This is a genomic window from Paenibacillus shunpengii, from assembly GCF_042684905.1.
Classification (GTDB): Bacteria; Bacillota; Bacilli; order Paenibacillales; family Paenibacillaceae; genus Paenibacillus; species Paenibacillus shunpengii.
Genome location: NZ_JBHUMJ010000004.1, coordinates 57,672 through 115,342, shown reverse-complemented (window position 1 = coordinate 115,342; position 57,671 = coordinate 57,672). Strand labels below are relative to the sequence as shown.

Here is a 57,671-nt window from a genome sequence, read left to right as displayed (position 1 = left end):
CACTGATTGTAATTCCTGCAAGAAGTTCGTCCCAAGTCTCCAAAGCATTCATGTCGGGAGGAACATTCAGGGAACAGACCCGATCCAAATTCCAACCGGCATCAGCCATGCCACACTGTCCCTCGACCGGATTCAAGATTAATATACGATACTCACTTAAGGTCAGCTGGGACAATATTGCACGTAAATGAAAAGTCTCCTCATAACTCGCGGACCAGCGAATAAACAAAGTGGAGGAGCTGCCCGCCAGTTTATCATAGAAACGCTGAATTCGCCTTTGCAGCTTCTCTTTATATTCCGGATAGAGCACCGACCAATGTTGACCAGGAACAAGGGGGAAATCATGAACTGAAATGATATTATACAAAGTATCCTTGATCATATAGGACTCCACAAGCCCTCCCCGATCATGAAATACCGGATTTCCGTCCTCCAGCATAATATGGGTATCTTCCAGCACTTGCATATTGTTCAACTCCATAAAGCCTTGAAAACGATGCTGCAGCAGTCTGTTCACATCGGACAGCTTCGAGGATATCATCCAGTCGAGCGGCAAGGATGTTCTCCTTAGATTGTACCGTCTCAACTGAATCGCAGGCGCACAGGAAATACCAAAACTTACGATAAGATCATAATTCTTTTTCAGATCCTGTACGTTCAACTTCTGCTCACCCTTTTTTCTTGTGAAAGTCACTCTCCTCTTTCTATATTATATAAACAGCAGACAAAATGCTTGGACTTTGCACGCCCTTCGCATATCGTACTAACTCCTCTATCTCAATCCGCCTTTTACAAACGAATCAATAATCTGTCTTTGCAGCACCAGATATATGATAAGCACCGGCAGACTCGCAATCGTCGTTGCCGCCATCAGCGGCCCCCACAGGTTTGCATCAGAAGACATGAACATCTGCAGCCCCTTCTGCATCGTTGAGTTCTCCATTTTGTTTGTCACCAGCAGCGGCCAGAAATAATCATTCCATGCGGTAATAAACAGCAGGATGCTGATCGAAGCAATAGAGGCTTTTAAATTCGGGAATATCGTTCTCCATAGCACGGACCAATCCGATGCTCCGTCGAGACGAGCAGCTTCTATGAGCGTTTTGGGAAATGCTTTGAAGGCATTGTAGAGCTGCATCACCGCAAAAGCCGAAGCGACATTCGGTACAATCAGTCCCATCAATGTATCTCTCCAGCCCATCTCACTGATGACCACATAGTTTGGAATCATAATGACTTGAAACGGAACAAGCCAGGTCAGTGCAATCAATCCGTAAATGAGATTGCTCCCACGAAAACTCCATCGGGTAAACGCATAAGCAGCAAGAATGCTGGTAAACACCTGAGCCACCGTTTGCGCGATCGCGACCAGCAGGGAATTACTGATCATCCGCATCATTGGAATCGAACTCCAAGCCTGTACATAATTGTCCAGTGTCCAATGGGTCGGCCATAGCGCGGCTGAGAATACCTCTCCTTCGGGCTTGAGTGATGTATTGATCATCCAGTACAAAGGAAATACGGATAAGAAACAGAGCGCAATGAGAAGCGTATGCTTCAAAAAAGCGGTAAAGGTCCATTTTTTCAGACTCATGATTTCCCTCCTAGTCGTCAAAGAACGTCAGCTTCTTGCTCAGCTTCATGAATCCGAGCGCAATCAGCCCGAAACCGATGAAGAGCACGACAGCGGCTGCAGAGCTCCAGCCTACCGCAAATGTCTGGAAGCCGTATTGCCACAGTAAATAATAGATATTCGTCGTAGAATCCAGCGGTCCGCCTTGGGTGAGCACATTGACATAAGAGAAGCTCCACTCGGAGGCAAACAAGATGCTGAGCATGCCCATGAACAGAATGGAGGGTGATAGAAGCGGCAGCGTAATATGACGAATCATCTGCCAGCGGCTGGCACGATCTATTCTGGCAGCTTCATAATATTCCTTGTTAATGCCGGTTAAGGCAGCAGAGAAGATAAGCGTGCTGAACCCGATAAGCTTCCAGCCAGTAATAAAAATGATAGAATAGATAGCCCACCGCTCATCGGTAAAGAAATGAATAGGTTCTTCGAGTCCAAAATATTGCAGCGTGCGGTTCAGGATGCCATTGGTTGGATGCATAATCCAGCGCCAAATGGAGGAGACGGCAACAGGAGCCATGATCATCGGCAGAAAGATGAGAGCTCGGTATACGTTACGCGAGCGCTTGCTGATATTTTCGGTAAAAATTGCGATGAACAAAGGTACAATCAAAGAAAACGGTACAACACCAATGGTATAGATGAGCGTGTTGGTCAGCGCCGCTCCCATTTCCGGCAGTGTAAACAGATTTTTAAAATTGTCCCAGCCCACATACACCTTTGGTGAGGTAGGGAGCAGATTCCACTGATAGAAGCTGAGCTGGAAGGTCTCGATGAGCGGCCTATATATCCAAAAGCCCAGGGACAGCAGGACCGGCAGCAGATACAGATAAGGCTTAATTCCTCTTAAGCGGACGGCGAGCTTCTTGCGCTGCTTGTCCCGTGGTTGGGGCACTGTGTGTATACCCGGCAGTTCGGATGAAGTCGTCGTATCATAGTTCACAATACTGGTTCTCCTTTCGAGTGACCCTGATTTTATTGAAGACAGAAGGAGCGAACTCCTTCTGTCTTCTACATCAGAATTTATGGCATAAGCGATTGTGCCCGCGTCTGCGCTTCTTTCATTATGGTGGTGACGTCATCACTGGATTGAATAGATTTCTGCACAGCCTCCAGCAGGATCGTCTCGATCTGATACCAATTCGCTCCTGGATAAGACACCCATGGTGCAAGGCGGTCCAGCTGCTCCAAATTAGGCTTGATCAGCGGATTCTCTTCCACCCAGCCTTTTAAGTACTCCTCATCCTCAACAATGGACGGACGAAGAGGCAGATAGCCGATCTCGGAAGTAATAATGGTATAGCCGCGCTCACTAGTCACAAACTTGAGGAATTTCCAGGCAGCCTGCTGCTTCGCTTCATCGTCAGACAAAATAAATAATGCACTTCCCGAATTGACTGGTGTCGTCGGTTTGTTATCAAAGGAAGGCATAGCTGCCGCCTTGAGCTCCCAGCCTCCAGCTTCCGCCGCCGAGAGAAATGCACTCTGCAGCGCACTCGTGAACAGTAACATACCGACCTGTCCCTGGCTGAACGCCTCCATGACCTCACCGTCGTTCAGCTTGCTGCCGGCGCCGCTCGTAGTTATGTCCTGCCACATTTCAACGGCGCCAATCGCTTCCGGACTATTAAAGTGCAGGGTGGTACGGTCATCGGAGAGCACTTTTCCACCGTTGCTTCCAATCAAGGCCTGCACGATCCAGTCGTTGCCGATCGATCCGCCGATATGGACACCGGATGCGTCTGTAGCTTCGGCAATTTTGGCTGCATATTCCTTCACTTCCGCCCATGTAGCCGGCGGCTGCTCCGGATCAAGCCCTGCCTCTTCAAACAATTTGGCATTATAGAATAAAACAGGAGTACTAAATGTAAAAGGAAGACCGTAGGTCTTGCCGTCCAGCTGTCCGAGCTTCAGACCATTGGGCGAGAATCCTTCGAATGTCTCCGCAAGCTCGTCCGCTGGAACAATGTCCTCAAGCGGCTTTACTCCGAAATTATTTGCAAAATAATCAAGACCGTCAAAAGTAAGCTGGGCTATGTCCGGGGAAGAACCGGCTGCAATATCGGCCTGGACCTTGGCATTAATGTCTGGCGAAGGTACAGGAATGCCTTCTACATCAATATCCGGATTGGCTGCTTCAAATTCGTCGATCAGCTTCTGGGTTCCATCCTTTTGTGATGCGGTTGCCAAGTTGTAGCTGTAAAATGTAATCTTCGTTTTTTCCCCTGCACCCTGTGCGCTGTCCGCTCCAGTTGCAGCTCCCGCCAAATCTCCGCTCGAAGCTGAATTTCCGCACGCAGCCGTTGCCAGAATCGTTAACGACAACAGTCCCGCTGTCCACATTTTTTTCTGCAGCATGGAACTTTCTCCACTCCCTCTAAGGTTTATAGATGAACTCGTGATTAATCCTGATGATGCAGCTGAGGCGGGTACGCCATGACATCGCTAACACCATCCAAATGGATGACTCTATATGAAACGCGGTCCTCGTTCACTGTAACCCACAGTATAAGATTGTCGTCAGCCCGTCCGATTCCATGGGCACCTGCTCCGGTGCGTCCCAGCTGAATATACGTGCGGTTCGCATCAGCGGTATACTCCAGTGTGTGAAAATGTCCGGCAAACACCGTGTGTTCCCGGTCTTGCAGTATCGCTTCAAGACGTGCAAATTCTGCGCTGTCTGCTTTCCAGCCTGGCTTATGCATGCTGACGAAGGTATGCTTCACGTCCTTGTTGTCCTCTAGTACCTTTTCGAAAAAGGCGAGCTGCTCAGCACTAATGCCAATGCCTACCTTACCCATGCTCTGCAGCTGCTCAGGCGTAAGTCCTTTTGTGATCTCCTCGTAAAATTCCTTCATATATTCCATCGTATGCTCAGGATCCGCATGCACTTTTTCCGTTGAACGCTTGATAAGCTCAATCATTTCGTCCGGCATTTCTTCAAACGGATCTTCAGTATTCAAGGTAAGAAACAGCTGGTCCCCTGCACGGAAAGCATAGTATTCATGCCCCTTGCGTTCACGCCATACATCAACCATAGCCTGTGTGCCGAAATCATGATTTCCGATCGTTTGGAAGAAGGGTAAGCCGGTTGCCTCAATCTGGGCATCTATGTATTCCCATTCCTCGCGCGCCTTGTCGGCATCCTTCCAGTAGCCCTCGACCAGGTCACCCACAAACAAGACAAACTCCGGATTTAGATCTTTGAGAAGCTCAAGTCCTTGCTCGAATACACCCGGGGTCATCATCCCGCAGCGGTCGCCCATCACTGCAAAAGAATACTGGGCTGGCAGAGCTTCCGGCAGCTGTCCAAACCAAGGGCGCTTGCTTGTCTCTATTCGGCTCTCATCCACAAACACTTCATTACGCTTGCTGTTCACTTGAGTAATCATTGTTGATTCTCTCCTCTCATATTTCGACTCAACATAAGTATGCAGGTTGTATGTAAGTTGTGTGTTAACGTAATGCACCACTATTGTTAAAAAATAGCGATAAAAAAAACGAGCCTGCTATGGGCTCGCTGTGGACAACTATATAATTCCATTCATTATTAACGTTTCGTACGTGGCTGTATAGATCCCCATAATTTCGGATCTTGCTGCATCTAAGTCTCCTTTTACAAGGGCTTCATAAGCCTTTTGATTCGATTCCAAAGATTTGTAGGGCTGATGATGAGGAAACTGCTTGCGATATGAAATCATTCGGTATAAAAATTTCCCTTTGGTTTGTTCCAGAACACCCAGCATATGCTGATTGCGGATCGTATAGATCATCGTTTCCACAAAATCCAGGTAGCTCACATAATAGCCCGGGATATCGCCCGAATCCTTAGCCTGCTGCTGCCGTTCTAAATGCCTTTGCAGCTCCTGAAGATCGAATTTCAAATTACGTCTTTCCACCGCATTGATGACATACAGCTGCAGAGAGATCAGGACTTCGAGTATTTCCGTATATTCGCGGAAGCTGATTTCCTTAACCAACACGCCGCGTCCGCGGAATGATTCGACAAATCCTTCTGTGACCAATAATGAAATCGCAGCTCTAATAGGCGTTCGGCTCATGCTCAGCTGTTCCGCAAGGTCGTTCTCGGAGAGCAGGGTTCCTGGCATGTACTCTGCAAATATGATTCGGCGGCGTAATTCCTGATATGCTCTTGTTTCTAGTGTAGGGGAAGACATTTCCTCACAATTCCTTTGCTTTTTTTATTTTATGTTAGCAAAATAGACCATTTTTGAAAAGAGCAGACGGTTTGCCTAATATTAAATTACAGCTTTTTGATTATATTCAGACGGATTACTTCACACGTGACACGATCTCGGGCTCAATCTTCCCCAAGCTTACTCCGTATTTCCATCACTCCATCTCTTACCCGGATCTGAACCTCTCCCATCGTATCCGTGCGGTAAATTTCCGAGCCGTATTGATCCAGTCTGTCTGTGACCGTAGGATGTGGATGCCCATACGTATTGTTGACTCCGGCAGAAATGACAGATAGCTGCGGCTGCCAATAGGCAAGCCATTCCTCAGTTGTGGAGGTCTTGCTCCCATGATGTGCTACTTTCAGCACGTCCACCGGACTCACAAGCTGCGGCGGCGGCGGTTGCTGCTTCGTTTGTGCCTTTGCCTCCATATCACCTTCTGACGAAGCAATAGAATGTTCTCCGGCTTCCCTGTTGTGAGCCGTATCCTCATGACTGCCAGGTTCACTCTGTCTTCGCAGCCGATCCAATATGTCCAGCTCTGCCGCTGCATCAATATCTCCCGTAAATAGGAAGGAGCGCTCCTCCATATCGAGCTTGAATACAACCGAATCATGATTCTGTTCCTCTGATACAGGCAAAGGCTTCTTGTGATCTGTCTCAGAATGTATCTCCTCAGGGGGAGCTTCTGGAGCCATAAAGGTAAGCCTCGTATCCTTGTCCGGCTCGTATACCATTCCATCATATGCTACATATAGACGAACTCCTTGATCTAGTGCTGTCTGCAGCAGCTCATGAAAGGCGTCTTTATCTGTCATCCGTCCATTGAACATAAATGTCGAAACGGGAATATCCTCTAGCACAGCCTGCAGTCCCCCTGCATGATCATGGTCGCCATGGCTTAGGATCACCGCATCGAGCTGCTGAATCCCTCTTTTTTTCAGCAGCGGTACAAGCAGTGACTCCCCCACCTCATAGGGATCTCGGCGCTGCTTCCAGTCCTCCTGCTCTCCAAACTGGATTGTTCCTCCACCATCCACCAATATATGCTTGCCCGCCGGCGTTGAGATGAGAATACTGTCTCCCTGCCCAACGTCAAGAACAGCTACAATCCCCTCGGAGGCTCGGTAAGGTCCTTGGTAAGAAATGAACAGCCCAGCACTCAATATTACACACAGACCTGCCAACAGCACCTTGTGAAAAAAATGAAAGGGAGCACGAGCATAATACCCTGCCCCTTGTGGTCCAAACACGCTCTCCAGCTCGGGCCAAGCGGATGAAATTTGCAGCGCATCAATCGCTCCTTGAAGCCGGGTTTCGCCGCGAAGGAAGAATGCACCTGGTTTTCTTGGCATGATGCCAACAGCCTGCTGCCCTCTTGAATGAATCATGTGATCTGCCGTTAGCGGAATTGTATCCTCATCACGTGGCGTTAACGGCTGTCTGCTGGTTCTCCATTTTTTAAGTAATAAGAAAATAATATATAGTACCAAGTAATAAGCTGCTACCGCCATAAAATGAGGGGTCGCCCATATGAGAACAAATCGCTCAAAGGTGTTCAGCCATGCGACAAAATCGAAGGTCAGACTATTCAGCCATTCCGTAATCCATACAATCGGCTTCGTCGCGGGCTCCCACAAGTAGACGAGAGCCAGAGCAAGAGTGCCTAACGGCAGTACAAGGAAGCTGATAAACCCTACGAGCAGAAAATTAGCTCCAAACGATAATAACGAAAACTGATTAAAATAATAGACTGTCATTGGAAAAGACAGCAGCTGTGCAGCGATGGTTACAACCGCCGTGCCGGACAAGATCTTCGGCCACTTGGCAAAATGCGGAGTAAGCAGTGGAACGAAGATCATGAGACCGGCTGTTACCAGAAACGACAGCTGAAAGCTCACATTCACCAGCATGTAAGGCTCCACCAGCAGCATAATAAGAGCGGTCAGACAGAGAATGTTCAGACCATCCTTCATGAGACCTCTTCTTGCCATATACAATCCAATCATCGACATGATTCCGGCCCGGACGACAGAAGGTGAAGAACCGGATATAAGCACATAGACAGGCACTAAAAATAAGGTGATCGTCAGTGCTGTCTCCTTACTAAGTCTGCATTTGGACAGTACAAACAGCAGTGCAGAGACGTAAATGGCGACATGCATTCCTGAGATGGCGAGAATGTGTGTAAGTCCAAGCTGCGAGAATTCACCGTAGGTATCCGGGTCTATTTCATCCCCAATCCCGATAACAAGCCCTTTCATATAACCGGCATGCGGCTCCTCGAACATCGCCTCCATTCTGCCTCCGAGTTCTTCTCGCGCTGCATCGCTCCATCGTAATATGACATGTCGATCATAGAGGGTATCCAGCAGGTCATGCTCTATACTGTCTATTCCTTTGGCTTTCACAAGCCAGTGAATTTGATGAGTATGCAGATACGTTCTGTAATCAAAGCTGCCATAATTACGGGCCTCTCCTGGAGCTTCCAGCGTGCCGGTCATTGTGAGTGTATCTCCTCGCTGCCATGCGTCTGCGATGGTTTGCTCCTGCTCTTCAAGCAGCCTGATCTGCACCTGAATTTTCTCATTTAGCATAGGAGCAGCTTCTGTGGGCACATCATTTTCTTGGCTAACTGATCCTTTATTCGTTCCTCCATATGCTCCTTCCCCATCCGTTATTACTTCTGCTTCCTCATCTGTGCCCGTCTCGGCAGAGCTTTGCAAATTCGGATCTAGAGCTCCAATCTCTCTTGCCTTATGCGCAAGCAGCACAAACTGCACTCTGTCTCCATCTACCTCGACTTTGGATGCAATTGTACCTCGAAGCTCAACCGTCATTCCAGGTACCTCACCCTCAGGCTGTTCCATGTAGGCGGGAAGCTCAGTTACGTTCTTCAGATCATTCCATTCATAATAAGTACAGGACAGCACGATGCTCGTCATTAAAACTGTAAGCAGCATTCCTCTAATTTCTGTGAAGTAGAACAATATACCGAGAAACAGGATAACACCAAGTACAATGGCATATAGTCTTAGCCCATCATATAGATGAGCTGCACTGCTTCCTACAATCCAGCAAGCACAAAATAAGGCCAGCGGTCTCCCCTTCAATGGACCCTCCTTCCTGCAGCACAAAAAAAGAACCCCGAATACAAGCCACATTCCCCTGGCTGCCTTCGAGGTTCTTCCTCTTCATTATAATTGTTAAGGCTCACTTTCGAGCCATTAATCCGATACGGTCATCAGTGTTTCTCTTGGTGGCACATACCCGCTGAGCGAACGGAATGTAATCCCTTTATGCTCCATCATCTGGCGGACCTTGCTCGTATCCTTTGGATAAGGTCTATGAAATACAATTTCTGTAATCCCGCTGTTGGCCAGCATATTTGCACAAGTCCAGCAGGGCTCATCCGTTACATATACAGAGGAGCCCTCCCGATCGGCTCGGTCAGTGAACAAGAGCAGATTCTGCTCGGCATGAATAGTGCGGACACAGCGCTGCTTCTTCACCATGACCTCCTTGCCATCCTGCATCGTAAGTTCAAACTCCTCAGAGATCATACACCCTGCCTCTGAACAATCCGGTACACCCATGGGTGCTCCATTATAAGCTGTACCTAACAGCTTCTTTCCCTGTACGAGTACGGCTCCTACATGTCGGCGGGGGCATCTTGAACGGGTGGATACCATATAAGCGATATCCATGAAGTAAGTATCCCAGTCTTTTCTTATGTCTGCACACATCGTTCCTCACTACTCCTTAGACATTGATTACGCTGTTACTGAATCAATTTCATAAACCATAAAAAAGGTGAATTTGAAACTATATAGACAAGTAAAACCATTTTGATCTATATATACTCTTGATTAAAGCAGCCAAAGGTATTATGAAATTGATTCTACTAATTAATATATAGGTAGGGAGACATTTTCTCCAGCATCTTCATGCCAATCCCCTTCACATTCGTTAAATCACTCGGTTTCTGAAAAGGTCCATGCTCAGCACGATAATCGATGATCGCCTGTGCTTTTTTCTCACCTATACCAGGAAGCTCCATCAGCTCTGCCAGCGCAGCTGTGTTAACAGCTACCTTGCCTTCAGCAGCAGAACTTGCCCCTGCTGACGCTATAGTGTCAGCGGCCGGCTCTGTATTTTGCACCGCTTGTGAAGAGCTTAGATCCTCCCCTGCAACACGGTCAGCCTCCGTCTTCTCTGGTAAGGGATCCACTGCCTTATCACTGACTGCCTCTTCCACCTCGCTTGAAGTTACGTGTGCCTTGGCAGAAGGATTACTTTCACTTACAGACTGCCCATCTACAGTTTGCTCACCAATACCCAATGAAGCTTCTGTCTCCGTACTCTCATCAGCCTTCGTCTCCTTGACCTCAGCTGACTCAGCTCCAGCCTCAGCAGCTTCGTCCCCTTCTTTTACAGATAGAGCAACTCTGTCACTGATTTCGGTCCATTCCTCCGTTCCGGAATCTCCAGATCCTCCAAACAATATGAGCGCGCTTGCAGACAGTACTGCTAGGGCTACGGCTATGGTTCCTCTCTTCACCTCATAAACCTCCTAAACTATTGTGACATTGATGTAAAATTTGTCGTCATGTAGTCCAAGACCTGGTGCATACACTAAGAAGAACGTAAGCCTGCGTAAGTACCGTAAAGCAAGAAAGGGGGAACCTCAAGATGTTGAAGGTTGGATTTATCGGAACCGGCAGCATGGGAAGTTTACTCATTAACGCCTTCCTTGCTTCCGGAGCACTTGACGCTAGACAAATCGTGGCAAGTAATCGGACACATGCCAAAGTTCTTAAGCTTTCATCCATCTATCCGGGTTTGAAAGCTGCTGAAACGAATCAGGAAACCGTCATGAAGGCAAACTTTATCTTCTTATGCGTAAAGCCGCATGAATTCAAAGAAGTTGCTCAGGATATCAAGCCCTTTATCAAACCGGAGCATATTCTTATTTCGATTACAAGCCCGGTTCAAATCCGGCATTTGGAGTCTGTGCTGCCATGTAAAATTACGAAAATCATCCCTAGCATCACTCATTTAAGAGGAAGCGGGGCATCTCTATGTATTCATGGAAATCGAATGAAGGATGAAGATAAAAAACGGGTCGAGCAGCTGTTCTCCTATATCAGCAGACCGGTTCAGGTAGAAGAAACTTTTACCCGAATCAGCTCTGATCTTACCAGCTGCGGACCCGCATTCATCGCTTTTTTTCTGGAGCAATGGATCCAGGCAGCTGTGCAGCATACCGGAATTGATCATGAGGAAGCCACTTGCCTGGCCAGTGAAATGCTCCTTGGAACGGGTAAGCTGTTAACAGAAGGAGCCATGACACCGTCACAGCTCCAAAAACGTGTTGCCGTCCCTGGCGGTATTACCGCCAAGGCACTGAATTTATTGGATTCCAACCTAGCTGGCGTATTCGACCAATTGATCCAGGTGACGCATGCAAAATACGAGGAGGACCTGGAACAGCTGGATGCCGAATTCGGAGCGGGTGAAATTAACCGGCAACAATATTAACAAGCTTGCCTGGTACCGCAATCACTTTACGGATTGTTTTGCCAGAAAGTGCTTCTTTAATGGCAGGCAGCTCTAAACTATGGGCTTCAAGACCTTTGGCATCGAGGTCAGCTGCAACGTGTGCACGCTGTACAATCTTACCATTGATCTGAATTACAATCTCAACTTCCTTATCTACCGTGAGTGATTCATCGTAGTCCGGCCAAGCAACATAAGTAACGCTCTCTTCATGACCAAGGCGGGACCACAGCTCTTCTGCAATGTGCGGAGCGAGTGGTGACAAGAGCTGAACAAAGTTCTCCATTGCTTCGCGCGGAAGACGCTCTGCCTTGTATGCTTCATTAATGAAGATCATCAGCTGACTGATCGCCGTGTTGAAGCGCAGGTGCTCCAGATCGTCCGTTACTTTCTTAATCGTCTTATGCCATGTACGCTTGAATTCCTCGGTGCCTTGATCGCTGATCTTCTCGTTCAGAGTGCCATCCTCATTGATAAACAGGCGCCATACGCGAGCCAGGAAGCGGTGTGCGCCTTCAACGCCATTTTCGTTCCAAGGCTTGGTCGCTTCAAGCGGTCCCATAAACATCTCATAAATACGCAGTGTATCCGCACCAAAGTTATCAACGATATCATCTGGATTAATGACGTTACCGCGGGATTTACTCATCTTCTCGTTATTGGTTCCAAGAATCATGCCCTGGTTCACCAGCTTGTGGAACGGTTCCTTCGTCTCGACAACTCCCAGATCATACAGCACTTTGTGCCAGAAGCGGGCATACAGCAGATGAAGCACGGCATGCTCTGCTCCCCCGATATAAAGGTCTACCGGCAGCCATTCCCGCTGCTTCTCCTTCGAGACAAGCTCCTTGTCATTGTGAGGATCGATGAAGCGCAGGTAATACCAGCAGCTTCCCGCCCATTGCGGCATCGTATTCGTCTCACGGCGAGCCTTCATGCCCGTCTCCGGATCTACGGTATTAATCCACTCCGTTACATTAGCAAGGGGAGATTCTCCTGTACCGGAAGGCTTGATTTGCTCTACTTCAGGCAATAGCAGCGGCAGCTGATCCTCAGGCACAGTCTTCATCGTTCCGTCTTCCAAATGCAGAATCGGAATCGGCTCTCCCCAATAGCGCTGACGGCTGAACAGCCAGTCCCGCAGGCGGTAGGTAACTTTACCTTGACCTTTGCCGTTCTCTTCAAGCCATGAGATCGCAGCTGCAATCGCTTCTTCGTTATGCAGACCATCCAGGAAGCCGGAATTCACGTGAGCTCCGTCGCCTGTGTATGCTTCTTGTGTTACATCTCCGCCGGATACCACCTCAATAATATCAAGTCCAAACTCCTTGGCGAATTCCCAGTCACGGCTGTCATGACCCGGAACGGCCATAATTGCACCTGTACCATAACCAGCCAGTACATAATCTGCAATCCATACAGGCAGTTTAGCCCCGTTTACAGGATTGATAACATAAGCCCCTGTGAATACACCTGTCTTCTCCTTCGCAAGATCGGTACGTTCGAGATCACTCTTCCGCGAAGCCTTCTCGACGTATGCTTCAACGGCCTCACGCTGTTCAGCTGTTGTGATGTCTGCTACCAGTTCATGCTCTGGAGCAAGTACCGCATAGCTTGCACCGAATAAGGTGTCTGGGCGGGTAGTAAATACCGTAACCCCTGCATCATGACCTTCGAGAGGGAAGGTCACCTCCGCACCTTTGGATCTTCCGATCCAGTTCCGCTGCATATCCTTGATGCTCTCTGCCCAATCCAGTTCGTCCAGGTCATCAAGCAAACGATCGGCATATTCCGTAATCTTCAGCACCCATTGACGCATTGGCTTGCGCACAACCGGGAATCCGCCGCGCTCACTCTTACCGTCGATGACTTCTTCGTTAGCAAGCACTGTTCCAAGCTCTTCACACCAGTTTACCGGCACTTCGGATACATAGGCCAGACCGCGCTTATACAACTGGATGAAGATCCACTGTGTCCATTTGTAGTAATCAGGATCTGTCGTACTGATCTCACGATCCCAGTCATAAGAGAAGCCGAGTGATTTGATCTGACGGCGGAAGTTATTGACATTCTTCACGGTAATATCCCGTGGATGCTGTCCCGTATCAATAGCATGCTGCTCAGCAGGAAGTCCAAAGGCATCCCAGCCCATCGGGTGAAGCACGTTGTAGCCGCGCATTCTCTTGTATCGGGACACGATATCAGTTGCCGTATAGCCCTCTGGATGTCCTACGTGCAGTCCTGCACCTGAAGGATAAGGGAACATATCCAGGGCGTAAAATTTCGGTTTGTCCGGATTTTCCTCTGTCTTAAATGTCTTGTTCTGATCCCAGTATTGCTGCCATTTCGGCTCAATTACCTGGGGATTATAGCCGTGCTTCGGCTGTTCTTTCTGACTCAATGTGCATCCTCCTCGTCATCATAACCAACTTCTCCACGCGATTACAGAATGGTTCAGCTAGCGTAACTAAATGAATTCTATAATCAAAAAAACCTCCGCATCCCATAGCGTGTCATCGCTAGGGACGAGAGGTTGTAATTCCCGTGGTACCACCCTAGTTAGCGGACAAACGTGCTTCGTCGTCCACTCCCTTAAGCACCCTGTAACGGCGGTGAACCGATGAGGCTTACCAAATGCTGAACAATTAGCCTAACCTCATATCTCCAAGGCGAGTTCATAGTGCTCCGGCAACCAGCTTGCACCAACCGCTGGCTCTCTGAAATACACAGGCGCTATTACTATTCCTCTTCATCGAAAATTCAATAATAATCGGGATCATTATACAAGATTGACAAGGATAAAGTCAAATATTGCGTTTTACAGCTTGATTTCAATCTCGCCTTGTGGTCAGTATAATGTCCGTCTTACAGTGCCGTATCATCCACGCTGTCGAGCCATTCTTCAATCGTGCCGATCACCGAAGTGACACAGCCTTCTTCAAATGGAGAGATCAGGCCCGCGATGGCCACCAGCTCCGTAAAGGATTTGCTTCCTCCCTGACGACAGAGATTCAAATAATCGGCCCATGCCGCAGCATAATCCTCTCTCGAACGCTTCCAGAACTGGAACGCGCAGATTTGAGCAAGGGTGTAATCAATATAGTAAAACGGAGAGCTGAAAATGTGGCCCTGCTTATGCCAGAAGCCGCCTTGCTCCAGATAACTGTTGTTCTCGTAATTGCGATGCGGCAGATACTTCCGTTCGATCTCACGCCATGCCTGCTTCCGTTCTGCTGGAGTCGCTTCTGGATTCGCATAGACAAAATGCTGGAATTCATCTACCGATACTCCGTAAGGAATAAAGGTAAGGCCGCTTGCGAGATGCTCGAATCGGTATTTGTCCACTTCATGCTCGAAGAATAGATCCATCCACGGCCAAGTGAAGAACTCCATGCTCATGGAATGAATCTCGGCAGCTTCAAGTGTCGGGAACATATACTCAGGAACGCCAAGGTCACGACTCTGATACACCTGAAAAGCATGGCCTGCCTCGTGGGTCAGTACGTCAATATCTCCGGATGTTCCGTTAAAGTTCGAGAAGATAAACGGTGCTTTGTAGTCTGAGATGAACGTGCAGTATCCACCGCTGCGCTTTCCTTTTTTACTGACCAGATCCATCAGCTCATTATCGAGCATAAAGTTGAAGAACTCACTCATCTCCGGTGACAGCTCATCGTACATCTTCTTCCCGTTCTGGACAATCCATTCCGGGTCCCCCTTAGGCGTTGCATTCCCAGTAGGGAAGACTACATTCTCGTCATAGTAGTAGAGCTCGTCTACGCCGATCCGTTTACGCTGACGTTCCTTGAGCTTGGAGGCTACCGGTACGATATGCTCCAGCACCTGAGCGCGGAACTTCTCAACCATTTCGGCGTTATAGCCAATACGGCTCATGCGGGCATAGCCCATCTCTACAAAATTGTTAAAGCCCAGCTTGATCGCCATGCTTGTTCTTACCTTAACCAGATCATCATAGATGCGGTCCAGCGTTTCCTCATGCTCGCTCATAAAGGCGGTACGTGCTTCCTCCGCCCGTTTCCGCATGGAACGATCTGTCGATTCGCCAAACGGGATCAGCTGGGACAGTGTGCGCTCCTCACCTTCAAACTCAATCTTGGCAGATGCAATCAGCTTGGAGTATTCCGTTGACAGCTTATTCTCAAGCTGCAGATCACTAATGATGTCAGGGCTGAACGTCTTGATCTCGAGCTCGGCGAGTTGGAACAGCTGCTTCCCGAAACGGGCTTCGAGCTCTGGACGAAATTCAGATTGGACTAGAGCTTCATAGTACTCTGTTATGTATTTCTGAAACAGCGGTGTCGTCTCATCGGAAAAATCCTTCTCAGCCTTGTAGAACTCATCGTTGGTATCCACGGAATGACGAATGGACACAAGTGTCAGCTGTGTGGCTACGGCTCCTCTGAGCTTGTTGAGCTCATTCATCGCTTGGGCTTGATCGTCCGCATTCTTTGCTTCGCGAAATACGGTAAGCAGACTGCCAAACTCTTGTTCGAACTGAGCTACATCCGGTCTTTCATAACGATATTCACTAAATTTCATCGACGTTACACCTGCCCTCTCTTGATTTCCCTACCCATTATATCCCAATTAGTTGTCCAGTTCTATAGAGTAAATGAAGTTAATTGATATGTGGTTAAAAAAGTGTGGAATATAATAAAAAGCACCTCCGCAGCCCGTCATCTCAAGATGATCCGCACTGCAGCGGTGCTCTTATTAGAACATATAATCTACCTGTTCATTCAAGCTCAGGCTGCCCGGTTGTAATCCGATACATCGACGTCCAGAGGAAGCTCATTGGCGCGTGCTTTTTGTGCAGCTCTGAAAAAGACAACAACCAATACAACACTAATGACTCCTCCTCCGATATACGAAGCATCCATGCTCATACGGAAGCCAATCTCTGCATTCAGGATATAAACCATGGTTGTGTACAGCATTAGAGCTCCCGGAATGAGGGCTACCCAGAAGTTCTTCCGTGCGACATACAGATACATCGCTCCGACAAACAAGGCAATGACACCCGTTGCCTGATTCGCCCAAGAGAAATATCTCCACAGGATGTTAAAGTCAATCTGAGTCAGTACGATCGAAATAACGAAGAGCGGAACAGCAATGATCAGCCGTCTCTTAATATCAAGCTGCGGCAGCTTGATGTAGTCTGCAATGATCATTCGCGCACTTCGGAACGCTGTATCGCCTGAAGTAATCGGCAGGACAATAACGCCAAGCACGGCAAGCGTACCCACATATGCACCAAGGGTCACCTTCGCTACCTCACTTACAACTAACCCGGTGCCTCCTTCTGCAAGCAGCTCATTTAAGCCAACCGGACCTTGAAACAGGCTCATCGCTGCTGCAGCCCATACCATGGCAATAATCCCCTCTGCGATCATCATACCGTAGAAGATTTTGCGTCCTTGCCCTTCACGCTGTGTCGTCCGTGAGATAATCGGTGTCTGCGTCGCATGAAAGCCTGACAAGGCACCACATGTAATCGTCAGGAATAACAGCGGGAAGATCGGCAGATTATCCGGATGGAGGTTCGTCAGCGTCAGTTCAGGAATTGGGGCTTGCTTAAAGATCAGCATAGCTCCGACACCCACTGAAGATATCAAGAGCAGTGCACCAAAGATTGGATAGAAACGACCGATAATCTTATCAATCGGCAGCAATGTAGCCAAAATGTAGTAAACGAAAATAGCGATGAGTATAAGTCCCATGCCGATTCGTCCTTCTATCAGGTTATGAATCAGGCTCGCTGGAGAAGTGACGAACACCGTTCCCACCAAGATGAGCAGCAAAATAGCGAATGCGTTTACAACATGCTTCATTACTTTTCCAAGGAACTTACCCGCAAGCTCAGGCAGGTGGGCTCCGCGGTTGCGAATGGAGATCATACCGGTCAAATAGTCATGTACCGCTCCGGCAAAAATACAGCCGAATACGATCCATAAAAAAGCGACAGGTCCATATAACGCTCCCATAATCGGGCCAAAAATCGGGCCGACACCGGCAATATTGAGCAGCTGAATCAAGGAGTTCTTGCTTGTACTCATCGGCAGATAGTCTACACCGTCCTGATTTACATAGGCAGGGGTCGAACGTGAATCTTTAACCCCGAACATCTTTTCGATATATTTTCCATACGTGAAGTAACCGAGTACCAACAGCAAGATGGATATGATAAATGTAATCAAAATGACCGCCTCCTCATGAAATCGCTTACATTCATTATAAATAAATGATTAAGCTAAGGGGCAATTTACGATTATCATGTCGTTATCTTGAGACAAGACGCATTAAATCCGCTGTGAAGTGTATCAGATATGTGATGAAATGCAATGAAAGAAGTGCCCGGCTTTGTTATAATTCCATTGCTTCGCGGAACGATTTTGCATAATTGCGGCTTACGGCCAGCAGCTCACTGCTTCCTTTCAGTTCAAGCTGATATGCCCCATTAAACCATGGAACCAGCCTTTTCACATATTTCATGTGAACCATATAGCTCTTGTGAATACGAAAGAACGGGTAGAGTCTGAGCTTTGCCTCCAGGTGCTTCAGCGGCGTTTTAACTTGATGCACTTGATGAACAGTGACAATTTTCGTATAAGGCTCTTCACGGGATAGATAAATGATGTCATCCGGGTCAATGAAGTGAATCTCTCCTTCTTCCTCTATAGACAGCTTCCCACTAGATTTCATTTGCGCAGGAGATGACGGCTCCTGATGTGGACTTAGGATTGCTCTCTCCATTCTCCTGACGGTCTCAGCCATGCGTTCTTCGTCAATTGGCTTGAGCAGATAATCGAGCGCTTCGACTTGAAACGCATCCACTCCGAACTGAGGATAAGCCGTTGCGAACACCATCTTTGGCGGGCTTTTCATCTTCATCATGGCTTCCGCGGCCTGCAGTCCGTTCATAATCGGCATCTCAACATCTAGAAATACCACATCAGGCTGCAGTTGAATTGCCTTCATGACCGCCTGCTCCCCCGACTCTGCTTCTCCTACCAGCTCAACGGAGGAATATTGCGCCAATAGATACCCAAGCTCTTCCCGGCTATATCGTTCATCGTCCACAATTAAAGTTCTGATTCTCTCTGTCATTAGGTATGATCCCTGCCTTTCATTGGTCTGATCTCCCGCTTGCAGATGCTGGTGGAATGAGGAACTTCACTTCCGTGCCTATATGCTCACTGCTCTTAATCTCTAGCGAAGCTCCTATTCCATACATCAGAGTCAATCGACGAGATACGTTATACACTGCAAGCCCGGTACCTGTTGAGGATTCTATCCTCTGTGTGCCGAGCTGACTAAGCCGTTCCTCCATAATTCCTTCTCCATTATCTCTAATCAGCACCGATACACCAGTAACCGGATCATCTGTGATTTCGATGTGGATAACACACTGCGCTGTCTTGTTGCGGAAGCCGTGCCGGATACAATTTTCCACTAGCGGCTGCAAAGTAAGTGGCGGAACTATGGCCTGCAGGGCGGACTCCTTGACATCATAATGAACTGTAAGCTTATCCTCAAATCTTATTTCTTCGATATTTAGATAGGAGCGCAGATGCTGAAGTTCTTCTAGTAGCGTCGATTGTTCCGCCGTGGCTGCTGTCAGATTCTTGCGGATATAATCCGATAAGCTACGAAGCAGCTTGCGAGCCTTGTCCACGTCTATTCTCGTTAATGACAAAATCGTGTTCATCGTGTTGAACAGGAAATGAGGATGAATCTGTGCCTGCAGTGTCTTAATCTCAGCCTCCCGTGCGAGCTCTTTGGCTTCAGCCAGCTGGGCAGCTTCTAGCTGATAGCTTAGCAGCATGGTGAGTCCAGACATGAGCTCCGTTGTTACATGCGTTATTTCCTTTTTGCTGCGAAAATAAAATTTCAGGGTCCCTACAGTCTGGCCTCCCTGTTTTAACGGGCCTATTACCGCTGCACCGAGTGGGCAGCCCTGCTGCTGACAATGAATCTCCTCGTTGTCTACAATGAGCATTTCTCCCTGCTCAATCACGTGCCGAGTCACCTCCGTCTGCAACGGCCGTCCTGCCACATGATGATCGTCCCCGATTCCAATATGAGCCAGAATAACCTGCTGATCTGTCATTGCAATAGCACTGGCCTTAACCTCACTGAACAGAATTCGGCATACCGCTTCAGCTGATTTGAGCTTCATCCCCTGCCGCATATATCCCAGCGTCTGGCGGGCAATACGAAGTGAAGTCTGTGCCTGCTGAGCAGCTGCCTTCTGCTCCTCGTTAACGACAGAGCGAATAATAAGTAAAAAGAGGGCACACCCGATTCCATTCGCAACGATCATCGGAAGACCGATATACCCCACTAGGCTGAGTGCCTGCTCAAAAGGTCTTGCCAGCAGCAAAATAATTAGCATTTGCAGGGATTCAGCGACCGCTCCGAGGAAGAGTGCTTTCGAGAACCGGATCTGTCCGCCTGTCTTACGAAATACCCCTGCCAGAATTCCAGCCAATATCGTGGCAAGCCCGCACGCAAGGCCAGTAAAGCCTCCCAGGGTAAAACGGTGCAGCCCGGCAACCAAACCGGCACCTAGCCCAATCTTCCATCCACCAAAGAGACCAGCCATTACGATGCCAACGACTCTGGAATTAGCGATGGCTTCCTCCTGAGATACCTCAAGCATCCATTTGTTGAGTGCCAATGAATCAGGATGTACTGTAAGTCCGGTATAGGTTCCGATAATACCCAGTACACCAAACACCAGTACCGCTTGCACCTGTTGAACGGAAGTCAGCTTGTCCAGGCTCAGCATGGTCCGAAAAAAACGCAGCCGGGATACGATAAACGCAATCGTTACGATGATACCAATACGCTCCGTCATTGTAATCAGCAGTTCAAACAAGGCTTTCCCTCCGTTTCCTCATCACATCCAGCCAGCTTAAGACAAAAATACGAGGACTCCTGTAGAAGGAACCCTCGCTCAATCATCTAGTACTCCAAATTTATCATAGAGGCTTAACCGCAACGAAAAATAACCGCGAAGCGTCTTCCCCTGCAGGCTTCCATTCAAAATCAGCGTAAATCTGCACATCAGAGAAGCCTGCCTTGTGCAGCTCCAGCTGCATCCACACCGGATCATACGCCCTTTGATTATGAATCTCCTCGAATCGACGGTACATATCCCGTCCACTCTCTTCGGCTCGTGTAAATATGCTGAGATGGTGCTCAATCTCATACGTGGGACGATGGAAGTCACAGGTCCATATGTAAGAAATCGATTTTTCATCAAGCACAAAGGGCTGCTCCTCATCATAACGAACAAACGTATTCGGATGGTGTACATCAAACAGGAATATTCCGCCCGGCTTAAGACCGGCATAGGTTCTCTGGAATGTCCTTACGATATCCTCTTCTTTGAGCAAATAATTAATACTGTCACAAAAAGAAATGACCGTATCTGCCTGCTCAGGCAGCTCCCAATCCCGCATATCCTGCTGAACCCAGCGAATGGTGCCTTCTCGGAAAAAGCGGTTCCCTTGCGGTGACTCATCCAGCTTCTGGCGGGCAACAGACAGCATGTCTGCAGATAGATCGATGCCTGTCACTTCAAAGCCCGATTTCACAAGCGGAATCGTAATCGAACCGGTACCGCAGCCGAGCTCGACAATGCTTTTTGGTATGCCATGCTTCTCCCAAGCTGTTCTAGCAAACCGCAGCCAATCCGGATATGGCATATCTTCCATAAGTTCGTCGTATACATAGGCAAATTTCCGATAGGACATGTTTGACACCACTTTCATATGAAAACTTAGTGTAAAAAGCTGAAGTTAATAAGCGGGTTTGACTGGGTCCTGATGTGAAAAGGTGAAGGTTTATTCATTGAAGAAGTAAAGATATATGATGAAAAATAAAGAGGCTCGCGCTGCGTTCGCTTTTTGGCTGAATCTCTCCGGTTGACTTCGTCAAAAGTCGTTCTTCATCCAAAAACCTCACTACCACGTGAACCCATTTTTCAACAGACTTCACAAAAAAACCTCCATTCCGCATCGTCTCAGAACAGACTCGCTTATTAAAAAACCTTTTTGCACCCAAGACGGGGCAAAAAGGGTGGGTGCTCCTGCTTCTATGTTTAGAGGCAGGAGCACCCATAAACACCCGTACATGATTTAGTGCGAAAGCTTCGCTTCACTTCAATCATGCAAGATCAAGTGCATGAAACTGAACAGACAAACCTATCAATGCTACTCAGGCAGGAACACTGTTTATTCAGCTGGCTTATCCTCGTGACCTGCAAGGTAAGTCCAGTTCTCTTTCTGCGTTACATGTCCTTCCTTCATCAGCTTACCAAGTGCGCGCTTAAACGCTGACTTACTGATGCCGAACTTGGACTTGATAATATCAGGTGGAGTCTGATCAGAGTATGGCATAGCTCCGTTAGGACGGTCCTTCAGGAAGGATAAAATGCGATCTGAATCCTCGTTCATTCCAATCTCTTTACGCGGAGCCATTCCCAGGTTCACCCGGCCATCCTCTCGCACCAGCGTAACCCGTGCTTTCACGGTTTCACCCAGTCTCAAGAGACGGCTTCGCTCGGAAGAATGAATCATTCCGATTGCGCCGAAGCCAAGCACACCGCCATGCACCAGGACAAAGGTACCCATCTGCAGCGGCTTGTACACCGTGGCTTCAACCCACTCATTCATCCAGCTCGTCGGGGCATGAAAGGCTAGTGGTGCAAGCTCGCGCTCTCCGGCCAATTTGGCCCGAAGCCGGCCCTGCTTGTCATGCTCCATAATAACAAAAACCTCATCGCCAACCTGAGGATGAAGTTCTTTCATTTCCGGCAATTCGCGGATAGGCAGCAGCAATTGCCGGCCCAGCCCCATTTCGAGAAAACAGCCTAGTCTTGGATGAACGTCTGCTACAACCAGCTTTGCCATCTCACCTAGGGTTAGAAAAGGCTTCTTCATCGTAGCCGCCAGGCGATCCTCTGTATCGTAAAAAATAAACACTTCCAGCTGCTCATCTACCTTAATTTCGCGTGTCAGCTCTGTATAATGCAGCAGTACATCCTCGCTGCCCGTTGTCAAAAAATATCCATACGGCGACACTTCCCGAGCGACCGGGAGGGTAACGACCGTGCCTGCAATTAAACTCATACCGTATTCACCACTTTGGCATCGGACCAAAGTCTTTCAATATTATAATACTCGCGTTCATCGCGATGGAATACATGAACAACGACGTCCCCAAGGTCCATCAAAACCCAGCGGGCGGAGTCCATGCCTTCGATTCCGTTGATTTTTACGTTCTTCTCTTGCGCACGTTTACGAACTTCTGTCGCGATCGCCTGAACCTGTGTATCTGAGTTACCGTGACAAATGACAAAGTAATCAGCCACCAAAGAAATACCTCTCAGGTCCAGAGCAACAATGTTCATTGCTTTCTTATCGTCTGCCGCATCGATCGCCATTTGTAGCAATTCATTAGATGATACTGTCATGGATCAACCTCCAATTGGATTCGTAAAATTTTGTGATACTTTTAATTGAGCAATAAGATCATTACGTGTAAATAAGGTTAAAGGGTAAATCACTTTCTTTAATGTAATCAGATGTGTTATGGTGCCGTCAAAGCCAGCGAGAAGTGCCTCCTCAAGGCTATGCTCCGCCAATTCGCGAATATTATTCACCCCGGGAAAATCACGCCCCGGCTCTATATAATCCGCGAGGCAAACCACCTTATCCAGGAGAGACATGTTGACTCTTCCGGAGGTATGCCATTTAATCGCATTCAGCACCTCTGAATCCGTCACCCCATAGTCCCGTTCAGCCACAAATGCTCCAACCTCAGAGTGCCACAGCTGTTTGTCGTGCAGTAACAGGTCCTGATTCAGTCCATTCTCCCGAATAACCTTCTCCATTTCATTAACCGGCCAGTACTTTGCAACATCATGCAAAATGGCAGCCAGATCGGCTTTGCGGGGATCAGCACCAAAGCGTTCTGCCAATATTACGGCTGTTTCCATAACGCCTTGTGTATGTTTCCAGCGCTGCGGCGGCATTTGCTCAGATACGGCCTTGATCAGATCATCTCGGCTCAGCTGCATACAATCCGCTCCTTGTAATATAATCAAGCACCGCTTGGGGTACCATAAACCGAACCGATCTTCCCTTCGCCAGCCTGCGTCTAATCCCTGTTGATGAGATTTCGACCTGCGGCATGTCGGCATGAAGCACATGCTCCTGTAAGAAATCAGGCAAATCATCGAGATGCAGCTCAAAGCCCGGGCGGCCTACTCCAATGAATGTGACCAGCTTCGTTAGATCTTCGATTCGTTCCCATCGTGACAAATAATTGACCATATCCGCTCCAATAATAAAATACAGATCGATGTCAGGATGCTGTCTTCGGATGATCTCCATGGTATCTACGGTATAGGATACGCCGCCTCGTATGATTTCGACATCAAGCACTCGATAATCCTCGTACTCTTCAGTCGCGAGATTCGTCATCTCAAGTCTCTGCTCTCCGGTAGCACCCGCGGCATGCTTATGCGGCGGAATATGAGATGGCATAAACCAGATTTCATCCAGCTTATACGCATCCTTAACCGCCTCCGCTGCCATCAAATGTCCCATATGAATCGGATCAAATGTTCCGCCCATAATTCCAACTTTCATGCAGTGAGCTCCTTTTTACACAATACTCGCTACCTTCGTATTCGTTACGGAAGTACGATTTGCTTGTTATCACGCGATTCTTTGTACAGTGTAATCGTGTTGCCGATAATCTGCACTATTTCGCTGCCCGTACGCTCTGCCAGCTCATCCGCAATTTCGTGCTTGTCATCCAGATTGTTATTAAGAATGGAGATCTTCATCAGCTCGCGCTTCTCAATCGCTTCTTCAATATGACGGAACAGATGCTCATTGGTACCGCCTTTGCCGATTTGAAAAACAGGATCCAAGTGGTGCGCCTGTGAACGAAGATATCTTTTTTGTTTTCCAGTTAACGTCATTATATTTGCTCCTTAAACTTTCATTTCGTTATCATCAACTCACGAGGTAAAGCTGGCGAGTACTGCCCTGCGCATCGCTTCTACAGGTGCCTGTACGTGCAGCCAGTGCTCAAACGCAATAGCACCTTGATATACAAACATGCCGAGACCACCGTGAATAATGCAATTTTTGTGCTTGCTGTCTGTCAGCAATTTGGTTTCCAGCGGGTTATAGATCAGATCACTGACAACGATCCCTTCAGGTATGTGCAGGGTGCTGACCGGCGTTTGATCCGTATGAGGATGCATGCCTACTGATGTTGTGTTAATTACGATATCGGCCTGTGCCAATACCTGTTCCGCGCTATCTATACTATACCCATTAACATTGCCGAGCACCTTAAAATCCTTGGCCAGTTCTTCCGCCTTCTCCGCGGTGCGATTGAGAATGGTCAAAGACTGAGGCCGTTCCAATAGAAGAGCATAAACGATTCCGCGTGCGGCTCCGCCAGCCCCAATGACAACCACATGCTTGCCTTCAATCGTAGAAACTGCTTCCTCCTTCAAGGAACGCACATAGCCGACACCGTCCGTATTATACCCGATGAGCCGCCCCTGCTCGATCACCACTGTGTTTACAGCACCGATGAACCGGGCACTCTCATCTAGTTCGTCCATATAGGATAGGATATCCACTTTGTGCGGAATCGTCACATTGAATCCGCGGAAATTCATCGCCTTCATTCCCATTACGGCTGCATGGAGCTGATCCGTCTCCACATGTAACGGAACATAGGCCCCCTGCACCCCAGCTTCCTGTAATGCAGCGTTATGCATCACAGGAGATTTGCTATGCGCAATCGGGTTTCCGATTACACCTAGAAGATAATAGCCGCTGACGGGGCGGGCAAGCTCTGTCGTCAAGTTCATAGTTTATTCCTTCCTCCCATGAAACTCTTAAGGCACACAGCTCCAGGCTGCAGCTCGATTAGATCAAGGATGGCCGAACCATTACACGAACTCCGCGAGGCGCATGAACGGCGACAAGTGCACCCGTCTGCCCATTCACTTTAATCCAGCCGAGACCAGAGATGAACACATCACTGCGGCTGCCTTTGGAAATACGGATGTCATGTCTCGTCCACTCCGGCAATTCCTCAAGACCTTCACGTGTTGGAGGTGATAACAATTCACCTGCATGATTCTCAAACAGCTCGTCCGCTTTTTCAAGCTTCGTCCGATGAATCTTAAGTGTATTATTCGTGTACAGAGTGAAGGATTGATGCTCTCCTTCAATAAAATCAAACCTTGCAAGTCCTCCAATAAACAGGGACTGGCCGCTGTTCAATTGGTATACACTCGGTTTAAGCGGTTTGTCCGGCATGATCGCCTGCAGGTCTCTACGAGATACAAGCTCACTGTAGCGCCATGGATAGACGATTCCCGGTGTATCAATAATGGAAGCTCCATCATCGAGTGGAATGTGCACCATATCAAGGGTTGTACCAGGGTATCTGGATGTCGTAAGCTCCTGCTCCAGATCACTGTAATCACGAATCAGTCGATTGATCAGTGTGGATTTCCCTACATTCGTTGCACCCACAACATATACATCCCGATCTCCACGATGCAGATTCACTGCTTCCAGCAAGTAATCAAACCCTTGATTCTGTTTCGCGCTGCAGAGTACCACATCCACGGTACGAAGCCCTTGAGCCTTGGCTTGCTGCTGCACCCAGTTACGTACCTTGTTCCAATTGGTCACTTTTGGCAGCAGATCCGTTTTGTTCACCGCAAGAAGCACCGGATTATTCCCTACAAATCGCTGTAATGCCGAGATCAAGCTTCCTTCGAAGTCGAACAAATCCACAATATGAATGACGAGCGCATCCTTATCGCCGATCTTGCTGAGAAGCTTCAAGAATTCATCCTGATCCACGGTCACAGAAGAAGCTTCACTGTAATTTTTTATACGAAAACAACGCTGGCAGATTACAGGATCACGATCCAGCGCTTTTATCGGAGTATATCCCGGCAATTCAGGGTGTTCTGTCTGCAGTGCAATTCCACATCCACTGCATCTCCCTAGGCCGTCATGCGTATGATTCATTTTTTCTTTTCCTCCTCAAGCCATAAGCCTTTCCTGCGCAGGCGAGACAGTGCAATCCGCTCAACCCGTCTATTAAATTTCGTCATCCATCCTTCATCCGCTATTGCGATCGGAAGCACGAGGACAGTATACAGTCCCAGACGATTTCCGCCGAACACGTCCGTCAGCATTTGGTCACCGACAACGACCGTTTGATCCTCAGCCAAATTCATCATTTTCATTGCTTTGCGAAAAGGTATATTGGAAGGCTTTCTGGCCTCGTGAACGTATTCAATCTTATGGGGTGTTGCAAAAGTGGATACACGGGTCAGCTTGTTATTCGACACGATGACCAGCTTGAAGCCGGCATCTCTGACCTTCTCAAACCAAGCGATCAGCTCAGGTGTTGCTTCAGGAGCCTTTGCTCCGACAAGTGTGTTGTCAAGATCCGTTATAATCCCTCTGTAGCCCTGCTCATAGAGCGCAGCCAAATCAATATCAAATACCGTGTCAACCCTTAGCTTGGGCATCAACATTTCAAACAACTTGTTCACCTCGTTTTTTCATACGACAAACTATAACATAATCTTTACGGTTAGTAAAAAGGCAAACGGGCACGGGGCGCTTACGCCCGTGCCGTTCTGAGCCTTTTTTTCATTTGTCCGGCAATCCGCTGTACGTCCTGCCATTCATTCTCTTCAACATGGCTTGGGCTGTACCTTGCCATCTCAAATTGCTTCAATAAGGAATGAAGCTCACCAGCGACTTGCGGGGCTTCAGACTCCCATCGTTGTACCGATTCTCTCAGCGTCTCATGCTCGGCCCGCTTGAATCCCTTGCGCCTAAATGAACGTATCCATCGTTCTGTCTCAATGACCACCTTCTGGTCTGGGGTCAACGGCTTGCCAATTCGAAGCCTTAATAAATAGAAATGGAGAGAAAAACGATTACGCCACAGCATGTAAACAGCCCAAGCCGCAAGTACTGCTCCCGCTGCCCACATGATAACTGGGCTTACCGTAAAGTCAGAGCTTTCTGTATTTTGCACAGGCTCTGCGAGCTCTTCTTCCTGCTCTGCTTCTTCGACCTCTGGTGTCTCTGCAAGTTCCGGCTCTGCCTGTTCCGTCAGCAGCGGCATATTGAAGCCCGGAGTGGCTTCAACCGGAATCCAGCCATATTCCTCTCCAAAATATACTTCTGCCCAGGAATGGGCATCCGCATTGGTCACTGTATAAGACAGGGTTGGTGTGTTACCTGTTGCCTGAGACAGTGCCATGTCCTCTCCAAAGGCTGCTTGACCCGGAGCATAACCTTTTACCCATCTCGCGGGAATGTCCAGAGAGCGTGCCATCATCACGAGAGCTGTCGAGAAATAATCGCAGTAGCCTTCCTGTATTTCGAACAGAAAGCTGTCAACAAAATCTGTACTTTGTTTCAGCGATAAATTGGGATTGTTTGTGTATGAGAAATTAGTTGTTAAATATTCTTGCAGTAAACCGACTTTTTCATACGGAGTTTCGGCTTCAGCCGTAATTTCCTCTGCGAGATTCACTACACGGTCAGGGAAGTTATTAGGAACCTGCAGGTAGTTATCGTTAACAGAGCTGCTGTACAGATCTTCATGAGTCTCTCCTATCAGTCTCTCAACAGGAACGAGAGGAACCTCGGATACAATGGTATAAGTTGAAGGGTAGCTTAATTCTCTAGGGTTCGAATCCCAGTGAAGCTCAGCTTGTCCGCTCTTCCAATCCAGCTGGTTAAACTCCGTCCCGCCATTAATCGCCTGAACCTGACTAATCGCATAGGCCCCAAAGAGCACGGGGTAGACTTCATCATTCAGCATATTAACAGTCTGGGTTACCTCCCTAGTCTGTATAGAGCCCCCATCCCCGTTCTCTAAATCATTACCCGATTCGACTTCATCAAACTGCCTTCTTGAAGTGGATGGCTCTTCCCATCCCGTACCGGAATACTCATCACGAGTCTCCCCTCGCCAGTAGCTTCGCTCTGTCGTTGTAATCGTCATTACAGGAGAGTAGTCATAATTGAAGCCCCCGCCCAGGCTGTTATCCTGCCTGCTGTATCCGGATTCTGAGGCAGAGTTGAGTCCACCTTCTCCCCCAGCAGTATTGATGGCAGGAATAACATCGCCTCTATAGTTAACCCACGCCGTATAAGGGTCCGTAAGAACTGGCGGAACTTCAGGCATATTAACTCCCGCAACAATAATCAGTGCAAAGATGACGACCACGTTAGCGATGACTTTGAGCGGATTCCGTCTGAGCCTTTTCCAGCCCTGTGGAAACTTAAGCTGGAACCTGCGCAGATGAAGGCACACGAGCCAGCCCATTGCGGCAAATACGATCCATGCCACCTCTTCCCACAGAACTGCGACAGTAAAAGAATCCAGGATGCCCATTGCAATAATGTTAAGCCCAACAAACACAAGAATTCGCTTGGCATTCACAGCTAACCGAATAATGCATTCCAGCATCACCCAAGTGCTCAAGGAAAACCAGATATACGGATTGGTCGCTATCACAAAATCAACTAGCCAGCTCGAGTCTTCACCAGGGATAAAGATGGAGTAGGACGTTAGCATATAATATAGAATAAATAACAGAACAATTGCTTTAATGACAAAACGGTATGTCTGCTTGATTGGAAAAATAATATCCACAAGACTGATGCCAATCAGCGTCAGAGCAACCAAGCCGGTTGTTTCTTGAAACCAGATCGGCTCCGTATAAGTTACCCACTGCATTCCGATAACAACGATCCACAGTAGAGCAAATGCATTGTACCAGGACCCTGCAACTTTGCCAGCCCATGCTCTCATAGACCTCCACCTCCCATCGCCGAAGGCAGCTCCTGCAAATCAGACACCGCATATCCTTTGATCCCGCGTCCACGAAGAAGTGTCAGCCATTCACTCTTATGTGCCTGGTTGGCACGCTGCTCGATACGAATATGAGAAGCAGTCATCCCGCGTGTGCCGGCATATCGAAGCGATTCCAGAATATTTGCATTATCCAGCGGCGAGATGAGCACAAAAAACGCGCCTTGCGGAAACGACCGAATGGAATCCTGAATGCTGGAGAGAAGATCACTTGTACCTGTATAATCCAGATCAACAAGATGCTGAATCATCTTCTGGCGTTCATTCTGACTGTCCGTAGGCAGGAACAGCTTGGTCTCCTCGCTGATGGTACACAGCCCCATACTCAAGCGTTCACGACTGCCATATTCAAGGAGCGAGGCAGCAGTAGAGACGGCGAGTTCAAATTGCTCCGAGCTCTTGTAGCCCTCCTCAGTCGCATCTAAGACCAGAATCGTCTTCGGCAGCGACTCATGCTCAAACTCTTTGGATTTCCATTGTCCTGTCTTCGCAGTCGCATTCCAGTGTATACGAGATAATCGATCTCCATAGACATAATCTCGAACTCCATTAATTTGCGTCGTTTCTCTGCGGGACCGTGTGAGAGCAGCCTGCGGGCCTGACAGACGGGAATTTTGATCGTAGAGCTGCCAATATGGAATAAATACGGTTCTTGGCAGTACTCTGAAGCTGCCGTAGGCGTTAAATGTCCCTTTATGCTCTATGAGACCGAAAATATCTTCGCTAATACATTCTGTTTCCATAAACTTATATTTGCCTCGCTCAAGCGGAGGGGTAAGAAAGACCAGTTTCCCGCTGCCCCGCATATTCGGAACGAGACTTTCTTCAAATGACCAGGATTCTCCGTTATGACGCTTGAGCACTTCTCTCACGATGACGTAAGGTAACGGCAGCAGCCCAGGAATTTGAAGGCCAAGCTGAACGTGCACCTGATCTCCTGCATGGAGCAGCTCTGTATGTTCTCCACTCGAGGTTAATTGCCGTGTTCCCACAGCTCTCTTTGCACCTCCGAATTGGCCAATCAGCAAGTAAATACTAAGCAAAGTGACCATGCCAAACAGCATGATGGAGGTCTTACCTCCCTGAAACAATACATAAAATAAACATATGATCCAGACGAAGAGCACAATCCACGCTTTAGATTTCGTATATCGACCTGTGCGATAGCGTACTGACTTCAGCATAATAATCAGCGCTCCATCGATACAGGAACATGCTTCTGTTCAATGATTTGGGCGAGAATTTCTTCCTGGCTCATTCGATCCAATCTTGCTTCTGGCTTCAGAACAACCCGGTGCGAGATGACGTACGGAGCAAGCACCTTGACGTCATCAGGAATGACATAGTCCCTGCCGTTCAAGAAGGCATACGCTTTGACTGCATTCATGAATGCAATGGAAGCACGAGGACTAGCCCCGAGCAATACGGAAGAATGCTCTCTTGTACTGCGTACAATTCCAAGCAGGTAATCGGTCACAGCTTCGTCCATATATACACTTCGAATTTCTTGCTGGACTTCGGCAATTTGTTCCATATGGGTAACAGGTCTAAGCTTGTCCGCCGGTTGTCCTTGCTGATGCTGTCTCAATAGATGCTTCTCTGTTGCGGCATCAGGATAGCCAAGGCTGATCTTGAGCATAAACCGGTCCAGCTGTGCCTCCGGGAGCATATAAGTACCTTCAAAATCAATTGGGTTCTGTGTTGCGCACATCATAAAAGGTTTAGGAAGCTCATACGTGTCTCCATCGACTGTGACGCTTCGCTCCTCCATGACTTCAAGCAGGGCGGATTGTGTCTTTGTTGTGGCACGGTTGATCTCATCGGCGAGCAGTATATTGGTCATGACGGGACCAGGCCTGAAATAAAAACGTTCATCCCTCGGATGGAACACAGATACACCCGTAATGTCACTTGGCAAAATGTCAGGATTACATTGAATCCTGCGATATTCTCCCTGCATAGAGCGAGCTAACGCCTTGATCAGCTGAGTCTTCCCCGTTCCGGGAACGTCTTCTATAAGAACATGCCCTCCAGCCAGCAGTGCTGTGAGCAATAATTGTATTTCAAAAGATTTGCCTAATATAGTAGATTCGAGATTCGATTTAATCTCGGATATGATCTGCATCGATTCCTTACTTAAGGGCATGTACGTATGTACCTCCTAATAGGCAGTATATTTTCCTTTTATTGTACATGAAGTGAGTAGGCAAAGTACAATGTTTACTCTACCTTTTTTTTCATATTGAGATTGCTAGATTTGAAACTAAAGGTTTTTCTTGTTCGTCTAACCCCTTAACCCTGAGCTTCGATAGTGTAACTTACTCATCCTTGTTAAGCAACAAAAAAAGATGAAGCATTCTTACGTTTGCCTCACCTTAGTTTATAAAGGATCTTATTTTATTAACCTCAGCCCTTCGGCTTAAAAAACAAGGCAGCCAGAAAGGAGAAGATAATTGCCGATGATATACCTGCACTGGTGAGGTTAAACACCCCTGTGATGACCCCGAGCCATCCATCCCGCTCCAGTTCGGTCAGCGCTCCATGAACAAGCGAGTTGCCAAAGCTCGTAATGGGTATCGAAGCGCCGGCGCCGGCGAACTTGACTAAAGGATCATACCAGCCCACCGCATCCATAACTGCACCTGTTACGACCAGCGTACTCATCGTATGCGCAGGGGTCAGCTTAAGCACATCGAACATTAATTGTCCGATCACGCAGATCAGTCCGCCAATAAGAAAAGCCCATAGAAACTGCATCTTTTATTCCTCCTCTCTCTCAATAGCTACGGCATGAGCGATACAAGGGATCGTTTCACCCTGCTGATAAGACAAAGGAGATAATAAAGCGCCTGTTGCTACAACCAATACTTTATTTAATTCCCCTTTTTTAATTCTTTTGATTAAATGTCCGTACGTTACTGTTGCAGAACAGCCGCAGCCGCTGCCTCCGGCAAATACATACTTCTGTGTGTTGATATCATAAATCATGAGTCCGCAGTCGTTGAACTCCGTCTGCTCCATTGGTATTCCTTCCTTTTGAAGCAGCTGCTTAGCTATAGGCAGTCCAACCGAAGCGAGGTCCCCCGTAACGATCAAGTCATAATATCCAGGCTCCAGTCCCGTATCCCGAAAATGAGATATGAGCGTGTCTGCAGCTGCTGGCGCCATCGCTGCTCCCATGTTGAACGGGTCCTTGATACCCAGATCCATAACTCGTCCAATGGTTGCACGGCGAACGACAGGTCCACTACCCGTCTTGCTGATAATGGCGCAGCCGGAGCCTGTTACTGTATTTTGAGCTGTCGGCGGCTTCTGTGCTCCATACTCTGTTGGAAAGCGGAACTGCTTCTCAACCGTACAGTTATGGCTCGAGGTGCCGGCCAGCACGTAATCTCCGCCTCCCGAGTCGACAATTAAGGAAGCCAGTGCAAGACTCTCCATGGACGTTGAGCACGCACCGAATAAGCCTAAGTATGGAACACCCAGTTGCCGCGCAGAAAATGAACTGCTGATGATTTGGTTCATCAAATCACCACCCACAAAATACTGCAGTTCGTTTTTCGATATGTTTGCGTTAGCGATAGCAATCTGCGCAGCCTGCTCAAACAGCCGGCGCTCCGCCTTTTCCCATGTTTTTTCACCAATTTGCAGGTTGTCATAAATGTAATCAAAATCCTCGGCCAGCGGTCCTTCTCCTTCTTCAGGTCCCACTACGCTGGATGTACCGATGATGCGCGGCTTGTTCTCAAATTCCCAGGTTTGTCCTCCAACTCTTTTCATAGGTGGTATCCTCCGAATCCAAGGCAAGCGTAGATTATACCAATAATAAATGCAGCAACGACACCAAACACGATGACCGAGCCAGCGAGCTTGAACATGTTGGCGCCTACCCCGAGCACAAGACCTTCAGCCCGATGCTCAAGCGCAGCCGAACACATGGAGTTCGCAAAGCCTGTAACAGGGACTGCCGTACCCGCTCCAGCAAATTGCGCGATCTTATCGTAAACACCGAAGCAGGTTAGAATAATGGAGATAAGAATCATAACCGCCACGGTCGGGCTCGATGCCTCCTTCGAGCTCATATCCAATCCAGCAACAAAAGCCTGCTGAATACACTGACCAATAAAGCAGATGAACCCACCTACAAAAAAAGCTTTGATACAGTTCTTAAGTACTGCTCTCGGCGGTTCATGCTTTTTGGCAATTTTCTTGTATTCCTTCGTATCAAGGGACAGCGATGGCGTATTTGAGCTAGTATCTTGAGATTGAGATTGATCTGGAATCGTTGACACCCCCTCTAACCGTCTTAAATTTCACTCGGGTCTTCATACTGTTTACCGAGGATAATTTAATTATGGTTAAAGCCCGCAAATGTTATGAATGGTAAATCATCCTTCCTTGCAGGCTTTATGTGCCATAGAGCATGGGGAATCGTATTTATTTGGTTGTAAAAGGATCCGATCCAGCATTATTTATAAAAAAGCAAAAAGACAGTTAAAATAAACAAAACGCCGAGCATAATTAATCCTTTACGTACATGAGGGTCCATATCGATCGCATACTCCCTTCATAAGTCGGCTGAATTTTATGGTTTCACAAAGCTATGCATTTCAGTATATGCGCTAGGCACTTGTCATGTGATTCCGCTCCATAATTCATCATTCTTATTGGATAGACAAGAGAAGATAGTCCGTTCATAATATAGTAATTGAACAGTGGTACATAAGAAGGTACTTACAATCAGAAGGAGAGATGAAAATGGAGAATAAAACCAAAGAATTGTTTAAGACACTCACCGAATTTCCTTCGGCTCCAGGATTTGAGAGAGAGCTTCGTGCATACGCCAAGAGCCTGATGTCCCAATACACGGAAGAATTCGTACAGGATCGGCTTGGCAGCTTGTTTGGAGTGCTTCGCGGCGACGAGCAGGGCCCGCGGGTCATGGTGGCTGGACATTTTGACGAAGTAGGATTTATGACTTCTGGCATCACAGAAGCGGGTATGGTCAAATTCCGCCCGATTGGCGGCTGGTGGAGCCAAGCTGTTCTGTCCCAGCGCCTGCAAATTATTACTCCGGACGGCCCAATCACAGGCGTCGTCGGATCAACACCAACCCATCTGTTGTCGCCGGCGGATCGCGCTAAGCCCGTAGAGCTGGATTCCATGTATCTCGATATCGGTGCGGACAACCGTGCGGAGGCAGAATCGTGGGGTATTAAGCCAGGTATGCAAATTGTACCGATCTGTGAGTTTACACCACTCAAGAATCCTAAGAAAATTATGGCCAAGGCCTGGGATAACCGTTATGGTGTAGGGCTTGCAATCGAGCTGCTGGAAGCTCTGCATAAGGAGAAGCTGCCTAATATCTTGTATTCCGGCGCAACTGTTCAGGAGGAGCTCGGACTGCGTGGTGCACGCACTTCGGCAAATTTGATTCAACCGGATATTTTCTTCGCTCTTGACTGCAGTGCTGCCAATGATATGACCGGAGATAAGAATGCTTTTGGTCACATTGGACAAGGGGCCTTGCTCCGTATTCTCGATCCCGGTATGCTGACACATCGCGGCGTTGTAGAATACGTACAGGATACCGCTGAGACGCACAAGATTAAATATCAATACTTTATTTCACCAGGGGGAACGGATGCAGGTCAGGTGCACTTAAGTGGTATCGGGGTACCATCCACCGTGATCGGTGTGTGTGCTAGATATATCCACACTTCATCTTCCATTCTTCATACAGATGATTATGATGCTGCGAAGGAGCTGCTCATTAAGCTGGTGAAAGGTCTTGACCGTACAACACTGAATACCATTATTGAGAACTCCTGATTGTCATATTCATTATTTCGAATGATTATGATGGAGCAAATGAAAATGAATATTGCATAGAAAAAGAGGTGTCTGACCGGCCTGCAAGCTGCCGAACAAGACACCTCTTTTATGTAAAGGTTCGTGCATAATGAAAGTTCATGGGGAAACATTAAAGAAACAAAGGTGAAAACGCAATCCATGCAACAATAAATGTAACACCTATGAAGAAGATCTCTACCCAGGCTCCCTGCTTGGACCCTGTACTCATCAGCTTAAACTTGATCTTCCACTTGAATGGCGGAAGCGGCTTGATTCCACGATTCGTCAAGCTATCTGCAATCAAATGAAGCAAATAGGACAGGCCGCCAGCCATCCAAACTGCATCCCCATAAGCTTGCGTCGATCCATAGAGAAGAAAAGTCCAAACGGCTACGCCATATAGCGTATGAGTTAATCCGCGATGAGGTAAAAACGTAATCAGTATGAGCAGACTTCCAACGAGCAAATTCCATGGATGAAAGCTCCCTCCGTAAACAATGAGCCCTAGTCCGATAAAAAACATAACCCACTGTCTGAGTGATCGAGATGGCATAAAGGATACAATCGCGATTAATGCTGCAAGAATTAAATTCCATGGATAATTCTCCATCCCGTAAATGCCCATGACTGCTGCCGCAGCAATAAGAGCGACCTGTACGATCCGAAGAAGCCAGTTCGGAAGGACCCGAGTCACCAGCAGTGAATTCGGTTCATCAATGTCAGGCAGCACCGAACTGATCAGCGCAACGGCCGCCGCAGGGATGGACAGACTGATTCCTCCCATATGCAAGAGTGAGAGCGAGACACCTGTCCCGACGATAATATGGGTTCTACCCATCATAATTCCTATACTTCCTTTCTCTGCCCAATCTGTAGTTGTGATATATCCCCAGGTGTGAACAAGAAGGAGCAACTTACGTAAGGGAAATATGGAAATCATTATAGCACATACGTTCGCATACGTACACCCAATATTATCCTCAATTAAATATTTATTATGTAATTTAACACTCCTGAGTCCAATCTCATTAAACCGTCAGCTGTTCTCACAAAATAAAGGGAGCGAAATTCGCTCCCTCTCACGATCCAATCCATATATAAATAGATTTATGTCCAAATCTCATCTGCAATTTCTTTAACAAAACGAAGCTTGGCCCACTGCTCTTCTTCCGATAGAATATTTCCTTCCTCTGTCGAAGAGAAGCCGCATTGCGGACTCAAGCAGAGCTGTTCAAGCGGCACATAGGCTGCAGCTTCTTCGATGCGGGCTTTGATCTTTTCTTTATCTTCCAGCTCTCCTGATTTGGACGTAATTAGCCCCAATACAATTTTTAAACCTGGGCGATTTACATATTTCAGAGGTTCAAACCCTCCGGAACGCTCATCGTCAAACTCCAGGAATAACCCGTCTACATCGAGGCCCCCAAAAATGGTCTCCGAAGCATAATCGTATCCGCCGCTTGCAAAGAAATTGGATTTATAATTCCCCCGGCAAATATGCATGGTAATGACTAAATCTTCAGGTTTGTTTGCAATCGATTCATTGATCATTCGCTGCATAATCTTCATCTCTTCAGCTGGATCGAGCCCCTTGGCACGAAGCTTATCGTGACCTTCCTCCGAGAAGAGATCCGCCCAAGCGGTATCATCTAATTGCAAGTAACGGCAGCCGGCATCATAAAAGGCTTGGATCGCTTTTTGATAAGCGGCAATTGTATCCTGGAGGAAAGCTTCCCGATCCGGATAAATCTCTTCATTCTGGTCTACACGATACACCAGCATATTAGGACTTGGTATCGTCTGCTTCGCTACCGCTTCCCCTGCATGCTCATTAAGGAATTGAAAATGCGCAATAAACGGATGCGATGAGAAATCAATGTTGCCGGTGACCCGAATACCCTCCTTGCGCGTCTCCATCTTATGAAAATTAAGTCCCGTATCTTTCTCATAATACTCCACACCATCAAGCCCACCCAAGAAATCAAAGTGCCACCAGCTTCTACGGAATTCTCCGTCTGTAACGCCCAGGACACCGTTCTGCTTCTGCTTGTCAATAACCCGAATGATCTCTTCGTTCTCTACTTTTGTCAGCTGTTCGAGAGTAATTGCGCCAGATTTGTACTGTTCACGTGCTTGTGTTAAATTCGCAGGACGCAACAGACTTCCTACATGATCATGATGAAATGGTATCATAAATGTCTCTCCCCAATATTTGATGTACAGAAAATTATAACATATTAAAATTGCAAGCTTAAATTCTAGCATGGGATGACTCGCTATAACTATTAAGTATAAATAAATCTATTGAAGCGATCTATCATAGATTGCCACATATGTTTGTTAAGTTATTATATAGAAAAAGGCAACTCATAAGAGTCACCTCTATCAGATCGTGGAGCCGAAACGTCTTTTCAGGTTTATTTCAGGGAACGAAGATGCATCAATATTTCATTTTCTATACAACGGACCGCAAATGTTGCGAGTTTGGTCCCTTTTCCTGGTGTCTAAGCACATGAAACTGGTTTATTCTTGTACGCTATGCCTCTCTTGCAGGCGACGATAAATAATCTCTACCCACTTCGGTAAGGGTGATATATATTGTTTTATTGTTGCATAATCGGCCTCCAGTATGATTTCACCAGCAGAACCGCATTAGATTTCGGATCGTACTTTTCCCGCTGCCGTTATTTCCTGCAAATACAAACATGGTAGCAGTAGATTCACTCATGGTGAAGATCCTGTTCCTTCAATTGTTCGATCTGGCCATTATAGCAGTTGGATCCCACAAAAAAGACTACTCCTATGAGTAGCCTTTATAGATAAGTTTCTCATTGCTTTGCCTTATAAAACTCATGGTACAGCTTCATCAGTGCGCGCTTCTCAATTCGGGATACATAGCTCCGGCTGATGCCGAGCTCCTTCGCGATTTCACGCTGTGTGCGTTCTTCTCCGCCGGCTTCCAGCCCGAAACGCCCGACCACAACTTCCTTCTCCCGTTCATCGAGAATGTCGAGGTTCTGATAGATTTTGCTCTTCTCAATCTTGAGCTGTACTTTATCCATGACCTCATCCGCTTCCGTGCCGAGGATATCGATAAGCGTAATTTCGTTACCCTCCTTATCCATTCCGATCGGATCGTGGAGCGAGACGTCCTTACGGGTCTTTTTTAATGACCTCAAATGCATCAGTATTTCATTTTCTATACAACGGGCCGCAAATGTTGCGAGCTTGGTCCCTTTTCCCTGCTGAAAGCTTTCGATTGCTTTAATCAGCCCGATCGTCCCGATGGAGATAAGATCCTCCAAATCCTCGCCGGTGTTATCGAACTTCTTCACAATATGGGCAACCAGCCTCAGGTTATGTTCGATCAGAAGATTACGCGATCTTGCATCGCCTTCTGCCATCAGCTTCAAATGTTTGGCTTCGTCTGCCTCTGATAACGGCTGAGGAAATGCATTGTTCTTCACATAAGAGACAAGCAGTGTCAATTCCTTAATAAATAGGGCAATGGCCGTAAAAATACCAGGCACGGGTGACACCTCCTACATTCTTCAGAGTCTACATTCTTTGTCGTCTAACTAATGTATGTAGGCATGCACCCATTCGTGCCTGTACGAACGAACCGCATCCATGTTTTTAAACATCGCTTTTTCGTTTGGCACCCGGTATTCACTTCTCATCATCGTAGGACAAATTTGATCAAGAACAGGTCAATTTAGCAACAACTGTGTAGAAAGCTTACCTTTATTTGTACTATTCTGACAGTAGTTTATAGAGGAGGCTGATGATATTGGCAGTTAAAAAACGCTATGCACACGTCGGAACAGGGGGACGCGCATCCTTCTTCTATGAAGCGATCGTGGGCAGCTATCAGGACAGCGCTGAGCTGGTCGCTTTTTGCGATTCGAATCAGACCCGCATGAACTATGCGAACAACCGGCTCGCTGAGAAGTTCCCGCACTATCGCCCCATCCCTACCTACAAGGCCGCTGATTTTGATGAGATGATTCGCACGGAGAAACCGGATGTGGTCATCGTCACGACCATAGACCGTACCCACCATCATTATATTATTCGGGCAATGGAGCTCGGATGTGACGTCATTACCGAGAAGCCGATGACCGTGGACGAGGACAAATGCCAGCAGATCATCGACACCGTTGAACGGACCGGGCAGAAGGTACGCGTCACCTTCAACTATCGCTATTCTCCTCATGCGACCAAGGTAAGGGAATTGATTCGGGACGGGGTCATCGGCGATGTGCTGCACGTCAATTTTGAGTGGCTGCTGGATACGAGACACGGAGCTGACTATTTCCGGCGCTGGCACCGGGATAAACGCAACAGCGGCGGGCTGCTCGTGCATAAGTCAACCCACCACTTCGATCTGGTTAACTTTTGGCTGAACTCGGAGCCGAAGACGGTCTTTGCCATGGGAGATCTATTATTTTATGGAAAGGAAAATGCCGAAAAAAGAGGTGTGGATTCCTTCTATCAGCGTGCATATGGCAATCCGGCAGCCCAGGAAGATCCCTTTGCACTGGACCTTGAGAAATCCCCTTCATTAAAAGGATTGTACTTGGACGCTGAGCACGAGGACGGATACCAACGGGATCAAAGTGTATTTGGGGACGGTATCTCCATCGAAGATACGATGAATGTGCTTGTGAGGTACAAGAATAACGCGATGCTCAATTACTCCCTTCACGCTTATGCCCCATGGGAAGGCCATATGGTTTCCTTCAATGGAACCAAAGGGCGTATTCAGATGCGAATCGGTGAAAAATCGTACGTAAATTCCGGAGGCAAACAGACCGATGAGGGAGCAACCAGGCTCAGACAGATTCTCGTTCAGCCGATGTGGGAGGATGCTTATGAGGTTCAGCTGGAAAATAAAGCGGGTGGTCATGGCGGAGCGGACCCCATTCTGCTAGAAGACTTGTTCGGCACACCGCCGGAGGATCCATTCCACCGTTCTGCATCCCATTTGGACGGAGCCATGTCTATCCTCACTGGTATAGCGGGCAACGTTTCGATGAGAACTGGGCAGGCTGTTCAGATTGAGAACTTATTAAAGTTCCCTTCCTGAGCTTAATTGAAAGCGTTCCCTATTAGGTGTCGATGCATCTGCTTCTATTCATTTGCATACCGTCCATGCTTAGCAGCATTTGCTTTAGTTATACAAAAGTAAGAGGATAGAGCGTATTCACTAGTTAGTTCACTCCAAGTTAAGATAGTTCATGCTGCTACGAGGATCGTCTTCATCCCAGGATTGAAGAAGCCTAGCACGTGTTATGCATACCCACCAATAAAGAAGCCGCATCCTTATCGGATGCGGCTTTTTGAATCAATTTCATAATACCTTTAGCTGCTTCAATCAAGGGTATATATAGTCTTTATAAATTACTCTGCCCCGGCATCTGTCATCTTCTGGTTGGATTCCTCCGCGTATTCTCTAAAGATCGTATTAAAGTCTCCCTCGAGCACCACTCTAGGAGCTGCCTTGGCATAAGGTGTATTAATCGTACGATCATGATCCGATTTATAAGGAATTTCAGCGAATTCATTGTAGAACGCCGCGCCGTAGTTCTTGCCTTGGTATACGCTGTCCGCTCCATACTGCTCAATAATGCTGTCATTATTCAGAACCGGCATAATTCCGTTTCTGGAGAGCTTCGTCTGTACTTCTTCCGAGACGAGATATTTAATGACTTCCATTGCCGCATCTTTATTCTCCGTCATCTTCGTTAAGCTGAAGTAGGTAGGGTAGGCCTGTGTACCGATTCCAGGTGCATCCGCAAAGGTCGGCATCGCGACCATATCCCAGTTCATTTTCGAGAACTCGTCAGGAAATACCGATGTGATGGAAGACAGCCAGCCGAACATGGCAAGCTCCTGGGCTTCAAGGAATTCCTTACGATAAGGCAGCTTGTTCTCATGGGCCTGCATATATTCGCGATAGCCGGATACATCTGCTGGTTTGACAAATACGGTCTCATAGAAGTTTTTCCAGCGCTCATCCTGATCCAGTGTAGACTTTTTCGTTTCCGGGTCGACATAAGGGATGGATAGATGATTCATCAGCAGAAGATGAGTCTCTGAGGAAGACAAGCCGACATAGGACTTATCTCCTTCAGTACGTGTCAGCTTCTTGGACAGCTCAGCGGCTTCATCCCATGTCATACCGTCCACCGGATAATCGACGCCAAATTTATCGAACAAGTCCTTGTTATAGTACAGCACCATCGTGTTGTTAAAGACGGGTACGCCCCATATTTGATCTCCGGAGATCTGCTTGATGGCATCCACAATAGTCGGTTCAAATTGGGTCATATCGATCTCATGCTGTTCAATCAGCTCCGTCATATCGTACTGCAGATCGAAGTCCGTTAGATATGTCGAGAATCCGCCGATGGATTCCCAGTAAATATCGATGCGCTGTCCTGCTGTGATCAATTCCTTCAGACCGACCTCATTGGTCTTCGGAATGTATTCAATTGTATAATTCGGAAACTTCTCCTTCAGCAGATCTCCAAAGCGCTCGTTCCAGCTCTCTACAGAGTCTCCGCTGTTGGAATACACATACAATGTATCTTTTCCATCCTTGTTGTTCACGACTGACGTTGCCGCCGTTCCGCCAGGCTCTTCCCCTCCACCAGTATTGCCTGCATTTCCGGTACCGCCCGAGCTGCAAGCACTAAGTACCCATACCAAGCTTAAGCATAACGTCAACATCACGGAGTAAAATTTGCGACTGTTCATAATGATCCCCCTTCAAATGTTAGAATCAAGAGAAACATAAATCTTACTGCTGTAACAGCTGCACTTCGGAAAACAGAGAAGTATTATAATTCTCTACCGGATTATTCTCATCTCCCGCGTCAACGGCCATACCAATATAAAAGGTATCCAGCCCTGCCATCGTGACAGACGACACTTCCGTCCAGGCTACACCGTCAGCGGAGTGATAGCCGGTGATGGTATTCCCTTCCTTAACCAGCTTAAACCAGTAAGGGGTGCTCAGCGATGGAATCGGTGGGGTCTGTACCATCTGTCCCCCTTCGTCTTGTCTGCTGTAGAACACGGAGCAGTACTGGTCGCCTCTAACCGAAAATCCGATCATGGCCTCTTTGGCTACCGGACTTAGGCTGCTGCGGATCATCAGCCCTGAACGATTATGAGGAGCCGTTTCGGACAACTGATCCAATCTTGCAATGAACTCTGCATCGCCTTCGAGCAGCTGATATACGTATTGAAAGGACTGATCCTCATTCGTCTTCCCGCTGTTACCTGCGAAGAGCGGATCGATGTTCCCTCCTCCTTTCACTGTAAATACACCATTTCTTAGATCAGCATGACCGGCTATGCCCGGCGCACCGATATCGGCAGAGTTCCAAGCCCCAAGCTCTCCGTTAGCATTAATATGGACGACGACTGCAGCAGAGTCCGTCTTTGTACCGCTGTTATCTACCGCTCGAGCAGTAATATAGTAGCTGCCTTCCGGCAGGTCATCCCATTTCCATTGATAAGGGGCGGATGTATCTTCTCCAAGCTTAACACCGCTGGCATAAAACTCGACTTTGGCGATGCTTCCATCTGGATCAGATGCCTCGGCGTTAATCATGATCTTCCCTGGCTGGCCCTTCAAGGCATTCATCTCGGGTGAAGTGATCTCAACTTCCGGATTGTTGGAACCGCTTCCAACTATGCTGTTCAAATAGTTCTCCAGATTGGTATAACCGTCATCATTGATGTCGCCATTCCGGTCCGCAGCATCATTCGGATCGAGGCCCTGCCCCAGCTCCCACGTATCCGGCATTCCGTCCAGATCTGTATCATCAGGTGCCGCCTCGCTTGCAAGCTCAGTCCATCCACCCACTTCCTCAGGGTGGTTAATGTGTCTTCCCGTCCGGTTACGTACATCGTTCACAAGTCTGGCATCGATGGAATCCCGTTTCGGTAGAATGGCCCCTGCCTGATTCAGCACCAGCTCATAAGCCTCTGCTGCAGATTGCAGCGTAACCGGTGTGACTTGAAGAGGCTCATATACCAGCTCCTTGCCCGTATCCGGACTCACGGCAATCCAGTTATCTTGGGTCACTGCCGGATCTCCGTCAACGACATTACCGGATACATGGAGCTTGCCATTTGCCCCGGTCTGGCTGAGGATGATGCTTCGTTTGTCCAGCAACGTATCCGGACCATACTTGTAGTAGTTGTTCACCATGTTAATATCTGCTTGATCTCCGCCATAACCGCTCAGATAATTCCAGTTGTACACGATGTTGTTGCTGAAATCGAAATTTTGATTGTCATCCAGCGTTCCTTTTACTCTTGGGTTACGGCTTGAGTTATGAAGCAGAATGTTATGATGATAGCTTGCATTGCCCGCTCCCCACAGACCGCCGAAGCCATGTCTTCCCTTCGAATGACTGGACATATGAAGCGCTTCGCCGATAATGGACCACTGCACGGTGGTGTTCTGGTTCTCGTAAGGAGACAGCACTTCGTCAACTCCCCATGTGACGGAGCAGTGATCAATCATGATATTGCTGTATCTTCTGGCTGACATGCCATCGCCGGTCGATTCGGTGTGATCCCCCATTCTAAATCGCATATAACGGATGATCACATGATCTGCCTCGATATAAGTTGAGTGATTGTTGACACTGATGCCGTCACCAGGTGCGGTCTGCCCTGCCAACGTGATGTTGTCACCTCGGATACGCAGCGGAGAATCCAGTGTAATATTGCCAGACACTTTGAATACAACCGTCCGGTTCCCCTGGCTAACTGCTTCTCTTAACGAGCCGGGACCACTGTCATCCAGGTTCGTCACATACACGACATCGCCGCCGCGTCCTCCGGTAGTGTACATCCCTCCTCCTTCAGCTCCCGGAAAAGCCGGGAGAGCCTCGCTGTCTGCCGCTGCTTGAACCGCTGAAGGAGGTTCATCCTGTGCGTATGCTTGATAGGGGACTGCGATAACTGCCAGCATCGCAGTCAGCAAGGTCATTGAAACTTGGCGTTTCCATAGACTAATCATTCATTAGCCCTCCTCATTTGCAATATACAGCACTTGGCCTGGCTCCATCTGAATGTCGTAAGTATGAGAGTAGATCGTTGAGGCATGAACATCGACGTCTGCTCCGGTTAGTCGATAGTTAGCTGCAATGTCTGGAAGAACAATCGTAATATCTGTGGCCCGCTCCGCCTTAAGCTCTGCTGCAAAGCTCTTTGTCCTTCGGTTCCACGTCATCGAAATGCTTCCGGTGCAGAATCGAAATCCTTGAACACGGCCAGCCTCCAGTCGATCGGGAAGTGCCGGCAGCAGCTTCACCATCCGTGGGGATACATACAGCAGCATCTCTTGAATAGCATTCGTGATCCCGAGACTCGCATCGAGCTGAACCGGCGCCTGGGCTTTATTCATACTGACTCCCATATCTCTCCAGTCATTATGAACCGTAAATAAGTTCGTAAGCAGACAGGAGCGGGTCAAGATATCCAGTGAATTAATCGCCTTCTCTCCCTCTCCCAGCCTTGCATAGATTGCCGACATATGTGCCAGCGACCAGCCGGTCTGTGCTCCAAGAACACGCCTATGAACGGCCTGCTCCAATCCTTGAAACAGTTCCGGACTTTCCTCACGCGTAAATTCCTGACCCGGAAATACAGGATAGATGTGGGACAGATGCCGGTGATTGTATCTGTCATGAAATTCGGGATGAACCCATTCCTTCAGGGCTCCATCTTCGTTCAGCTTATAGGAAGGAAGCCGCTTCAGAAGGTACTCCCAGCGAACAATATCCTCCTCACTGCGTCCCGTTCTTCGGCTGCCTTCGATAAGATTCGTGAACAGCTCTTTAATGATAGCAATGTCCATGGTAGCATCGATTGCCGTCGGCATCGGATGATCCATTGACTCTCCCGCATCAGGCATGTAATTGCCCGGCGTATTCTCGGGTGAGACCGAAGGATAAATATGAAGCAGCCCATCCTCTCCTTCCGTCAGAAAGTCCTCATAGAATAAGGCAGCCTCCGCCATGAAGGGCAAAGCCTCGTCTCTCAGGAACTGCTCATTTCCTGTGTACAGGTAGTATTCATAATAATGCCTCGCCAGCCAGCCGGCAGCGCCGGTCCAATTCAAGATCACCGGAACGATCTGGGTCGGACTTCCGATACCCGGCGTCGTTCCAGCTGGAATGAAAATGCCTCTGGCACCGTATAGCTTACGGGCATTCTCCTTAAAGATCTCGAGTAGAGAATCATAATGACGAAACAACGGCTTCATCAGAGAGGATAGACCTCCAACAGGTGCGTGCCAATTCATCATCTGCACATTCTCATTAGCCATGTAATGACACCACATCAGTCTGTAATCTCCGCCCCATAACCCATATAAAGGCATCGGCATACCTTTCTCTTCAGTAGAGGAAATATAGAGATACCGCCCATAAGCCCACAATTTCTCAAGCAGAGAGACAGAGGCCTTACCGTCATAAGCGGTCAGTAGCAATTCCTCCGTAGATCTGTTCTCGTAATTCTCAGGCTCTTCTGAGCTGATCAGCTCAACGGAGGCAGAAGAAAACAGGGCATTATGAAGCAATACATGCGCTTCAAGCAGTTCTGTATAGGAGGACCTCACTTCTGCCAATTCTTTTTTCAGACGGGGCCACGCCTTGCTCCTTGCTTCCTCTGTAAATACCTTAACGAGAATAACGACCTCATGCGCATTTGTAACCCGCAGCCGTCCATCCTCTTGCCTCACCTGTCCGCCGCTGTCTGTCTTTACCCTCAGAACTGCACCGTAATCTGTTCCATTCTCATGCCTCGCGGCAAAAGACAGAAACTCCCCCTGAGCTGTCAAATCTATCGTCTCTCTCAAAGCTTGCAGCTGCTCGGCTCTAGAAGGATTATCACTCGGATGGATATCAAGCGTAAGGGAAGCATCTACACTGGAAACACTAGATTTGAGCCTGTATACGATCATGTGATCCGCACGCGACACGAACAAGCTCCTATCATATGCCACCTCCCCATCCAGCCAGGATACGGCCACTTCTCCCGTCTCCATATTCAAGCTGCGCCGGTAATGCCGAAACGCCTCCTGACCTGTCATGGAGAGTCTTAAATCCGCTAGCGGCAGAGGAGCAGACAGGGTACTGTTATACCCTTTTTCCTTGAGCGCGCGGGTAAGAACCCAGCTGGCCTCCTGGAACCGTCCCTCATTCATCAGTCTTCGAGTATCCTTAAGCGTATGACTGACGTCGGGAAGAAGGCCGATCTGTCCGCCGTGCCATAGACCGAGGTGGTTGATCAGGATCGTTTCATCCTGCACACCTCCATACACGGATGCCCCGATGACCCCGTTTCCGGAAGGCAGGGCTTCCCTCCATTTGCTCTTCCACCACGAAGAAGGATATCTCGTGACCAGCATGCTTTTACTGCTTCTATTACCGTCCTTCATCTCTGCAGTCATCACGTACAAGGTCTCCTTCCTAAGGTAGTTCGCATTGAAGAATGCGTTTGCATTTTGCGATTCGGACGACGCGTATGTCGCAATACACCCATCAGTTGATTGATATTACAATTCGTTCTTAATCTTATTTCAGTTTTACCATGGCTCACGGTACCGTTCTAACCTTTTCTTGCCTTAAGTTTCATCACCTTGATCTTTTTTGCTCTTATTTTATGGATTTATTTCTATCTATCTCGAACAAGGAGCGCTATACTATAACCATCTTCAAAATGCTTACACGTGGAGGTGAGGTACGTGAAGGATTTCGCTATTTATCCGGCCAAGCGCAAAGGAAGCTATACGATGCCGAAATATCATTATCATGACTATTATGAGGTGTATTATCTTCTCTCAGGGCACCGCTACTATTACATTGAGAACAAACGTTATTCGATTGATAAGGGAAGTCTTCTATTTATAGGTAAAAATGAAATTCATAAAACCGTTGATTCTGATCATCAGACCCCGGATCATGAACGACTGGTGCTCTATTTCAGCAGCCGGTTCTTGCGCCGTTTCTCTAATGATCAGCTAGAAATTCTGCTGTCCCCTTTCGACCGGGATAATCGCAAGGTCCAATTCAGTATCAGGGACCAGAGCTATATAGAGCGGCTGATGTTTCAAATGCACCATGAATTTAATCAGCAGGACTCCTTCGGTCGAGAGCTCTATTTGGAATCTCTGCTCGTTCAGTTCCTGCTCTTCTCCACTCGTAAAACACAAACAGACCAGCCCGCTGTTCCGGAGGATTCCATGAACGCAAGGATGGCCGAAATTATCGCTTATTGCAACAAGCATTTTCGTGAGGAGCTGGGACTTGAAGAGCTCGCAGGACAATTTCATATCAGCACGTTTTACTTGAGCCGGCTGTTTAAGCGAACGACAGGATTTACATTCAAGGAATACATCAATACACTCCGCATTCGTGAAGCCGAGAAGCTGCTGCGCGAATCCAATCACAAGATTATTTATATCTCCGAGCAGGTTGGCTTCGCGAGTGTATCGCACTTCAATCGTAAATTCAAACAAGTCACTCGAATGGCACCCAAGGAATTCAAGAAATTATTTGATGGCGATCGGCCGTTTCGTGAGTTCTAGAGGTTCAGCCTGCTCTCCACTCATCCCGATATTCACTTGGTGTCATCCCTTCATATTTCTTGAAGATGCGATTAAAGTAGCTGTGTTTATAGCCGACTCCCTCTGCAATCTCATGAATCTTCAAATTTGTCGTCCGCAGCAGCTCCTTAGCCCGAACAACGCGATAATCGGTTAAATAATCGACAAAATTGACGCCGGTGACCTGCTTGAACAGACGGCTTAAGGTGTAGGGTGTGGTTCCCACTTTATGGGCACAGCTGTCCAGTGATATATCGTGCATATAATGCAGATGAACAAATCGGATCGTCTCTTCAACCATTCGTTTCATTTGTATATTCGTCCGTTTCTTGAGGTGCTCCATATACGGATGAATGACGCACGCCTTCAACCACTGCGAGAGCATGCGCGGCTCCCGAATTATGGACAGCTGCTCATACATGTTCTTTCCTTTGAACAATTGGTGAGGCTGTATTCCTGTCTGCAGGATGACATACTGCATGCTGCCATACAGCTGAAGAACACATTGTTGAACCCAGTATTCCTTCTCATGTCCTGCCGATACTTCTCCCAGAAACTCATCAACCAAGAGCTCCATCTTCTCTTGTTCACCCATACGCATCGCCTCCGTCATTTCACGGTCCAGTGCAAATGGATAATTGGTGTTCTTCCCTGATTCGGCATGTTCATCCCACTGAACATACTCCTGGTTCATATCAATAATCTGATTCTCATCTCTGAACAGCCGTAAAGTAGCGGCCTGATTCACCTCAATGAATAGATTCGGAAGTGATCGCACAAGCGTTGTCGGTTGACTGATTGTCACTGTAACCGCAAGTCTAAGTGTTCCACTCACAGCAGCTGTCAGCGCTTCGGCAAAGCTCTGCAGTCCATTCTGTTGGACCTCTTCTAGAGGTTGAATTACAAGCACACCGATCATCAGATTATGAAAACTTAGAACACTATACTGAGGCAAGTGATCTCTAGCTGTATCTTCAATAATGTTTGCTGCAGCAAAGGCAGCCAGCCCTTCTTCGCCGATATCAAATCGAGAAGGGGTGCCTGACTGACCAGTCAGCTGCACGATAATGAATGTGAATTTGCGGTCAGACACATTCCATCCATAATGCTTCATCCGCTCCCGAATATCCTTCTCAGAATAGGCTTGCAGATGCCCTTGTACGAGCTGAAGCAAAAAGCTCTCCTTGATTCGGGGCAGCTCCTCCTCAAGTCGAAGCTGAAGCGCTTTGCTCTCTAGCGAAATTTCCTGCCATTCCTGCTCGAACAGCTTGAATTCATCAATAGCATAGCCAGGGCTCTCCAGCTGCCTGTTACCTCTAAGCAGCGTGACAAATTGCTCGACAGGAGAGTATATATGGCGTGAAGCAATCCAGGAAAGAAACAGAGCTGCAAGCAGCATCGGCAGGCTGATTGTAAAAATAATGGTGGAAATGAGCTCCACTGAAGATGTAATCACTGACATTGGCGCTGCGGCAACATATGTCCACTGCTCACCGAGACGATCAAACGTATTATAGGACACCGAATAGGTGACACCTCTCCATTCCTTTATACTGCTCCCACTTGGCTGTCCCGTCTTTAAAATATCCTCCCGCAGACTGCGCTCGAATACCTCTGCCTCAACTCCATCATTGCTGGACACCATCGGCTTCATATTTTCATCCAGCAGAAACACGCTGCCCTCATTATAAGGAGTCAGTGCCATCAGCTGATCGAGCAGCTTCTCCGGTACAAGTGTCACCATGAGCACGCCAAATGAACCTCCGTCTGCTCCAATTATTTTGTGGGACAGCATAATGACCGGCTCCTTCTTGGCAGGCCCCTCCTGAGATGCCCCCCGAAGTACGGTAGGCTGTGTGCTCCACATAAATCGCTCAGGTCGGGTTAATAAGTTCTCATATTCATGCTGCAGTTTAGGCTCATGCAGGTATGTAAGCTGAGGATTAAACAAATAGGGCTCTTTCTCATGCTGGATATATAATTGAACTTGCGAAATTAAAGGATGTGATCCATGGATGATATGAAGCACCTGACTAATATTCCGCATCTCATTGCTGTTTGCGGGAAGAGAAAAATCCATGTTCTTCAAATCTTCACCGAAGCTTGATTCCAAAGACCAGCTAGCTATGCTCTGCTCCAAATATCCCAGCAGATCATCCATGCCGGCAGCCCGCTCCTCCATTTGCTTACGGTGCAGCTCTGTCATATCGTCCTTGATGGCCCCTGCCGCAAACCAGTAAATACCGAGACTCGCGAGGAGACCGGGAATACTTGCGGCAAACAGAATGACAAGCAGCGTTTTACGATAATACTTTCCTTTAGAGCTCGGATATTTCCTCATTTCCCTCCTCCTTAATATGGAAATTAAAGCGAATACATTATTAATTTACATAAATATGCAGTAAAAGGCAACACATTCATATGTCCAATGAAGCCCTGCTTGGAAGCATACTTTTGAGCACAAGATGATAAAAAAACCTTAACCTATAAGGTCAAGGCCAATATGTAACCCCTCATTTTCCAGCAAGGATATTTCCGATAGTAAAGCTAAACTTCAGTATAGGTAGTCAACGTTACTGGACCTAGGATTCCAGAAGGTAATGATACCTGATCATAACGATTTGCCAGTGTATTTGTTACCTCGACCTGCAGCACATTTTTGCCTGTTAATAAATGATCCGATAGTGAACAGCGGTACGGAGACCACAGCTTCGTCTCTATAAGCTGCCCGTTCAGGAACACCTTGGCCATCTCGTGGACTTCCCCTAGATCCAAAATAACATCTGCATAGGAAGCCGATGGCTTCCATTCAAGCTCTCTAGTATACGTCACCGTACCTGAGAAATGTGCTCTTCCTTCCCATTCGGTCCATGAGATCAGCGAGATTGCTCCTTCTGCTCCATCGACTTGCCAGCCCTCGTTCAAGTCCTGGGCAACTGCCTCAAGCTTGGTGCTGACAGGGTCTATATTTGAAGAGGCATCTGGGTCCAGCGCGAGTACCAGGCACTGCCTGCGTTCGATGGTTAGGGCGATATCCATTCCGCCATCCCTCACTTCAGCCTGTGCAGGAGTAATGGTACCGCTCCAGGCATCCCATAATTCAGGTTTACCCTCACCGTTAACGAATAAAGTACCCTTGATTGCTGTTTCGCCTTCGTTCACAAGCACATACAGATGAATATTGTCCTTTATGACATGACTGATTCTCAGTCCAGGACTTACAGGTTTGAATTCGGCTCGATAGGGGAGCAATTGATCCACCCGATCTGCAGCTGCTTTGATGGTATGAAGAATCTCCCAGCCCGGTTCAGCACAGCTTACAGGCGATGCAGTTACTCGATTGTGCTCCACAACGATTCCTCCATGCCGGACAAATTCCTTAAGCTTCTCCCGTGTGTTCGGTTCAAACTGCTCTACATCCTCCAGCAGAACAATACGGTACCGCTGATTTGCTATAGTTATCATTCCGTCCTTAAGAACAGCTTCTTCTTGAAGCAGCTCCTCCTCCAAATAATTGAACTCCATTTGACCTTCATACAGCGGTCTAGCCAGTTCCCAGGACAAGTGATCCGCACGGCACAGAATACACACTTCCGGCTGATTGATGCTCTCTGTCATCATCCAGCTCATGCGTTTGATATACTGCGAGAAGCGGCTATACTCCGGCCACCAGATGTTGTTCGGCCCTACATCGGGAGCCCGTTCATGAAGCCGCTCTCCATCGATCGAGTAATAGAAAGCATGTGGACATATCAGATTCACGCCCCGGACGAAGAGCCAGTCCAAATACCATTTCATATCATCTGCTGTTAGAGCCCAGCTGTTACCCTTGCCGCATACACCAAAGCACTCGTTCAAATTCCTCGATTTGTTCCGGTGCCGCGCCGAATCGGCCGAGCATTTGCCCATCGTGCTGTGCTTGCCAGTAATACCAAGATCACCTTCTGGAGCAAGCCAGCGCCAAACAATATCTTGACCGGGAATGTGAAAATAGCGTAGCAGCCCCATGTCATCACTCGCCGCAGGGTGTCCTGTCAGCGCAATGCCATGTGCCTCACACCAATCATGAAGCGGCTTATAGAAGCTCTGCTCCATTCTGTGTCTTACCGCCTTGCGGTAGCGTCTCCGAACGTCAGCTGTATGGTCACCGCTCTCAAGCCATAGGAGAGCAAGCTCTTCCTCACGATTCCCACTGCGGATGAACTCCTCCAGGAATCCCGCCGTCCAAGGCAGCATACCCTTACGGTGTTTTCTTCCGAGCAAATCCGGCTCATCTGTGAACATGGCGATGATGCTGCTGCCGAAGTGGCGGCCGATCCGCTCATAATACCGCTCATGCGTAAGCTCAATGAATAGCTGTATGGCTGCCGGATTCAGCAGATCGGCTGCACGGGGTGCCCCCGGCTCTCCATCGTCCTGTCCGTAATGAATGCCGCGAATCGTCCCTAAGCTTAACCGGTCGATAAAAGCGGCATATGACCATTCCCCTTCATCCGGCGGAGCGAAGCTCACGGTGCCGCCAAACTCCTCTGCCATTTCAATGATCTGTGTCTTACTGGCTTCAATCCCTTCCAGATCAGTCCCCGTCCGGCGAATCGCCTGCACCGATACAATACGGTCTCCTTCCTCCAGCGGAATGCTCCATTCGGGTGTATTCTTCATTGGCTGTTCTATCATAACAAGCCCGCGGCTTGCGAATTCCGGATTACGACGTACAATCTCACCATTGGCACTGCCTGATGGATACATTCCTTCATCATACAGGATGACACGCATATTCATGCTCGCTGCTTCATCTACCACAGCTTCGACGAGCGTCATGAATTCATCGGATAAATAACCAATCGTATCTGGTATACCCATACGCGGGTGAAGAACAAAGCCTTCGACTCCTTTATCACGAAAATCACGGAGCTGCCGGAGCAGCTCCTCCCGCTCCAGCCTTCCATTCCAGAACCAGAAAGGCATGGCGGTAAATACTCCATCAGGTTGCAGAAATTGCGATCTTAAACCTTGGATCGTTTGCAGTCCCTTTTGACTGTCCAGATTCGTAACCATGGTAATATCGTATCTCCTTCCCCATTTGAAATTGTGAGCATCATCCTTCTTACTCTACGAGACCTGTGCGGTCAACTCCCTCTACAAACCATCTTTGCGCAAAGATATACAGAATGAGCGGAGGCATAATCATCAGGAACGAAGCAGCCATCTTCATCGGCTCATCATAGATGGACGGACCGATCTCCTCGGCTCGCATGTTAATCTCATTCGTTATGCTCGCTACACCGACAGATAGAGGCTGATTCTCCATGCCGTGCAGGAAAATGCTCGGTGTGTAAAAGTCATTCCAGTTCCAAACGAAGGAGAACAGAAATACGACGACAATGGCGGGCCTTGCCAGCGGCAGCATCACTCGGAAGAACACTTTTAAAGGATTGGCTCCATCCATCATTGCTGCCTCTTCCAGCTCCTTCGGCTGTTTGGCGAAGAACTGCCTATAAATAATGACGAACAGCGCTCCCTTGACTCCTTGGCCAAATAACGCCGGCAGCACGAGTGGAACATAAGACTCAAGCAGACCCAGGTGTGAAGCGGCAATCAGCTTCGGCAGTACAGTCAGCTGCGGTGGTACAATGAAGGTAAGCAGCAAACAAAAGAACCAGAAGTTCTTCAAAGGGATATCAAGCCTGGCAAACGCATAACCTGCAATTGCGCAGGAGAAGGTCTGAAATACGGCAATGCCCGTAGAGAGGGATAAACTGATGGTGAGTGCTTTGGGATACTGCAGCATCTCCCATGCATCCTGAAGCATCCCAAAATAAATCACCCGAGGCACCCAGGTCACGGCCGGATCCATCAAATCCACAGCATCCTTAATCATGCTCGTGATCATATAGATAATCGGATTCAAATAGATATAAGCCGTATCAATGAGGATGACATACAGGAAGCACTTGAAAATAAGTCCTTTGTCTGCCTCAAGCCCGATAAGCTTGGTCTTCACAAGGCGGCGGGCGGTCAGCGGCAGGCTCTTCGTTCGGTTCTTGGCAAAGACCGGTTTGGCCATGGTAAACCTCCTTTAGCGGTAAGCATGGGTCCTGCGTGAAATTCTCGAGAACAGGAAGAAAATAATACCCAAAAAAACGAGAATGATGCTGAAATAGATCCAAGCTAGAGCACTCGATAGACCATAATCTGCTGTATTGACCATGTCGATCACAGGATTCGTCGGAAAAGTAAACAAATCGACCACCGTGTAAATGGTATTTAACAGGATGAAGGGGACCATCTCTGGCAGCGTTATTTTCCAGAACGTCTCCCAAGGAGTTGCTCCATCCATCCGGGCTGCCTCGTAGATCGAGTGCGAGATCGTTTGTCTACCCGCAAGAAAGATCAAGATTTGAACTCCGGAATACCACAGCACGAGTACAAAAGATCCCAGCACCGAAATGATCGGTGCAGCCCAGCTGCCCGGAAGCAGCTCCGTCACGAAGGAAGAAATATTGTATCTGGATAAGAATTCGATATCTCCCTCGCCCTGCGCCATGAATTCTTCAATCACCTGCCCGGTCGTAAAGATGACAGGAAGAAAGAAGATTACGCGAAATGCGGTGCGCCCCGCAAATTTCTGATTAAGCATAATCGCGATCAGCAGGGCAAAGATGACAATAACCGGAATCATGAGCAGTGCTTCCCGCAGAAATGGAATCAGCCCTTCGTACAAATATCTGCCGTTCTCGAACAATATCGTCTTGTAATGTGCTAGTCCCCTGTACTCCACCTTGAGTCCGCTTGCTAGAATCTCCAAATGATGAAAACTCATGTACAGAGAATACACAAGCGGAAAAGCCATAAAGATCAAGAAACCGATGACCCAGTTGGATATGAAGATGGAGCCCCACAGCTTTCGATGAGCTCTTGCACTAAGACGCCGTTTCTTGCGTTTCATCTACACTCCATCCCCCTTCAACACCTTGAAATCCAGCCCGGCAACCTCCTCACCGTTATATACAAATGCCGATTCCGTGTAATTGACGATAATCATCGTTCCGTCTTCATAAGTGGTTGCCTTTACACCTTCAGCCAGCTCGCGGTGGTCAACAATAAACTGATGCTGAACACCTGAGAGCGCGTCATTATACCTCCTGTACTCCGAAGCGGCGGAATCCGCCCAGCTTGCATAATGGGAGCTCTTGAGCTGGAGACCGTGAGCTTCACTTAATCTTTCGGCCGGCACTGCTGTGAATAAAAATGAAGGAAGCGCACCGTATTCCATATCCCGCAAAAAATCGTGCTTATATTGCTGCCTGTCATTCTCATATCCTGACGTATAGGTAATCAGTCCATGCAGCGCGATTTGTGCAAAAGGAACGGCCTCCTGGGAGAACAGATCATAGGAATAATCGTCTGGAAGCGCATTGACGTGATCGGCACCGCTCAACATATAGAAATTCGGACTTTCAATCCATACATTCCCCAGTGTGTCCTTCACTTGCTGAAGGAGCTGCTGCTGTATAGAAATGGCTTCCGTACGGGTGGCTCCCACCCTCGTGTTGTAGTCACTGGCTAGTCGACTGCCTGTGACGAGAAGAGACAGCCCATCTGCTCCAAGCTCAGCATAAGAGCCCAGCTCCTTATGAAGAACCTTTTGAATAAAACGGCTGCTGGCCAAATAGACCTCATCACCGCGGAGTCGGGCTTCCTGCATCGTCCCTGCCATGTTTCTAACCGCATGATACTGCTCACGAAATCCGCCGTTGCCGGTATTATTGAACTCATAATTGACTCCCAGCATGACCGGGATACCCAGCGAGTGGGCGTGCTGGATAAAATCCTTCATCCCCTGCTCTCCGCCCAGTGCCTGTTCGACGCCCAAATATCCGCCATACTGTGCATAACCGCCTTTCTGCCAGCCCAAATAAGTGACGGACATCGGACCGATTCCCCGGTTCCAGAGATCGGACAAAATATGTGCAGCCTGTTCCGTTGTCGTCGCCTCAATATAACGGCTGCCGAGCATCCCATCTTCCGAATCGCCGCCAAGAATTGTAAGATGAAGCGGGATATCACCGGATGAGGATTCACTCTGTTTCTGAAGCCCTTTCTCTTCCATCAAGTACTTGCGGTATCGCTCCGCCATACCTACATAATCGGACTTGCCACTGTTTAAGAAATAGTATCGTACAGTCCGATCGGTGCCGAAACGCTCATCCTTGTTGTAGGTCGTAAAGCTCGTTCCTTTACTCCGGTTCGTAATCTGCTCAAACGTGGCTCGATAGGTCTGCTGCGCCGTAATCCAGTTATAGCTGCTCAGCATGCCGGAAGGTGCGGCAAAAATATCGCTGTACTCGGCTCCATCTTCAATTACAGCAAGCAGTCCCTTGCCTCCCGAATGAATCCCGAATACAGGCATCTGGGCTGGATATCGGGAACTGAAGCCAAGCCGGCTCATAAAAGAAGGATCTTTGCCGTATACACTTTCCTGATAGCCAAGGTTTGTATTCAGTCTGTGATCATCATAAGCGATCAGGGTGCCCGATCCATCCGGAACGAACAGATAACCTTCCCGATCGGTGGAGTGCTCAGCAGCCATGAATGGGAACAGCCTCAGCCAGATCAAGCTGTACTTGCCTTCCTTCAAGCCTTGATCCACGATCTTGGTCTCGGCGTAATCATCCTGTATCCGAATTTGCACAGGCACGCTCAATTCCAGCGCGGGCATATCATAAGTCCACTGAATGCCACCGTCGATTTCCTTGATGTCTTCAATTGTACCGCCTAAGGTCATGAAATTACTCTCGCGGGGCTGCGTGTTATACACGGTGAAATCGGTGTATTGGAACATAAGAGGCGAGACCAGATGTGTCTTCCAGATCCCGCCGATCGTCTCATGCTCAAAGTCTTGCGGATCCGGATAGGATCTCCAAATGCTGCCGCTGCGTTTATCCTCAATGATGAAGTGTCCTGTCGACTCATCCAGCTTCAGAATCAATGACTCGGTTTCGGCCGCTGCTCTAAAGTCAGCCTCTACCGGGAGGGAAGCCTCTTGCTGCTCCGCACCACCAGATGTCCCTTGCTGAGCTGCCGGGACCATGTGTTCTCCTCTGAATTTCACTTCAAGCCTGCTGGCTCCCAAGATGATAACGAAGGCGAGAAGAATGAAGAGCACGGCTTTTCTGTATTTGGCTAGCCTCATCTTAACAGCACCTCCTGATAGACTTCGTGAACAAATATAAGCAGCTCGTTCGTAAGACCAATGACAAGAAAGATCAAGACTGCAAGCACAATTAGCGCAAATAGGCTCATCATTATATTCAGCAAGGTTTCCCCTACGGTGTAATTATGCAAGGACTGTACCATCCAGATGAACAGAAATACGAGCCAGACGTACATACCCAGCCGAAGATAATCGTAGATTGCACCTTCTGCGTGTGTCATGACATTGGATAAGGCAGCCAGCGGTACACCAATGAGAATAAATGGGGTGAGTGCATAGGCACTGCCGACAAATACATCCTTGAAGCGCCCTTCTCCCCTGTAGATGGAGCTGATCAGATAATTGCTTACTACCCAGCCGCACCACAGCCCCAGGAACGGAAGCAGCACCGAGGTTACTGTAATCGAAGACGGCGGAACCGGATTAAACGCAAAGCTCGTCATCTGTTCAGACAATAGGAGCGCACCGCCCGTCAGTACCAGCAGAATACACGCACTTACATACCCGCCTTTATTCTCAAACCTCAAAGCCGTAAACCCGTCGATGGGATGTCTTAGAATGACAAAAGCCTGTTTTAGTTGTGAG

The 57,671-nt window shown here is 48.1% G+C and carries 44 protein-coding genes, 2 pseudogenes and 1 other annotated feature (2 of these 47 cut by a window edge); of the genes and pseudogenes, 4 read left to right on the top strand and 42 right to left on the bottom strand.

From position 1 onward, the window contains the following. The 9 genes from ACFSVM_RS16865 to ACFSVM_RS16825 form a co-directional block, all read right to left on the bottom strand. Window positions 1-661 carry the 5' portion of a DUF1796 family putative cysteine peptidase gene (locus ACFSVM_RS16865; protein WP_379263559.1) on the bottom strand. Its footprint begins 8 nt before the window's first position, so the window shows 661 of its 669 coding nt (coding positions 1-661); its start codon is at window positions 659-661; the stop codon falls past the left edge of the window. 111 nt (window positions 662-772) lie between these two features. After that, the gene (locus tag ACFSVM_RS16860; RefSeq protein ID WP_379263557.1) at window positions 773-1,594 is read right to left on the bottom strand and encodes a carbohydrate ABC transporter permease; all 822 of its coding nucleotides are present in this window, start codon (window positions 1,592-1,594) and stop codon (window positions 773-775) included. Window positions 1,595-1,604: 10 nt separating this feature from the next. Then, entirely contained in the window at window positions 1,605-2,576 is a 972-nt protein-coding gene (locus tag ACFSVM_RS16855) for a carbohydrate ABC transporter permease (protein WP_090725346.1), read from the bottom strand. Between the two features lie 80 nt (window positions 2,577-2,656). Beyond that, entirely contained in the window at window positions 2,657-3,991 is a 1,335-nt protein-coding gene (locus ACFSVM_RS16850; protein WP_379263555.1) for an ABC transporter substrate-binding protein, read from the bottom strand. Window positions 3,992-4,035: 44 nt separating this feature from the next. Further along, the gene (locus tag ACFSVM_RS16845) at window positions 4,036-5,025 is read right to left on the bottom strand and encodes a metallophosphoesterase family protein (RefSeq protein WP_379263550.1); all 990 of its coding nucleotides are present in this window, start codon (window positions 5,023-5,025) and stop codon (window positions 4,036-4,038) included. A 138-nt stretch (window positions 5,026-5,163) separates the two neighbouring features. Next, on the bottom strand, window positions 5,164-5,811 hold the full coding sequence (locus ACFSVM_RS16840) for a GntR family transcriptional regulator (RefSeq protein ID WP_379263548.1): 648 nt from the start codon (window positions 5,809-5,811) through the stop codon (window positions 5,164-5,166). A 143-nt stretch (window positions 5,812-5,954) separates the two neighbouring features. Beyond that, window positions 5,955-8,945: a ComEC/Rec2 family competence protein gene (locus ACFSVM_RS16835; protein ID WP_379263546.1), complete on the bottom strand. Its 2,991-nt coding sequence runs from the start codon at window positions 8,943-8,945 to the stop codon at window positions 5,955-5,957. Window positions 8,946-9,059: 114 nt separating this feature from the next. Next, window positions 9,060-9,578 (bottom strand): deoxycytidylate deaminase, encoded by a 519-nt coding sequence (locus ACFSVM_RS16830; RefSeq protein WP_379263544.1) that lies wholly within the window; start codon window positions 9,576-9,578, stop codon window positions 9,060-9,062. Between the two features lie 158 nt (window positions 9,579-9,736). After that, complete coding sequence (locus tag ACFSVM_RS16825; RefSeq protein ID WP_379263542.1) at window positions 9,737-10,393, bottom strand: ComEA family DNA-binding protein; 657 nt, start codon at window positions 10,391-10,393, stop codon at window positions 9,737-9,739. Window positions 10,394-10,509: 116 nt separating this feature from the next. Here ACFSVM_RS16825 and comER point away from each other — a divergent pair. Then, a pseudogene (gene comER / locus ACFSVM_RS16820) lies at window positions 10,510-11,373 on the top strand (late competence protein ComER); the annotation flags it as partial. Here comER and leuS read toward each other — a convergent pair. The 20 genes from leuS to spoVAC all read right to left on the bottom strand — a co-directional run bounded on the left by leuS (window position 11,354) and on the right by spoVAC (window position 33,662). Continuing rightward, the gene (gene leuS, locus ACFSVM_RS16815; RefSeq protein WP_090725338.1) at window positions 11,354-13,792 is read right to left on the bottom strand and encodes a leucine--tRNA ligase; all 2,439 of its coding nucleotides are present in this window, start codon (window positions 13,790-13,792) and stop codon (window positions 11,354-11,356) included. The pseudogene comER and the gene leuS overlap by 20 nt on opposite strands. 117 nt (window positions 13,793-13,909) lie before the next feature. Next, window positions 13,910-14,153: a binding site (T-box leader), on the bottom strand. Between the two features lie 103 nt (window positions 14,154-14,256). Continuing rightward, window positions 14,257-15,951: a M3 family oligoendopeptidase gene (locus ACFSVM_RS16810; protein ID WP_379263539.1), complete on the bottom strand. Its 1,695-nt coding sequence runs from the start codon at window positions 15,949-15,951 to the stop codon at window positions 14,257-14,259. 206 nt (window positions 15,952-16,157) lie between these two features. Continuing rightward, complete coding sequence (locus tag ACFSVM_RS16805; RefSeq protein ID WP_379263537.1) at window positions 16,158-17,609, bottom strand: carbon starvation CstA family protein; 1,452 nt, start codon at window positions 17,607-17,609, stop codon at window positions 16,158-16,160. A gap of 166 nt (window positions 17,610-17,775) precedes the next feature. Beyond that, window positions 17,776-18,519, bottom strand: coding sequence for a LytR/AlgR family response regulator transcription factor (locus tag ACFSVM_RS16800; protein ID WP_090725333.1), 744 nt, complete (start codon window positions 18,517-18,519; stop codon window positions 17,776-17,778). Window positions 18,520-18,538: 19 nt separating this feature from the next. Next, the gene (locus ACFSVM_RS16795; protein WP_379263534.1) at window positions 18,539-20,293 is read right to left on the bottom strand and encodes a LytS/YhcK type 5TM receptor domain-containing protein; all 1,755 of its coding nucleotides are present in this window, start codon (window positions 20,291-20,293) and stop codon (window positions 18,539-18,541) included. 103 nt (window positions 20,294-20,396) lie between these two features. Then, on the bottom strand, window positions 20,397-21,173 hold the full coding sequence (locus ACFSVM_RS16790) for a class I SAM-dependent DNA methyltransferase (RefSeq protein ID WP_090725331.1): 777 nt from the start codon (window positions 21,171-21,173) through the stop codon (window positions 20,397-20,399). A gap of 480 nt (window positions 21,174-21,653) precedes the next feature. Then, a complete protein-coding gene (locus ACFSVM_RS16785; protein ID WP_076313323.1) occupies window positions 21,654-22,550 on the bottom strand; it encodes a CvfB family protein in 897 nt (298 codons plus the stop codon). Next, window positions 22,547-22,894, bottom strand: a complete 348-nt coding sequence (gene rsfS, locus ACFSVM_RS16780; RefSeq protein WP_076313324.1) for a ribosome silencing factor — start codon at window positions 22,892-22,894, stop codon at window positions 22,547-22,549. Before rsfS ends, ACFSVM_RS16785 begins: the two co-directional genes overlap by 4 nt. Window positions 22,895-22,897: 3 nt before the next feature. Then, window positions 22,898-23,500 carry a bis(5'-nucleosyl)-tetraphosphatase (symmetrical) YqeK gene (gene yqeK / locus ACFSVM_RS16775; protein WP_090725329.1) on the bottom strand — a complete coding sequence of 201 codons (603 nt, stop codon included), beginning with the start codon at window positions 23,498-23,500 and terminating at the stop codon, window positions 22,898-22,900. After that, window positions 23,481-24,074, bottom strand: a complete 594-nt coding sequence (locus tag ACFSVM_RS16770; RefSeq protein WP_090725327.1) for a nicotinate-nucleotide adenylyltransferase — start codon at window positions 24,072-24,074, stop codon at window positions 23,481-23,483. The genes yqeK and ACFSVM_RS16770 overlap by 20 nt, the downstream gene beginning before the upstream one ends. A gap of 44 nt (window positions 24,075-24,118) precedes the next feature. Beyond that, window positions 24,119-24,412: a ribosome assembly RNA-binding protein YhbY gene (gene yhbY / locus ACFSVM_RS16765; RefSeq protein WP_379263530.1), complete on the bottom strand. Its 294-nt coding sequence runs from the start codon at window positions 24,410-24,412 to the stop codon at window positions 24,119-24,121. A gap of 39 nt (window positions 24,413-24,451) precedes the next feature. Beyond that, complete coding sequence (gene aroE, locus ACFSVM_RS16760; protein WP_379263528.1) at window positions 24,452-25,321, bottom strand: shikimate dehydrogenase; 870 nt, start codon at window positions 25,319-25,321, stop codon at window positions 24,452-24,454. Between the two features lie 58 nt (window positions 25,322-25,379). Then, complete coding sequence (gene yqeH, locus ACFSVM_RS16755; protein ID WP_379263526.1) at window positions 25,380-26,501, bottom strand: ribosome biogenesis GTPase YqeH; 1,122 nt, start codon at window positions 26,499-26,501, stop codon at window positions 25,380-25,382. After that, window positions 26,498-27,025: a YqeG family HAD IIIA-type phosphatase gene (locus ACFSVM_RS16750; RefSeq protein WP_047911204.1), complete on the bottom strand. Its 528-nt coding sequence runs from the start codon at window positions 27,023-27,025 to the stop codon at window positions 26,498-26,500. The genes yqeH and ACFSVM_RS16750 overlap by 4 nt, the downstream gene beginning before the upstream one ends. A gap of 80 nt (window positions 27,026-27,105) precedes the next feature. Next, window positions 27,106-29,319, bottom strand: a complete 2,214-nt coding sequence (locus tag ACFSVM_RS16745) for a DUF4129 domain-containing transglutaminase family protein (protein ID WP_379263524.1) — start codon at window positions 29,317-29,319, stop codon at window positions 27,106-27,108. Then, window positions 29,316-30,563, bottom strand: a complete 1,248-nt coding sequence (locus ACFSVM_RS16740; RefSeq protein ID WP_379263522.1) for a DUF58 domain-containing protein — start codon at window positions 30,561-30,563, stop codon at window positions 29,316-29,318. The genes ACFSVM_RS16745 and ACFSVM_RS16740 overlap by 4 nt, the downstream gene beginning before the upstream one ends. A gap of 5 nt (window positions 30,564-30,568) precedes the next feature. Next, window positions 30,569-31,525, bottom strand: a complete 957-nt coding sequence (locus tag ACFSVM_RS16735; protein ID WP_379263520.1) for an AAA family ATPase — start codon at window positions 31,523-31,525, stop codon at window positions 30,569-30,571. Window positions 31,526-31,785: 260 nt separating this feature from the next. Further along, a complete protein-coding gene (gene spoVAE, locus ACFSVM_RS16730; RefSeq protein WP_047910767.1) occupies window positions 31,786-32,136 on the bottom strand; it encodes a stage V sporulation protein AE in 351 nt (116 codons plus the stop codon). A gap of 3 nt (window positions 32,137-32,139) precedes the next feature. Continuing rightward, window positions 32,140-33,159 carry a stage V sporulation protein AD gene (spoVAD, locus tag ACFSVM_RS16725; protein WP_090725320.1) on the bottom strand — a complete coding sequence of 340 codons (1,020 nt, stop codon included), beginning with the start codon at window positions 33,157-33,159 and terminating at the stop codon, window positions 32,140-32,142. Further along, window positions 33,156-33,662 carry a stage V sporulation protein AC gene (gene spoVAC / locus ACFSVM_RS16720; protein WP_076313550.1) on the bottom strand — a complete coding sequence of 169 codons (507 nt, stop codon included), beginning with the start codon at window positions 33,660-33,662 and terminating at the stop codon, window positions 33,156-33,158. The genes spoVAD and spoVAC overlap by 4 nt, the downstream gene beginning before the upstream one ends. Before the next feature lie 475 nt (window positions 33,663-34,137). Here spoVAC and ACFSVM_RS16715 point away from each other — a divergent pair, with 475 nt between their 5' ends. Continuing rightward, window positions 34,138-35,211 carry a M42 family metallopeptidase gene (locus ACFSVM_RS16715; protein ID WP_379263517.1) on the top strand — a complete coding sequence of 358 codons (1,074 nt, stop codon included), beginning with the start codon at window positions 34,138-34,140 and terminating at the stop codon, window positions 35,209-35,211. A 151-nt stretch (window positions 35,212-35,362) separates the two neighbouring features. Here ACFSVM_RS16715 and ACFSVM_RS16710 read toward each other — a convergent pair whose 3' ends face one another. The 4 genes and pseudogenes from ACFSVM_RS16710 to sigK all read right to left on the bottom strand — a co-directional run bounded on the left by ACFSVM_RS16710 (window position 35,363) and on the right by sigK (window position 38,762). Then, a complete protein-coding gene (locus tag ACFSVM_RS16710) occupies window positions 35,363-36,073 on the bottom strand; it encodes a metal-dependent hydrolase (protein ID WP_076313334.1) in 711 nt (236 codons plus the stop codon). Window positions 36,074-36,339: 266 nt separating this feature from the next. Then, the gene (locus ACFSVM_RS16705; RefSeq protein WP_090725318.1) at window positions 36,340-37,425 is read right to left on the bottom strand and encodes a 5-methyltetrahydropteroyltriglutamate--homocysteine S-methyltransferase; all 1,086 of its coding nucleotides are present in this window, start codon (window positions 37,423-37,425) and stop codon (window positions 36,340-36,342) included. 166 nt (window positions 37,426-37,591) lie between these two features. Beyond that, a pseudogene (locus ACFSVM_RS16700) lies at window positions 37,592-37,736 on the bottom strand (RNA polymerase subunit sigma-70); the annotation flags it as partial. Between the two features lie 324 nt (window positions 37,737-38,060). Continuing rightward, window positions 38,061-38,762: an RNA polymerase sporulation sigma factor SigK gene (gene sigK / locus ACFSVM_RS16695; RefSeq protein ID WP_047913196.1), complete on the bottom strand. Its 702-nt coding sequence runs from the start codon at window positions 38,760-38,762 to the stop codon at window positions 38,061-38,063. A 254-nt stretch (window positions 38,763-39,016) separates the two neighbouring features. On the opposite strand from sigK, the gene ACFSVM_RS16690 reads away from it, so the two are divergent. Then, entirely contained in the window at window positions 39,017-40,321 is a 1,305-nt protein-coding gene (locus ACFSVM_RS16690) for a Gfo/Idh/MocA family oxidoreductase (RefSeq protein ID WP_379263514.1), read from the top strand. Between the two features lie 314 nt (window positions 40,322-40,635). Here ACFSVM_RS16690 and ACFSVM_RS16685 read toward each other — a convergent pair whose 3' ends face one another. From ACFSVM_RS16685 to ACFSVM_RS16675, 3 genes are read right to left on the bottom strand one after another with little or no spacing between them, the layout of a single operon-like run. Beyond that, window positions 40,636-41,994, bottom strand: coding sequence for an ABC transporter substrate-binding protein (locus ACFSVM_RS16685; RefSeq protein WP_379263512.1), 1,359 nt, complete (start codon window positions 41,992-41,994; stop codon window positions 40,636-40,638). A gap of 43 nt (window positions 41,995-42,037) precedes the next feature. Then, window positions 42,038-44,278, bottom strand: a complete 2,241-nt coding sequence (locus tag ACFSVM_RS16680) for an Ig-like domain-containing protein (RefSeq protein ID WP_379263510.1) — start codon at window positions 44,276-44,278, stop codon at window positions 42,038-42,040. Window positions 44,279-44,281: 3 nt separating this feature from the next. After that, a complete protein-coding gene (locus tag ACFSVM_RS16675) occupies window positions 44,282-46,714 on the bottom strand; it encodes a glycosyl hydrolase family 95 catalytic domain-containing protein (RefSeq protein WP_379263838.1) in 2,433 nt (810 codons plus the stop codon). A 294-nt stretch (window positions 46,715-47,008) separates the two neighbouring features. Between ACFSVM_RS16675 and ACFSVM_RS16670 the strand changes: the two genes are divergently transcribed. After that, the gene (locus ACFSVM_RS16670; protein WP_083655896.1) at window positions 47,009-47,851 is read left to right on the top strand and encodes an AraC family transcriptional regulator; all 843 of its coding nucleotides are present in this window, start codon (window positions 47,009-47,011) and stop codon (window positions 47,849-47,851) included. A gap of 4 nt (window positions 47,852-47,855) precedes the next feature. On the opposite strand, the gene ACFSVM_RS16665 is transcribed toward ACFSVM_RS16670, so the two are convergent. The 6 genes from ACFSVM_RS16665 to ACFSVM_RS16640 all read right to left on the bottom strand — a co-directional run. After that, a complete protein-coding gene (locus tag ACFSVM_RS16665) occupies window positions 47,856-50,210 on the bottom strand; it encodes an AraC family transcriptional regulator (RefSeq protein WP_379263508.1) in 2,355 nt (784 codons plus the stop codon). Window positions 50,211-50,416: 206 nt separating this feature from the next. Further along, window positions 50,417-52,927: a glycosylhydrolase-like jelly roll fold domain-containing protein gene (locus ACFSVM_RS16660; RefSeq protein WP_379263506.1), complete on the bottom strand. Its 2,511-nt coding sequence runs from the start codon at window positions 52,925-52,927 to the stop codon at window positions 50,417-50,419. A gap of 49 nt (window positions 52,928-52,976) precedes the next feature. Continuing rightward, complete coding sequence (locus ACFSVM_RS16655; protein WP_379263504.1) at window positions 52,977-53,936, bottom strand: carbohydrate ABC transporter permease; 960 nt, start codon at window positions 53,934-53,936, stop codon at window positions 52,977-52,979. A 12-nt stretch (window positions 53,937-53,948) separates the two neighbouring features. Then, window positions 53,949-54,818 (bottom strand): carbohydrate ABC transporter permease, encoded by an 870-nt coding sequence (locus tag ACFSVM_RS16650; RefSeq protein WP_076313359.1) that lies wholly within the window; start codon window positions 54,816-54,818, stop codon window positions 53,949-53,951. Further along, the gene (locus ACFSVM_RS16645; RefSeq protein WP_379263501.1) at window positions 54,819-57,065 is read right to left on the bottom strand and encodes a DUF5696 domain-containing protein; all 2,247 of its coding nucleotides are present in this window, start codon (window positions 57,063-57,065) and stop codon (window positions 54,819-54,821) included. Then, window positions 57,062-57,671: the end of a YIP1 family protein gene (locus ACFSVM_RS16640; RefSeq protein ID WP_379263499.1), read on the bottom strand. Its footprint extends 1,556 nt past the window's final position; the window shows 610 of its 2,166 coding nt (coding positions 1,557-2,166); its start codon lies beyond the right edge, outside the window — the gene reads right to left on this strand; it ends in the stop codon at window positions 57,062-57,064. The genes ACFSVM_RS16645 and ACFSVM_RS16640 overlap by 4 nt, the downstream gene beginning before the upstream one ends.

Excerpts from the sequence above, each read along its gene's own strand:
- ACFSVM_RS16800 (WP_090725333.1), bottom strand. The coding sequence starts at position 18,519 with ATGACAGAGAGAATCAGAACTTTAATTGTGGACGATGAACGATATAGC.
- ACFSVM_RS16840 (WP_379263548.1), bottom strand. The coding sequence starts at position 5,811 with ATGTCTTCCCCTACACTAGAAACAAGAGCATATCAGGAATTACGCCGC.
- ACFSVM_RS16860 (WP_379263557.1), bottom strand. The coding sequence starts at position 1,594 with ATGAGTCTGAAAAAATGGACCTTTACCGCTTTTTTGAAGCATACGCTT.
- aroE (WP_379263528.1), bottom strand. The coding sequence starts at position 25,321 with ATGAACTTGACGACAGAGCTTGCCCGCCCCGTCAGCGGCTATTATCTT.
- ACFSVM_RS16830 (WP_379263544.1), bottom strand. The coding sequence starts at position 9,578 with ATGTGTGCAGACATAAGAAAAGACTGGGATACTTACTTCATGGATATC.
- ACFSVM_RS16845 (WP_379263550.1), bottom strand. The coding sequence starts at position 5,025 with ATGATTACTCAAGTGAACAGCAAGCGTAATGAAGTGTTTGTGGATGAG.
- ACFSVM_RS16785 (WP_076313323.1), bottom strand. The coding sequence starts at position 22,550 with ATGAGTTTAATTGCAGGCACGGTCGTTACCCTCCCGGTCGCTCGGGAA.
- ACFSVM_RS16745 (WP_379263524.1), bottom strand. The coding sequence starts at position 29,319 with ATGAGAGCATGGGCTGGCAAAGTTGCAGGGTCCTGGTACAATGCATTT.
- rsfS (WP_076313324.1), bottom strand. The coding sequence starts at position 22,894 with ATGACAGTATCATCTAATGAATTGCTACAAATGGCGATCGATGCGGCA.
- spoVAE (WP_047910767.1), bottom strand. The coding sequence starts at position 32,136 with ATGCAGTTTCTATGGGCTTTTCTTATTGGCGGACTGATCTGCGTGATC.
- spoVAD (WP_090725320.1), bottom strand. The coding sequence starts at position 33,159 with ATGAAAAGAGTTGGAGGACAAACCTGGGAATTTGAGAACAAGCCGCGC.
- ACFSVM_RS16680 (WP_379263510.1), bottom strand. The coding sequence starts at position 44,278 with ATGATTAGTCTATGGAAACGCCAAGTTTCAATGACCTTGCTGACTGCG.
- ACFSVM_RS16650 (WP_076313359.1), bottom strand. The coding sequence starts at position 54,818 with ATGAAACGCAAGAAACGGCGTCTTAGTGCAAGAGCTCATCGAAAGCTG.
- ACFSVM_RS16710 (WP_076313334.1), bottom strand. The coding sequence starts at position 36,073 with ATGATGGGTAGAACCCATATTATCGTCGGGACAGGTGTCTCGCTCTCA.
- ACFSVM_RS16790 (WP_090725331.1), bottom strand. The coding sequence starts at position 21,173 with ATGTCCTATCGGAAATTTGCCTATGTATACGACGAACTTATGGAAGAT.
- ACFSVM_RS16690 (WP_379263514.1), top strand. The coding sequence starts at position 39,017 with ATGATATTGGCAGTTAAAAAACGCTATGCACACGTCGGAACAGGGGGA.
- ACFSVM_RS16715 (WP_379263517.1), top strand. The coding sequence starts at position 34,138 with ATGGAGAATAAAACCAAAGAATTGTTTAAGACACTCACCGAATTTCCT.
- ACFSVM_RS16705 (WP_090725318.1), bottom strand. The coding sequence starts at position 37,425 with ATGATACCATTTCATCATGATCATGTAGGAAGTCTGTTGCGTCCTGCG.
- ACFSVM_RS16685 (WP_379263512.1), bottom strand. The coding sequence starts at position 41,994 with ATGAACAGTCGCAAATTTTACTCCGTGATGTTGACGTTATGCTTAAGC.
- ACFSVM_RS16735 (WP_379263520.1), bottom strand. The coding sequence starts at position 31,525 with ATGCCCTTAAGTAAGGAATCGATGCAGATCATATCCGAGATTAAATCG.
- ACFSVM_RS16740 (WP_379263522.1), bottom strand. The coding sequence starts at position 30,563 with ATGCTGAAGTCAGTACGCTATCGCACAGGTCGATATACGAAATCTAAA.
- yqeK (WP_090725329.1), bottom strand. The coding sequence starts at position 23,500 with ATGCAGCTGAGCCGAGATGATCTGATCAAGGCCGTATCTGAGCAAATG.
- ACFSVM_RS16645 (WP_379263501.1), bottom strand. The coding sequence starts at position 57,065 with ATGAGGCTAGCCAAATACAGAAAAGCCGTGCTCTTCATTCTTCTCGCC.
- ACFSVM_RS16655 (WP_379263504.1), bottom strand. The coding sequence starts at position 53,936 with ATGGCCAAACCGGTCTTTGCCAAGAACCGAACGAAGAGCCTGCCGCTG.
- ACFSVM_RS16665 (WP_379263508.1), bottom strand. The coding sequence starts at position 50,210 with ATGAGGAAATATCCGAGCTCTAAAGGAAAGTATTATCGTAAAACGCTG.
- yqeH (WP_379263526.1), bottom strand. The coding sequence starts at position 26,501 with ATGAATCATACGCATGACGGCCTAGGGAGATGCAGTGGATGTGGAATT.
- yhbY (WP_379263530.1), bottom strand. The coding sequence starts at position 24,412 with ATGACGTTAACTGGAAAACAAAAAAGATATCTTCGTTCACAGGCGCAC.
- ACFSVM_RS16850 (WP_379263555.1), bottom strand. The coding sequence starts at position 3,991 with ATGCTGCAGAAAAAAATGTGGACAGCGGGACTGTTGTCGTTAACGATT.
- ACFSVM_RS16770 (WP_090725327.1), bottom strand. The coding sequence starts at position 24,074 with ATGAAAGTTGGAATTATGGGCGGAACATTTGATCCGATTCATATGGGA.
- ACFSVM_RS16660 (WP_379263506.1), bottom strand. The coding sequence starts at position 52,927 with ATGGTTACGAATCTGGACAGTCAAAAGGGACTGCAAACGATCCAAGGT.
- ACFSVM_RS16675 (WP_379263838.1), bottom strand. The coding sequence starts at position 46,714 with ATGACTGCAGAGATGAAGGACGGTAATAGAAGCAGTAAAAGCATGCTG.
- ACFSVM_RS16810 (WP_379263539.1), bottom strand. The coding sequence starts at position 15,951 with ATGAAATTTAGTGAATATCGTTATGAAAGACCGGATGTAGCTCAGTTC.